The 57,671-nt window shown below is 37.3% G+C and carries 58 protein-coding genes (1 of these 58 only partly in view); 32 read left to right on the top strand and 26 right to left on the bottom strand.

From position 1 onward, the window contains the following. The first annotated feature begins 130 nt into the window (after positions 1-130). Positions 131-637 carry an S-ribosylhomocysteine lyase gene (gene luxS / locus ACXPAV_RS08410; protein WP_458003240.1) on the top strand — a complete coding sequence of 169 codons (507 nt, stop codon included), beginning with the start codon at positions 131-133 and terminating at the stop codon, positions 635-637. A 66-nt stretch (positions 638-703) separates the two neighbouring features. Continuing rightward, complete coding sequence (purT, locus tag ACXPAV_RS08415; RefSeq protein ID WP_458003241.1) at positions 704-1,885, top strand: formate-dependent phosphoribosylglycinamide formyltransferase; 1,182 nt, start codon at positions 704-706, stop codon at positions 1,883-1,885. A gap of 55 nt (positions 1,886-1,940) precedes the next feature. On the opposite strand, the gene ACXPAV_RS08420 is transcribed toward purT, so the two are convergent. After that, positions 1,941-2,639, bottom strand: a complete 699-nt coding sequence (locus ACXPAV_RS08420) for a fumarylacetoacetate hydrolase family protein (protein ID WP_458003242.1) — start codon at positions 2,637-2,639, stop codon at positions 1,941-1,943. Positions 2,640-2,842: 203 nt separating this feature from the next. On the opposite strand from ACXPAV_RS08420, the gene ACXPAV_RS08425 reads away from it, so the two are divergent. From ACXPAV_RS08425 to ACXPAV_RS08450, 6 genes are all read left to right on the top strand, one after another. Further along, positions 2,843-3,793, top strand: coding sequence for a tripartite tricarboxylate transporter substrate binding protein (locus ACXPAV_RS08425; protein ID WP_458003243.1), 951 nt, complete (start codon positions 2,843-2,845; stop codon positions 3,791-3,793). A gap of 41 nt (positions 3,794-3,834) precedes the next feature. After that, positions 3,835-4,281, top strand: a complete 447-nt coding sequence (locus ACXPAV_RS08430; RefSeq protein ID WP_458003244.1) for a tripartite tricarboxylate transporter TctB family protein — start codon at positions 3,835-3,837, stop codon at positions 4,279-4,281. Positions 4,282-4,294: 13 nt separating this feature from the next. Further along, positions 4,295-5,806, top strand: coding sequence for a tripartite tricarboxylate transporter permease (locus ACXPAV_RS08435; protein WP_458003245.1), 1,512 nt, complete (start codon positions 4,295-4,297; stop codon positions 5,804-5,806). A gap of 20 nt (positions 5,807-5,826) precedes the next feature. Next, on the top strand, positions 5,827-6,756 hold the full coding sequence (locus ACXPAV_RS08440) for a dihydrodipicolinate synthase family protein (RefSeq protein ID WP_458003246.1): 930 nt from the start codon (positions 5,827-5,829) through the stop codon (positions 6,754-6,756). 82 nt (positions 6,757-6,838) lie between these two features. Beyond that, entirely contained in the window at positions 6,839-7,759 is a 921-nt protein-coding gene (rbsK, locus tag ACXPAV_RS08445) for a ribokinase (RefSeq protein ID WP_458003247.1), read from the top strand. Between the two features lie 37 nt (positions 7,760-7,796). Then, positions 7,797-8,792, top strand: a complete 996-nt coding sequence (locus tag ACXPAV_RS08450) for a substrate-binding domain-containing protein (protein WP_458003248.1) — start codon at positions 7,797-7,799, stop codon at positions 8,790-8,792. A gap of 210 nt (positions 8,793-9,002) precedes the next feature. Here ACXPAV_RS08450 and tkt read toward each other — a convergent pair whose 3' ends face one another. From tkt to cyaY, 19 genes are all read right to left on the bottom strand, one after another. Then, on the bottom strand, positions 9,003-10,997 hold the full coding sequence (gene tkt / locus ACXPAV_RS08455; RefSeq protein ID WP_458003249.1) for a transketolase: 1,995 nt from the start codon (positions 10,995-10,997) through the stop codon (positions 9,003-9,005). A gap of 9 nt (positions 10,998-11,006) precedes the next feature. Further along, positions 11,007-11,960: a transaldolase gene (tal, locus tag ACXPAV_RS08460; RefSeq protein ID WP_458003250.1), complete on the bottom strand. Its 954-nt coding sequence runs from the start codon at positions 11,958-11,960 to the stop codon at positions 11,007-11,009. A 36-nt stretch (positions 11,961-11,996) separates the two neighbouring features. Beyond that, entirely contained in the window at positions 11,997-13,043 is a 1,047-nt protein-coding gene (locus ACXPAV_RS08465) for a triose-phosphate isomerase (protein ID WP_458003251.1), read from the bottom strand. A 4-nt stretch (positions 13,044-13,047) separates the two neighbouring features. Further along, complete coding sequence (locus ACXPAV_RS08470; RefSeq protein WP_458003252.1) at positions 13,048-13,728, bottom strand: cyclase family protein; 681 nt, start codon at positions 13,726-13,728, stop codon at positions 13,048-13,050. Positions 13,729-13,742: 14 nt separating this feature from the next. Further along, positions 13,743-15,035 (bottom strand): TRAP transporter large permease, encoded by a 1,293-nt coding sequence (locus ACXPAV_RS08475; RefSeq protein ID WP_458003253.1) that lies wholly within the window; start codon positions 15,033-15,035, stop codon positions 13,743-13,745. Further along, on the bottom strand, positions 15,035-15,511 hold the full coding sequence (locus ACXPAV_RS08480; protein WP_458003254.1) for a TRAP transporter small permease: 477 nt from the start codon (positions 15,509-15,511) through the stop codon (positions 15,035-15,037). Before ACXPAV_RS08480 ends, ACXPAV_RS08475 begins: the two co-directional genes overlap by 1 nt. Before the next feature lie 43 nt (positions 15,512-15,554). Beyond that, positions 15,555-16,532, bottom strand: a complete 978-nt coding sequence (locus ACXPAV_RS08485) for a TRAP transporter substrate-binding protein (protein WP_039159320.1) — start codon at positions 16,530-16,532, stop codon at positions 15,555-15,557. Positions 16,533-16,584: 52 nt separating this feature from the next. Then, positions 16,585-17,037: a ribose 5-phosphate isomerase B gene (gene rpiB / locus ACXPAV_RS08490; RefSeq protein WP_039159322.1), complete on the bottom strand. Its 453-nt coding sequence runs from the start codon at positions 17,035-17,037 to the stop codon at positions 16,585-16,587. Between the two features lie 19 nt (positions 17,038-17,056). Next, entirely contained in the window at positions 17,057-18,013 is a 957-nt protein-coding gene (locus ACXPAV_RS08495; protein ID WP_039159324.1) for a sugar-binding transcriptional regulator, read from the bottom strand. Positions 18,014-18,022: 9 nt separating this feature from the next. Further along, positions 18,023-18,859 carry a sugar phosphate isomerase/epimerase family protein gene (locus tag ACXPAV_RS08500; RefSeq protein ID WP_458003255.1) on the bottom strand — a complete coding sequence of 279 codons (837 nt, stop codon included), beginning with the start codon at positions 18,857-18,859 and terminating at the stop codon, positions 18,023-18,025. A 33-nt stretch (positions 18,860-18,892) separates the two neighbouring features. Further along, positions 18,893-20,386: a tripartite tricarboxylate transporter permease gene (locus tag ACXPAV_RS08505; protein WP_039163667.1), complete on the bottom strand. Its 1,494-nt coding sequence runs from the start codon at positions 20,384-20,386 to the stop codon at positions 18,893-18,895. 3 nt (positions 20,387-20,389) lie between these two features. Beyond that, on the bottom strand, positions 20,390-20,851 hold the full coding sequence (locus ACXPAV_RS08510) for a tripartite tricarboxylate transporter TctB family protein (RefSeq protein WP_039159330.1): 462 nt from the start codon (positions 20,849-20,851) through the stop codon (positions 20,390-20,392). A 35-nt stretch (positions 20,852-20,886) separates the two neighbouring features. After that, a complete protein-coding gene (locus ACXPAV_RS08515; RefSeq protein ID WP_039159332.1) occupies positions 20,887-21,822 on the bottom strand; it encodes a Bug family tripartite tricarboxylate transporter substrate binding protein in 936 nt (311 codons plus the stop codon). A 67-nt stretch (positions 21,823-21,889) separates the two neighbouring features. Further along, complete coding sequence (gene dhaL, locus ACXPAV_RS08520) at positions 21,890-22,516, bottom strand: dihydroxyacetone kinase subunit DhaL (RefSeq protein WP_458003256.1); 627 nt, start codon at positions 22,514-22,516, stop codon at positions 21,890-21,892. A 1-nt stretch (position 22,517) separates the two neighbouring features. Continuing rightward, a complete protein-coding gene (locus ACXPAV_RS08525) occupies positions 22,518-23,522 on the bottom strand; it encodes a dihydroxyacetone kinase subunit DhaK (protein ID WP_042907177.1) in 1,005 nt (334 codons plus the stop codon). A 21-nt stretch (positions 23,523-23,543) separates the two neighbouring features. Continuing rightward, on the bottom strand, positions 23,544-24,560 hold the full coding sequence (locus ACXPAV_RS08530) for a 4-hydroxythreonine-4-phosphate dehydrogenase PdxA (RefSeq protein ID WP_285097736.1): 1,017 nt from the start codon (positions 24,558-24,560) through the stop codon (positions 23,544-23,546). 253 nt (positions 24,561-24,813) lie between these two features. Beyond that, a complete protein-coding gene (gene recQ, locus ACXPAV_RS08535) occupies positions 24,814-26,649 on the bottom strand; it encodes a DNA helicase RecQ (protein WP_458003257.1) in 1,836 nt (611 codons plus the stop codon). After that, entirely contained in the window at positions 26,639-27,481 is an 843-nt protein-coding gene (locus tag ACXPAV_RS08540; protein ID WP_458003258.1) for a phospholipase A, read from the bottom strand. The genes recQ and ACXPAV_RS08540 overlap by 11 nt, the downstream gene beginning before the upstream one ends. A gap of 15 nt (positions 27,482-27,496) precedes the next feature. Continuing rightward, positions 27,497-27,811 carry an iron donor protein CyaY gene (gene cyaY, locus ACXPAV_RS08545; protein WP_458003259.1) on the bottom strand — a complete coding sequence of 105 codons (315 nt, stop codon included), beginning with the start codon at positions 27,809-27,811 and terminating at the stop codon, positions 27,497-27,499. 110 nt (positions 27,812-27,921) lie between these two features. Between cyaY and lptM the strand changes: the two genes are divergently transcribed. From lptM to dtd, 22 genes are all read left to right on the top strand, one after another. Next, positions 27,922-28,041: an LPS translocon maturation chaperone LptM gene (lptM, locus tag ACXPAV_RS08550; RefSeq protein ID WP_039142951.1), complete on the top strand. Its 120-nt coding sequence runs from the start codon at positions 27,922-27,924 to the stop codon at positions 28,039-28,041. Positions 28,042-28,062: 21 nt separating this feature from the next. Beyond that, positions 28,063-29,316, top strand: a complete 1,254-nt coding sequence (gene lysA, locus ACXPAV_RS08555) for a diaminopimelate decarboxylase (RefSeq protein ID WP_458003260.1) — start codon at positions 28,063-28,065, stop codon at positions 29,314-29,316. Positions 29,317-29,507: 191 nt separating this feature from the next. After that, positions 29,508-29,870: a PepSY domain-containing protein gene (locus ACXPAV_RS08560; RefSeq protein WP_458003261.1), complete on the top strand. Its 363-nt coding sequence runs from the start codon at positions 29,508-29,510 to the stop codon at positions 29,868-29,870. A 182-nt stretch (positions 29,871-30,052) separates the two neighbouring features. Beyond that, positions 30,053-31,354: an MFS transporter gene (locus ACXPAV_RS08565; protein WP_458003262.1), complete on the top strand. Its 1,302-nt coding sequence runs from the start codon at positions 30,053-30,055 to the stop codon at positions 31,352-31,354. Positions 31,355-31,482: 128 nt separating this feature from the next. Then, the gene (locus ACXPAV_RS08570; RefSeq protein ID WP_458003263.1) at positions 31,483-32,178 is read left to right on the top strand and encodes an AzlC family ABC transporter permease; all 696 of its coding nucleotides are present in this window, start codon (positions 31,483-31,485) and stop codon (positions 32,176-32,178) included. Beyond that, positions 32,175-32,468 (top strand): AzlD family protein, encoded by a 294-nt coding sequence (locus tag ACXPAV_RS08575; RefSeq protein ID WP_458003264.1) that lies wholly within the window; start codon positions 32,175-32,177, stop codon positions 32,466-32,468. The genes ACXPAV_RS08570 and ACXPAV_RS08575 overlap by 4 nt, the downstream gene beginning before the upstream one ends. A 77-nt stretch (positions 32,469-32,545) precedes the next feature. Beyond that, positions 32,546-34,252 carry a proline--tRNA ligase gene (gene proS, locus ACXPAV_RS08580; protein ID WP_458003265.1) on the top strand — a complete coding sequence of 569 codons (1,707 nt, stop codon included), beginning with the start codon at positions 32,546-32,548 and terminating at the stop codon, positions 34,250-34,252. Between the two features lie 227 nt (positions 34,253-34,479). Beyond that, on the top strand, positions 34,480-34,737 hold the full coding sequence (locus ACXPAV_RS08585; RefSeq protein ID WP_021460903.1) for a YhdT family protein: 258 nt from the start codon (positions 34,480-34,482) through the stop codon (positions 34,735-34,737). Next, complete coding sequence (panF, locus tag ACXPAV_RS08590) at positions 34,734-36,185, top strand: sodium/pantothenate symporter (protein ID WP_458003266.1); 1,452 nt, start codon at positions 34,734-34,736, stop codon at positions 36,183-36,185. The genes ACXPAV_RS08585 and panF overlap by 4 nt, the downstream gene beginning before the upstream one ends. Beyond that, positions 36,166-37,047, top strand: coding sequence for a 50S ribosomal protein L11 methyltransferase (gene prmA, locus ACXPAV_RS08595; protein WP_458003267.1), 882 nt, complete (start codon positions 36,166-36,168; stop codon positions 37,045-37,047). Before panF ends, prmA begins: the two co-directional genes overlap by 20 nt. A gap of 110 nt (positions 37,048-37,157) precedes the next feature. Continuing rightward, positions 37,158-37,970 carry a transporter substrate-binding domain-containing protein gene (locus tag ACXPAV_RS08600; protein WP_285090741.1) on the top strand — a complete coding sequence of 271 codons (813 nt, stop codon included), beginning with the start codon at positions 37,158-37,160 and terminating at the stop codon, positions 37,968-37,970. Between the two features lie 223 nt (positions 37,971-38,193). Further along, a complete protein-coding gene (locus ACXPAV_RS08605) occupies positions 38,194-39,330 on the top strand; it encodes an RNA-guided endonuclease InsQ/TnpB family protein (protein ID WP_458003268.1) in 1,137 nt (378 codons plus the stop codon). Positions 39,331-39,538: 208 nt separating this feature from the next. After that, positions 39,539-40,336, top strand: a complete 798-nt coding sequence (locus ACXPAV_RS08610) for a class I SAM-dependent methyltransferase (protein ID WP_021460899.1) — start codon at positions 39,539-39,541, stop codon at positions 40,334-40,336. Between the two features lie 237 nt (positions 40,337-40,573). Continuing rightward, complete coding sequence (srlA, locus tag ACXPAV_RS08615) at positions 40,574-41,122, top strand: PTS glucitol/sorbitol transporter subunit IIC (RefSeq protein WP_031204632.1); 549 nt, start codon at positions 40,574-40,576, stop codon at positions 41,120-41,122. Between the two features lie 17 nt (positions 41,123-41,139). Then, positions 41,140-42,129, top strand: coding sequence for a PTS glucitol/sorbitol transporter subunit IIB (gene srlE, locus ACXPAV_RS08620; RefSeq protein WP_021460897.1), 990 nt, complete (start codon positions 41,140-41,142; stop codon positions 42,127-42,129). Between the two features lie 61 nt (positions 42,130-42,190). Continuing rightward, positions 42,191-42,556 carry a PTS glucitol/sorbitol transporter subunit IIA gene (srlB, locus tag ACXPAV_RS08625; protein ID WP_021460896.1) on the top strand — a complete coding sequence of 122 codons (366 nt, stop codon included), beginning with the start codon at positions 42,191-42,193 and terminating at the stop codon, positions 42,554-42,556. 12 nt (positions 42,557-42,568) lie between these two features. Continuing rightward, entirely contained in the window at positions 42,569-43,351 is a 783-nt protein-coding gene (srlD, locus tag ACXPAV_RS08630) for a sorbitol-6-phosphate dehydrogenase (RefSeq protein WP_021460895.1), read from the top strand. A 48-nt stretch (positions 43,352-43,399) separates the two neighbouring features. Next, positions 43,400-44,062, top strand: a complete 663-nt coding sequence (fsa, locus tag ACXPAV_RS08635) for a fructose-6-phosphate aldolase (RefSeq protein ID WP_013746336.1) — start codon at positions 43,400-43,402, stop codon at positions 44,060-44,062. A gap of 46 nt (positions 44,063-44,108) precedes the next feature. Continuing rightward, positions 44,109-44,471: a transcriptional regulator GutM gene (gene gutM / locus ACXPAV_RS08640; protein WP_013746337.1), complete on the top strand. Its 363-nt coding sequence runs from the start codon at positions 44,109-44,111 to the stop codon at positions 44,469-44,471. Between the two features lie 22 nt (positions 44,472-44,493). Continuing rightward, positions 44,494-45,267 carry a glucitol operon DNA-binding transcriptional repressor SrlR gene (gene srlR / locus ACXPAV_RS08645; protein ID WP_021460893.1) on the top strand — a complete coding sequence of 258 codons (774 nt, stop codon included), beginning with the start codon at positions 44,494-44,496 and terminating at the stop codon, positions 45,265-45,267. A 61-nt stretch (positions 45,268-45,328) separates the two neighbouring features. After that, a complete protein-coding gene (locus tag ACXPAV_RS08650) occupies positions 45,329-46,258 on the top strand; it encodes a virulence factor BrkB family protein (protein WP_458003269.1) in 930 nt (309 codons plus the stop codon). Further along, the gene (gene dtd, locus ACXPAV_RS08655) at positions 46,233-46,667 is read left to right on the top strand and encodes a D-aminoacyl-tRNA deacylase (RefSeq protein ID WP_039091097.1); all 435 of its coding nucleotides are present in this window, start codon (positions 46,233-46,235) and stop codon (positions 46,665-46,667) included. The genes ACXPAV_RS08650 and dtd overlap by 26 nt, the downstream gene beginning before the upstream one ends. Positions 46,668-46,749: 82 nt before the next feature. Here dtd and rplS read toward each other — a convergent pair whose 3' ends face one another. The 6 genes from rplS to asd form a co-directional block, all read right to left on the bottom strand. Then, the gene (gene rplS, locus ACXPAV_RS08660) at positions 46,750-47,097 is read right to left on the bottom strand and encodes a 50S ribosomal protein L19 (protein WP_013746341.1); all 348 of its coding nucleotides are present in this window, start codon (positions 47,095-47,097) and stop codon (positions 46,750-46,752) included. A 32-nt stretch (positions 47,098-47,129) separates the two neighbouring features. Continuing rightward, positions 47,130-47,879, bottom strand: coding sequence for a tRNA (guanosine(37)-N1)-methyltransferase TrmD (gene trmD, locus ACXPAV_RS08665; protein WP_018345952.1), 750 nt, complete (start codon positions 47,877-47,879; stop codon positions 47,130-47,132). Positions 47,880-47,922: 43 nt separating this feature from the next. Further along, positions 47,923-48,447: a ribosome maturation factor RimM gene (gene rimM, locus ACXPAV_RS08670; protein ID WP_458003270.1), complete on the bottom strand. Its 525-nt coding sequence runs from the start codon at positions 48,445-48,447 to the stop codon at positions 47,923-47,925. 21 nt (positions 48,448-48,468) lie between these two features. Further along, entirely contained in the window at positions 48,469-48,717 is a 249-nt protein-coding gene (rpsP, locus tag ACXPAV_RS08675; RefSeq protein WP_039087912.1) for a 30S ribosomal protein S16, read from the bottom strand. A gap of 395 nt (positions 48,718-49,112) precedes the next feature. Beyond that, the gene (locus ACXPAV_RS08680) at positions 49,113-49,703 is read right to left on the bottom strand and encodes a uracil-DNA glycosylase family protein (RefSeq protein WP_458003271.1); all 591 of its coding nucleotides are present in this window, start codon (positions 49,701-49,703) and stop codon (positions 49,113-49,115) included. Positions 49,704-49,780: 77 nt separating this feature from the next. Continuing rightward, a complete protein-coding gene (asd, locus tag ACXPAV_RS08685) occupies positions 49,781-50,893 on the bottom strand; it encodes an aspartate-semialdehyde dehydrogenase (RefSeq protein ID WP_039087924.1) in 1,113 nt (370 codons plus the stop codon). Between the two features lie 696 nt (positions 50,894-51,589). Here asd and ACXPAV_RS08690 point away from each other — a divergent pair. Together ACXPAV_RS08690 and ACXPAV_RS08695 are read left to right on the top strand one after the other, a co-directional pair. Next, entirely contained in the window at positions 51,590-52,519 is a 930-nt protein-coding gene (locus ACXPAV_RS08690; RefSeq protein WP_458003272.1) for an ESPR-type extended signal peptide-containing protein, read from the top strand. Continuing rightward, positions 52,501-57,671, top strand: the beginning of a protein-coding gene (locus ACXPAV_RS08695; RefSeq protein ID WP_458003273.1) for a YadA-like family protein. It continues 7,066 nt past the right edge of the window; the window shows 5,171 of its 12,237 coding nt (coding positions 1-5,171); the start codon lies at positions 52,501-52,503; its stop codon lies beyond the right edge, outside the window. The genes ACXPAV_RS08690 and ACXPAV_RS08695 overlap by 19 nt, the downstream gene beginning before the upstream one ends.

Below are 57,671 nucleotides of genomic sequence, written 5' to 3' on the forward strand. Positions count from 1 at the left end.
CCCCAAACACTAGGCGGCAAATAACCTAAGGAACTAATTTAAACAACCATTATGTTGCACCTTTTCAGACAAACCTGCTCTGAAAAAGTTCAGTCAAAATCAAAATTTTTTTAAAGAAGGTTTTTTCACTATGCCATTATTAGACAGTTTTAAGGTTGACCACGTTAAAATGAATGCCCCTGCGGTGCGTGTTGCAAAGACAATGCAAACGCCTAAAGGCGATAAAATTACGGTTTTTGATCTTCGTTTTTGCAAACCGAATCAAGACAATATCAGTCCGAAAGGTATTCACACTTTGGAACATCTTTTCGCCGGTTTTATGCGTGATCATCTCAATAGTGACAGCGTTGAAATTATTGATATTTCACCAATGGGTTGCCGCACCGGATTTTATATGAGTTTAATCGGTACGCCTGCGGAACAACAAGTTGCGGCGGCATGGGAAAAAGCAATGCAGGATGTATTGTCTATAAAAAGTGAAAAAGAGATCCCGGAATTAAACCAATATCAATGCGGAACATACACTGAACATTCGCTAGTGGAGGCTCAAGCAGCAGCAAAAAAGGTGCTTACTCAGGGAATCGGCATTAATCACAATCAAGATTTATTACTTGATGACAGCTTTTTAAATCAATAGTAACCTCAAGCCAAGCTCTTCAGCTTGGCTTTTTATTTGCCCACAACATTGGAGGAATAAAATTCTATGACAACATTAGGTACACCTCTCACTTCCACTGCCACAAAAGTAATGATGCTCGGCTCCGGAGAATTAGGTAAAGAAGTCGTAATTGAATTACAACGTTTAGGTGTAGAAGTTATTGCAGTTGATCGTTATGCTGACGCACCGGCACACCAAGTGGCACACCGTGCTTACACCATTTCAATGTTGGATGGTGATGCGCTTAAAAAGCTTATCGAAAAAGAAAAACCGGATTACATTGTGCCGGAAGTGGAAGCGATTGCCACCGATACTTTAGTCGAGTTGGAACAGCAAGGTTACAACGTTATTCCGACGGCAAAAGCGGTTAAACTGACAATGAATCGTGAAGGTATCCGCCGTTTAGCTGCCGAAGAGTTAGGTTTGCCGACCTCCCCGTTTCAATTTGTCGACAATTTTGCCGATTTTCAACAGGCGGTGGAAAAAATCGGCTTGCCTTGCGTAGTTAAACCGATTATGAGCTCTTCCGGGCACGGACAAAGCATTCTCAAAAATAGAGAGCAGTTACAACAAGCGTGGCAATATGCACAAGAAGGCGGTCGTGCCGGCGGCGGACGTGTCATTGTCGAGGGCTTTATCCGTTTTGATTATGAAATCACCTTATTAACTGTACGCCATCGTGGTGGCACCTCCTTCCTTGCGCCGATCGGTCACGTACAAGTTGATGGCGACTATCAGGAATCTTGGCAACCGCAAGCGATGAGCGAGATTGCATTACAAAAAGCACAGCACATCGCTGAAAAAATCACTGGTGCATTGGGTGGTTATGGGATTTTCGGCGTAGAAATGTTTGTTTGCGGTGATGAAGTTATTTTTAATGAAGTTTCCCCTCGTCCGCACGATACCGGAATGGTCACCTTGATTTCTCAAGATTTGTCGGAATTTGCATTACACGCACGCGCCATTTTAGGCTTACCTATTCCACAAATAAAACTATTAGCACCGAGCGCCTCTAAAGCAATCGTAGTAAAAGGAAAATCAAACCAAGTTCGTTTTGGTAATCTTGAAAATGTTCTTGCCGAATCGGATACTAATCTCCGCCTATTCGGGAAAAGAGATGTGAATGGACATCGCCGCTTAGGCGTGATTCTGGCGAGTGCCGATAGTGTTGAAACAGCACGAGAAAAAGCAAACCGCGCCTATCAAAAATTGGAAATCATACTGTAACGTGTCATTTTCTCCATATCTAGGCTTCTCTTTGAGAGAAGCCTTTCGCCTGTGCTCACACAATATCCACTTTCAATTCGCCTAATTTATCAACCGCAACAACAATTTGATCGCCAATTTCCACTTTGCCGACACCTTTCGGCGTGCCAGTAAAAATTAAATCACCCGGCTGTAAACAAAAATAAGTTGATAGATGAGAAACTGTTTCCGCCACTGACCAAATTAATTGGTTAAGATCACTGCTCTGCCGCACGTCACCATTAACCCAAAGCTGAATCGCACCTTGCGACAAGTGCCCCACTTCACTTACTAACGACACTTCACTTATTGGTGCAGAGTAATCAAATGCCTTACCAATTTCCCACGGTCGCCCCATTGATTTCATCTCATTTTGCAAATCTCGTCTGGTCATATCCAAACCAACCGCATAGCCTACAACATAATCCAACGCCTTTTCCACAGCGATATTGGCGCCCGATTTACCGATTACCGCAACTAATTCACCTTCATAATGCAAATTTTTCGTTAAAGTCGGATAGGGAAAGGCATAACATTCATTCTGTTTGACACACTGCACCGCATCCGCCGGTTTACAGAAGAAAAACGGTGGTTCACGATCGGGATCGTGCCCCATTTCACGCGCGTGTTCCGCATAATTTCTGCCAACACAATAAACGCGATGCACCGCTATCTCGTCATTTGAATCTTTCATTGTGATTGTTGTTAACGGTGGCGGTGTGAATAGATATGCCATTTTGCTCTCCTTATTTGCTCAAACCAATATCACAAACTCAATAAAAATTACCACACCACACTAAAACTCTCGATTTTTTCATTTTATTTTTTGATCAACTTCACAAATTTGAATATTGCTTGTTTTAAGAAAATCGAAAATTGGTTATTTTTATCTCATCGAAACGTTTCGATTCTAATTTTACAACGACCAAGAGGTGCTATATGAAAAAATTTGCTACTAAAACATTACTTTTATGTTCACTCTTCTCATCAGTTGCACTTGCTGCTTATCCAGAAAAACCAATTTCAATTATCGTCCCTTGGGGGGCTGGAGGTAACACCGATACGATTGCTAGATTGGTTGCTAAAGGTCTTCAAACTGAATTAGGTGTAAATGTTAATGTTATAAATAGAACAGGTGGTAGTGGAGTAGTTGGACATGATGCCATAAAACGAGCAAAACCCGACGGTTATACCTTAGGAGTTGCAACCGCTGAAATTGCGCTAATGAGACATCAAAAAATGACAGATCTAAGTTATCAAGATTATACAAATATCGTTCGTTTAGCTGTCGTTCCTGGAGGTATTCAAGTTAGTAAAGATTCTCCATATAAAGATTTAAATAGTCTGATTAATACAATTAAGCAAAATCCTGGAAAATTAAAAGCATCTGGAAGCGGTTTAAATTCTATCTGGCATTTAAATTTACTTGGAATCTTAAAAAGCATTGGTCAACCTGAAGATGCTGTTAAATTCGTACCATCTCAAGGTGCTAGCGCGGCATTGCAAGAACTTATTTCTGGAGGTATTGACTTTACCACTTCATCTCCCGGTGAAGCCAAAAGTATGACTGATGCCGGTTTAGTAAAACATTTGGCTATCACCTCTGATGGAAAAGATACTTTATATCCAGATATTCCTGTATTTAAGGATGTTACAAAGACAAATTGGACTTTAGGTGGATGGAATGTTCTCGTTGCTCCTAAAGGATTACCAGAAAACGTCCAAGAAAAATTAATAAAAGCAATGGAAAAAGTTTATGCCAGTGGCGAATTACAAAAATTTGCACATAAACAAGGATTTGATGTAAGTGCTTTATATGGAAATGATCTTATTCAATTTATGAAAAATGAAGACACCAAATTTGGTGAATTGTTATCAACCGATAAATAATTAAGGAGATAGATCCCTGAAAAGGGATCTATATAATAGCTATGCTTAGATTATTAACCCCTCTATTTATTTTTATATTAGGATTAACTATCTCTCTATATAGTTATTATACTTATGCTGATTTTTCCAATTATGGTGCTGCATTTTTTCCTACTATTGTTGGCTTTCTTTTATCTTCATTTTCTATAATTGATTTTTTAATTGAATTAAATATAAAAAACAAATATATATTTCAATCATTTAATATAAAAAATGATATAATGAGCATATTATTGACAACCTCCCTAATAATTACATATATATTCATATCAAAATATATAGGGTTTATTCTAACTTGCAGCTTAATTTTGATATCTTTTACCATTCCTTTATTAAAGCAAAAGAAATTAATCACTGCTATATTTTTAATTATTTTATCTATAGCTATTTATATACTTTTTGGAAAAGTACTCTTAGTTTCTTTACCAACTGGAATATTATTCTATTAGGAGAGGAATATTTATGGATATTTTAATATCAGCAATATCTTATATAAATATTAATGCTATATTAGCTATTCTCACTGCTGGACTATTTGGATTATTCGTAGGTGCTATACCAGGGTTAACCGCCACTATGGCTGTAGCTTTATTAGTTCCATTTACTTTCTTTATGGATCCTATCCCTGCTCTCGCATTAATGATTTCTGTTGGTGCATCATCAATCTATGCTGGAGATATTCCTGGTGCACTTTTACGCATTCCGGGAACTCCTGCATCAGCAGCCTACGTTGATGATGCCTATTCGCTAGTCAAAGCAGGAAAAGTCAATCGTGTCTTGGGACTAGGTTTATTAAGTTCTGTGATAGGTGGTGTAATCGGAACTATCATCCTATCACTTGCCGCACCAAGTCTAGCAACATTTGCCCTAAAATTTAGTTCTTTTGAATATATGTGGCTATCTCTATTAGGTTTAAGTTGTGCCACTTTAATTGCTGGTAAATTTATCACTAAAAGTTTAGTAACCCTATTATTCGGTATTATTTTATCAACTATAGGATTTGATGAGTTTACCGGACAAGCTAGGTTTACCTTTGGCTTTATATCACTTTATGAAGGTATTAGTTTTATACCTGCAATGATAGGTTTATTTGCTATATCTGGTGCTATTGAATATTATGCTAACAGATATAAATTCATCGATAAATCAAACTCTAATAATAATTTTAGTCAGCCAAAATCATTAAATTTATTCGGTGGATTAGGAAAAGTATTAGTTAAACGAAAAACCAGCATATTAAGAAGCAGTATCCTAGGAACACTAATAGGAGCATTGCCTGGAGCAGGGGCAGATATTGCAGCATGGATTTCTTATGCAATATCCAAAAAATTATCCAAATATCCTGAACAATATGGGAAAGGATCAGAAGATGCTATTATCGATTCATCCAGTAGTAATAATGCTAGTTTAGCTGGAAGTTGGATTCCATCATTAGTTTTTGGAATACCAGGTGATTCTGCAGCAGCTATTATTATAGGCGTATTATATATGAAAGATATGCAACCCGGACCATCACTATTTTTATTCCAACCAGATAAATTATATGCTGTCTTTATTCTCTTTTTTATTGCTAATATTGCTTTAATTCCATTAGCCCTAATCGTAGTAAATTTTCTAAAGAAAATTATACAAATTAATAAAGATATTCTATATCCGATTATTATTATATTCAGCATCATTGGCTCTTTTGCAATTAATAACTCTATAGAAGCTATTATCGTTATGGGATTAATGGGAATAATAGGCTATTTCCTACAAAAAAATGCTTATCCAATATCTCCTATAATTTTAGGTATGATATTAGGTCCAATGTTAGAAAGAAACTTACTTGCATCATTAACAAAAGCAGATGGTAGTTTAATTGCATTTGTAGAAAGACCAGTTTCTCTAATACTGGCAATTTTATTTCTAATAGTCGTTATATTACAAATATATGGAATTATTAAAAACTTTAAAGAAAAACATTCTAATTAATTTATATACGGAGAATAAAAATGAAACTTCAAGGAATTATCCCTGTAATGCTAACCCCATTCAAAGAAAATAATGAAATAGATTATGATGGATTACGTCGACTAACAGATTGGTATATTAATAATGGTGCAAATACTCTTTTTGCAGCATGCCAATCCAGCGAAATACAATATCTATCTCTAGAAGAGCGTATCAATATCACGAAAACTGTTATTTCTCAAGCTAATGGACGGATTCCTGTTGTTGCCTCAGGTCATATTAGTGAAGCATTAGATACTCAAGTAAAAGAATTAAACGCAATTTATGATACAGGTGTCGATGCTGTTATTTTAATAACTAATAGACTTGATGTTAACAATCAGGGAACATCAGCACTAAAACAGCATTTTGAGAAATTAATTATTCAATTACCTCAAGATATAAAATTAGGATTATATGAGTGTCCTGCTCCATTTCGTCGATTACTAACAGATGAAGAAATTAGTTATTTTGCACAGTTAGAAAATATGCTGGTGTTAAAAGATGTTTCTTGTGATCTATCAACAGTAAAAAGAAGAATTGAACTTACAAAAAATAGTAATCTAAAGATCATAAATGCTAATGCATCTATTGCATTTGAAGCAATGAAAGCTGGTTCAGAAGGATTCTCTGGAGTATTTAACAATATTCATCCTGATCTTTATGCTTGGCTATATAAAAATAGATATTCCAATCATCCTTTAGTTTCAGAACTTGCTCATTTTCTTGCTATTTGTGGAGCAGCAGAAAGTTTTGGATATCCAAATTTTGCAAAATTAATGCATACAAAATTGGGTACATTTAAATGCTATAATTCTAGGGTTATCAAAGACAATTTTTTAGTAAAATATTGGGCTGTAGAAGATCTATTAAATCATATTATGCAAGCTTCTGATGATTATCGTAAAAAAATTAAAGAAATTAATCTTTAATATTATAACGGCACACACTAGCAGTGTGCCTAAACAGTTAAATAAACATAATTACTCACGTTGTATTTAAGGGAAAAATAAAATGCAAAAACTCACCGTTCTTGGCAGTATTAATGCCGATCACGTTATTCAAGTTCCTTATTTCCCAAAACCGGGAGAAACTCTATCCGGTCAAAATTACCATATCGTCTATGGTGGAAAAGGTGCCAATCAAGCTGTCGCAGCTGCTCGTTTAGGAGCAAAAGTCGATTTTATTGCTTGTATTGGCGAAGATAAAATCGGGCTTGAGATGAAACAGGCTTTTCAAAAAGATGGCATAAACACCGAAAGCATCGCTACAATTCAAGGTGAAACTACCGGTATCGCTATGATCCAAGTTGCCGACAGCGGTGAAAACAGTATCGTCATTTCAGCCGGTGCCAATGCTCATCTCACCACCGACATTGTGGACAAGTTTAAACAGAAAATTCTTGACTCCGATGCACTATTAATGCAACTTGAAACTCCGTTAGATGCCATTATTTATGCGACAAAATTTGCTAGACAAGCAGGCAAACACACTGTGTTAAACCCAGCACCAGCAAAGATGTTACCAGACGAACTACTTGCTCAATTAACAATGATTACGCCGAATGAAACTGAAGCGGAAGTGCTGACCGGCATTAAGGTAGTGGATGAAGAAAGTGCAGCACAAGCAGCATCAATTTTTCACCAAAAAGGTGTTGCTATCGTGTTGATTACATTAGGTGCAAGAGGGGTATTTGTCAGCCATAATGAATTACAAAAAATTATTCCCGGTTTCCGTGTTCAGGCAAAAGACACCACAGCCGCCGGCGACACCTTTAACGGTGCATTGGTAACCGCATTGTTAGAACAGAAATCGCTGGAAGAGTCAATTCAATTTGCTCACGCAGCAGCCGCTATCAGTGTTACCCGTTTCGGTGCACAAACTTCTATTCCGAGCCGTCAGGAAACGCTCGATTTTTTAGCCAATATCAAATAGCATAACTTAAATTATTCAAATAAAAGGCAAAACTGTTATGGCAACAATGAAGGATATTGCACGGATAGCGAAAGTTTCAACTTCTACAGTATCACACGTAATTAACAATACTCGTTATGTCAGTGATGAGATGCGCGAAAAAATTATGAAGATAGTCAACGAGTTAAATTATACTCCCTCCGCTGTTGCCCGTAGCTTAAAAGTAAAAGAAACGAAAACACTAGGAATGTTGGTTGCCGCTACTAGCAACCCCTTTTTTGCCGAAGTAGTAAGTGGCGTTGAACAATATTGCAATCAGCACCACTATAACTTGATCATTTCCAGTATCGATGGCAATGAACAACGTTTGCAACAGAATATTCAAACTTTAATTCAAAAACAGGTGGACGGATTGCTGTTAATGTATTCTGACACTCGCCACGCAATGGTGGAACAGTTAAATCTAAATTTGCCGATTGTGGTAATGGACTGGTGGCCGACCGAACTGAATGCCGATAAAATTTATGAAAATTCCGAATTTGGTGCTTATCTTGCAACAAAAACTTTAATTGATCAGGGGCATAAAAATATTGCCATTATTACAGGGAAATTGGATAAATCCTTAGCACATAACCGCTTAGTCGGTTATCAAAAAGCATTGCAGGATGCACATTTGCCAATCAACCCTGATTGGATCATTGAAAGCCATTTTGATTTTGAAGGTGGCGTAGAAGGAATGAAAAAATTGTTACAGATTACACCTCGCCCTACAGCAGTTTTTGCCTGTAGTGACACCATTGCGGTCGGCGTTTATCAAGTGGCTTGGCAACAAGGGTTACACATTCCTCAGGATATTTCTGTCATCGGTTATGACAATATTATGTTGGCGCAATATCTCACACCACCGTTAACCACAATTCATCAACCTAAAGCAGAATTGGGCAAATTAGCTGTGGAAACCTTATTAGAAAGGATTAAATCTCCAGATCTAGAATATAAAACCACAATGTTACAGCCACAATTAATTTGGCGTGCTTCCGTGGTTAAAATTTAGATATAGTCGTTTAAATATAAAATAAAAAATTGATATAAACCGAAAACAGTATACGTGATATAGCGATACGATATAACACTGGCATTATGCTAAAAGCAAACAACTATAAAATCCTAAATTTCCTGTTTTTGTGATTCTATATAAAAAACTCCTCATTACGTCAATGATTACGAATAGAGGAGTTTCAATATTTAACTAAGTAAAGCAAAATTATAGAATTTCTTTCGCTTTAGCAACGACATTATCCACAGTAAATCCGAATAATTTAAATAACTCGCCTGCTGGGGCAGATTCACCAAAGCGGTTTATTCCGATAATACGTCCTTCCAAGCCAACATATTTATACCAGAAGTCCGAAATACCAGCTTCAATTGCAACACGTTTCTTGATGTTGCTTGGTAATACGCTTTCTTTATAAGCGACATCCTGTTTATCAAATACATTCGTGCTTGGCATAGAAACCACACGCACTTTGTGTCCTTCCGCAGTTAATTGTTCCGCTGCTTTCACTGCCAATTCCACTTCTGAACCGGTTGCAATAAAGATTAATTCAGGCGTACCTTCACAATCTTTTAAGACATAAGCACCGCGTCTAACATCGGCAAGTTGTTGGGCGTTACGTTCCATTTGTGTTAAGTTTTGACGAGTGAAAATTAATGCACTTGGGCCTGCAGTGCGTTCAACCGCTGCTTGCCACGCAATCGCAGATTCCACTTGGTCACACGGGCGCCAAGTTTCTAAATTCGGAATTAAACGTAATGTTGCCGTCTGTTCTACCGGTTGATGGGTTGGCCCATCTTCCCCTAAACCAATGGAGTCGTGGGTGTAAACAAAAAGCACACGTTGTTTCATTAACGCTGCCATACGCACTGCATTATGCGCATATTCCATAAACATTAGGAAAGTGGCACCGTAAGGAATAAATCCACCGTGTAGAGCAATGCCGTTCATAATGGCGGACATCCCGAATTCACGCACACCGTAGTTAATATAGTTTCCATCAATCACATTGGCTCGTAATGGTTTTGAACCTGACCATAAGGTTAAGTTTGAACTCGCTAAGTCAGCAGAACCACCCAAAAATTCAGGTAAAATTTTCGCATAGGCTTCAATTGCATTTTGTGAGGCTTTACGGCTAGCGATAGTAGCCGGATTTGCTTGCAATTTTTCGATAAAGGCTTGAGATTGTGCTTGCCAATCTGATGGTAATTCTCCGGCTAAACGGCGTGATAATTCAGCTGCCAATTCTGGATGCGCTGATTGATAAGCGGCAAAGCGTTGTTGCCATTCCGCTTCTCTTTCTGCGCCTTGTGGTTTTGCATCCCATTCCGCATAAATTTCAGCTGGAATTTCAAATGGTGCATAATTCCAACCTAAATTTTTACGTGTTAATGCAATTTCTTCCTCTCCTAGCGGCGCACCGTGACTGTCGTGAGAATTGGCTTTATTTGGTGAGCCATAACCGATAATGGTTTTACAGATAATTAATGTTGGTTTTGAGGTTTCTGCTTTTGCCACTTCAATAGCGGCTTTAATTTCTGCTGCATTATGACCATCAACCGCAGGAATGACTTGCCAACCGTAAGCCTCAAAACGTTTTTGGGTATCATCAGTAAACCAACCATCAACGTGTCCATCAATGGAGATATTGTTATCATCATAGAATGCGATTAATTTACCTAAACCTAAAGTTCCGGCAAGAGAGCAGGCTTCGTGAGAGATACCTTCCATTAAACAGCCATCACCCAAGAAAACATAAGTGTAATGGTCGATAATATCGTGTCCTGGTCGATTAAATTGACCGGCTAACGTTTTTTCGGCAATCGCCATACCGACAGCATTAGTAATGCCCTGCCCCAATGGGCCGGTGGTAGTTTCTACACCCGGTGCATAACCGTATTCAGGGTGTCCGGGTGTTTTAGAATGCAATTGACGGAACTGTTTTAAATCTTCAATTGAAAGGTCGTAACCGGTTAAGTGTAATAAACTATAAATCAACATTGAGCCGTGACCATTGGAAAGCACAAAGCGGTCACGATTGATCCATTTTGGATTGTTCGGATTATGAGATAAAAAATCACGCCATAAAACTTCAGCGATATCCGCCATTCCCATAGGTGCGCCTGGGTGTCCTGATTTTGCTTTTTGCACCGCATCCATACTTAAAAAACGAATTGCGTTTGCTCGCTCTCTACGTGTTGCCATACTACCTCCCTAAAGTTTTTCTAATAACATCGCTTCCAATTTTTCAATATCTGCTGCAAATTTACGAATACCTTCTGCCAACTTCTCAACTGCCATCGCATCCATATTATGTTGCCAGTAAAACTCGCTTTCTGTCATCGCGACTGGTCGAGGCAATACATCACCCTTATAATCCAATTTACGTGGCAATTCCGCTTCGCTTTCCTGCAACTCTTTCAATAACGCCGGCGAAATAGTTAAACGATCGCAACCTGCCAATTCAGTAATTTCTCCGATATTGCGGAAACTTGCTCCCATTACTACGGTTTTATAGCCATACTGTTTGTAATAGTTATAAATTTTTGTTACTGAAATTACACCAGGATCTTCACTCGGCACAAATGCTTTCTTATCACTGTTCGCTTTATACCAGTCTAAAATACGACCAACAAACGGCGAAATAAGGTAAACACCTGCTTCTGCACACGCCCTTGCCTGAGCTTCAGAGAATAATAATGTTAAATTACAGTTAATCCCTTCTTTTTCTAGAATTTCCGCTGCACGGATACCTTGCCAAGTAGACGCAATTTTTATCAAAATTCGATCATTACTGATTCCTGCTTCATTATAAAGTGCAATAAGTTTACGTGCTTTTGCTACAGTTGCTTCTGTATCGTAAGATAAACGAGCGTCCACCTCAGTAGAAATACGTCCTGGGACGATTTTCAAAATTTCCAAACCAATATTTACCGCTAATTTATCTTCTGCATCAATTAATTGTTGTGCTTTATCTGAACTTTTACTTTTTGCATAATCAACAGCTTCATCAATTAACGAAGCATATTGTGGTAGTTGGGAGGCACTTAATACTAATGATGGATTGGTGGTTGCATCTTGTGGTTGGTATTTTTTGATTGCTTCAATATCGCCGGTGTCGGCAACAACCACTGTCATTTTGCGTAATGTGTCTAATTGATTCATCATTTTATTTCTCCTAAATATTAATTATCCAATTTCATACTAAAGTTGTTTTTGCATTTTTTGATGTACAATATCTACAACTTCTTTCCCTAAAATAATTTGATATTGATTAGCAATAGAAAACAAACCTTTTACTAAGTCTAATTTTTCTATTTGATTTTTATTTATCTCCTCTGGATTATTTAATACAACTCTGATTCTTGTTGCACAGTGAGTTAATGCAACAATATTCTTCTTTCCACCTAAATATTCAATTAATTTAGTAGCAATTTCATTATATTCATTGCTCTCAATATTAAGCGATAATGACTCCAATGCATTTTTTATTAACTCAATAAAATTTTCCGCATTCCAAGCACTTCTACCAACAAATAACCCATCAATATATTTCTTATTTATTAACTTATTAGCATTCTCCGGATTAACACTGCCTCCATATAATACTGGAATATCTAATCCCTCTTTATTAAACATCTCATATAAACATTGTTTAATTACAGAATGCTTTTCATCTGCATATTCTGCAGAAGCTGGAATTCCTTTTTCACCAATAGCCCAAACAGGCTCATAAGCTATTCTAACAAGAGGTAACTGATCTTTAGTTACTCCACTCAAGCCAATTTTTAATTGTGTTCTTAATATTTCATCTGAAATACCATATTCTTTTTGTTCTAATGTTTCACCAACACATAATAATGTAATAAATTTATGTTTTAATGCTGAAAGAACTTTCTTATTTTCTTCTTCATCTGTCTCTTTAAAGATATGGCGTCTTTCAGAATGTCCTATCATTACTAATTTAATATCTAATTCTTTTAACATTAATGGCGATATTTCACCTGTAAATTGACCTGAATCAGCATAACACATATTTTGTGCGCCAATCACAATTAAATTATTAAATTTATTATTTATTAAACTCGTCGCATCACTTAAAGTTGTATAAGATGGTATAACAAATAACTCTACATTATCAGTTTTGATATCTCTTTTATATAAATCTCCTAACCTTGACAAATAATGAATAACATCTTTATTCCCTTTATACATTTTTAGATTAGTACCAAAATAAATCTTATTTTTCATTTATTTATTCCTTTATGTTTTTTATTAATACTCTACAAGGAGAACCATCTGCATTTTCAATAGCTATCGGAACCATCACTGCATAAACTTTATGACTTGTAATATTTTTTGTATTACAGATATATTCTACTAACGTTATACCTTTGGATAATAAATGATAATGTGTCGTATGTTTTTCTAAAGGCTTATCCATTTTATTCTCCACCCAAAACCGGATTGGATAATCTTGAGGAAAATCAAATGCTACAATAGTAATATTTTTATTCTTCATAAATATTACTGCATCATCTGTTAAATAAGGTGACTTTGTCCAGAACTCTTTAGAATTATAACTATAAAAAGTGTCCCAATGTGTTTTAAAAATGATCTTATCTGGATTATTCTTTGGCCAAACACTTTTTAATACTTCTGCAGTAATAGCAAAGTTTTCTGTAATATATTCTGCAAGATCTAAAATATAAAATTCACCAATATAATTACTTGGATTAATATCCAATATATTATACCCACCCTTATTAATATGACTTAATGCATCCATATGGGTAAAAGCATGACAAGATACTTGTATTTGTGTGGCCTCAAATAAATCTCCATTATCAAAATCCCCCTTTTTCTCAATAATTGTTTTCCAACGTATATGCTGATTAGTAATAGGCATTGACAAATCTACCCATTCTCTCTCCATAATAAACCTCCCGTTTACTCAAAAAATAAACTTGGTAAATAAGTACTAAATTCTGGCACTAATATTAAGATTACTAATAATCCTAATAAAGATAGTAAATATGGAATACTACTCTTTAATACTTTTATTGGTTCACATTCAGCAATATTTGCAGATAAATAGATTAAATAACCAACTGGAGGAGTAACCAATCCAATCATTAAGTTCAAAATAATGACTAAACCAAAATGGATAGGTGAAATTCCGAATTGATTTATAATTGGCATAAATACTGGAACTAATATTGTTAAAGCAGCTGTAGGATCCATAATCATTCCAATAAAAAGAACAATTACATTAATTAAAATTAATGCGGATAAAGGAGAAGAACAAATTTCTGAAACATAACTAGCAACTTGATGACTAATTTGTAATCTTGCAATAACCCATGCAAATATTGAAGATGCTCCAACAATTAGCATAACTGTTATCGTCCCCTTTAAAGATGAAATTAGTGCTTTTTTTAATCTTTCTATATTTAATTCTTTATAAATAAATGTTCCTACTAGATACGCATATACAACCGATACTGCTCCTGCCTCTGTTGCTGTAAACATACCTGAAATAATTCCATATAGAATAATAATTGGACAAAATAGAGCCCAAATAGCATCTTTTGAACTTTCTTTAACTTCTTTCCAGCTAAATGGTGTTGATTGATTACCAAAACCTTTCATTTTTGAAATAACAAAAGTAACAAAGATAAGTGTAAAGGCAATGAGTAGTCCTGGTATTACACCAGATAAAAACATTTTTCCTACAGAAACACCTGCTCCAGCCAACGCAGCAAATACGATCATAGGAACACTTGGTGGAATAATTGGCCCAATAATTGAAGCAGATTGTGTTAATGCTGCAGAAAAAGGAGCTGGATAATTATTCTTTTTCATTTCCGGAATTAATGAGCTGCCAATTGCTGCTGTAGAAGCAACAGCTGATCCACTAATAGATCCAAAAAATAAACTGGAAAAAATATTAATATAAGCTAGAGAGCCTTTCCAACGACCAATAAATGATGTTACAAAACGAATAATCCTTGTTGTAATTCCTCCAACACTCATCAATTCACCAGCTAAGAAAAAGAAGGCTAATGCTTGTAGTGCATTAGTATCAATGCCTTGCATAACTTGTTGCGCAACAATAGTTACAGGTACATAAGGTAAAAATAAAAATAAAGTAACTATTGAGGAAAAAATAATACTGTAGAATAATGGCAATCCAAAGACAGTTAATATAAACATAACGCCTAATAAAACAATAAATGACATTATAATTCCCCTACAACTTTAGTTTTTGCTAATGAAATAAAAGCAATAATGATTCTGACAACTTCCAAAGATAAACATAAAATAAATGGAACATAAACCCAAGAAATAGAAATCTTAAATGCAGAATAATAACTATTCAAATTCATACCATATAACTTTATTCCACCTTTAATTAATAAAACTAAAGAAATTAACATCACAATATATAATGCCGATGATAATAACCATCCATATTTAAACTTCTCAAATATAGCTATTCTTAATAAAGGCACCTGTATTTGTGTTGTTGTTACTATTCCAAATAAGATCATATAGGTATAACAAAACCTTAAAAATTCTTCTGCCCAAGGGAACGAAATATTAATAACATATCTAGTAATTACTTGAACAAAAGTCATTACAACTAGAATAAGAAAAAAGAGACATCCTAAAGATAAAAACGTCTTACTAATAAACTTCTCATATTTCTCAATCATAATGCCCCTCCCTTCTTATATAAGTATAGAGTAAAACTATATATTATTTAGTTTCAGAAATTTTCTTAATTTCTTGATCACCAAATTTTTTGGCATAATCATCCCAAGCCTTTTTAGCTCCAATTTGGAAAGATGCAACGTCAGGTAATTCTTCTACTTGCATACCTTGTTGTTTTAATTTCTCAAGATAAATTTTATTTTCTTCAACATTTAGTTTCTTCTCTAAATCCGCTCCCTCTTTTGCTGCCTTCAATAATATTTCTTGATCTTCCTTATCTAATGAATTAAAACGATCTAAATTCATTGCCATTGGCGCAGCTGTATAAGCATGATGGGTTAATGATAAATATTTTTGTACTTCTTGAAGATTATTGTTGTAAATATGATGAATTGGATTTTCTTGACCATCAATTACACCTGTTTTCAATGAAAAATAGACTTCATTAAATGGCATTGGTGTTGGATTAGCACCCCACTCTTTAAATGCTGCAATATGTGCCGGATTTGGGGTTGTTCTTAATTTAAGATGGGATAAATCTTTTACAGATTTAACTTGTCTTCTATTATTAGTAATATCTCTAAAACCAATTTCATAGAAAGCTAGACCTTTTAATCCATATTGTTCTAAAGACCCTAACAGTTTTTCTCCGACATCACTATTTAAGACTTTTTCTACGTGTTCCTCATTTCTAAATAAAAACGGCAGATCTAATAAATTAAGCTGCTCATTAAAGGTTGTATAATAAGGATTCCCTACCACTACAATATCAATAGTCCCCATTCTAGTTCCATCAATTTGGGTACCTGAAGAGCCTAATTCACTATTGGGATGTAACTTAATAGTAATTCGTCCTTGAGATAATTCTTTAACTCTTTTAGCCATAAATTCTGTTGCTTTACTTACAGTATCTGTTGGCGAACCATAATGACTTAATGCTAATTCATATGTTTCCGCAGCTAAAATGCTTGAAGAGAATATGGCTGATAATACTGTTACCGATATAAAATTAAGCTTTTTCATAAGTACCCTCAATTGTATATTATTAATTATTGAATAAATTTTTATTGAAAAATCAGCATTTATGATATTTCTGATCAATCTCATTAATCTTGGCTACTTTAGGTGTAGAACCACCACCGGAGAAGTCACAATTTAACCACGTTTTTAATAGATATTTAGCAAGCTCAACACCAATTACTCGTTCTCCAAAACAAATAATTTGCGCATTGTTACTCTTCCTTGCCCTTTCTGCTGAAAAAACATCATGACATACAGCAGCTCTTACTCCTGGAATTTTATTTGCTGTAATCGACATACCAATACCAGTACCACAAGTTAAAATAGCACGTTCATATTTTCCTTCAGAAACTGCTAACGCTACTGCCTCAGCAACATCAGGATATAAAACAATATCGCCTGCTTTAGCACCAAAATCATCGTATTCGATCCCTAAAGAATCTAAGTATTTCATCAGTTCAACTTTCAAGTTATATGCAGCTTCATCACAGCCAATCGCTATTTTCATATTAAACTCTCCTAAAGAATTACATTTTCGTTAAATTAAGAATGGTATTTACATTACTTGCCGTTGTTGCAATGATATTGATAATGCCTGTTCTTAATGCACCTAATATAGCCATTGCTTTACTACTTTCAGATGCAATACCAATCACACAAGGAATTGCTCTTAAATCATCAAGGCTTAGCCCAATAACCCGATCATTCATTACTGTATCAACTGGTTCACCTTGCAAATTAAAAAAGCCATATCCGGCAATATCACCTATCACACCTAAATTCCTTTTTGCTTCTGTAACTTCTTGAGGTGTAAACCAACCTAATTGCACCATATAGCTATTTTCATTCATATCACCAATACCAACTAATGCAATATCAGCCTTTCTTGCTCGATCCAAAGTTTCTTTGATAACTCCATTTTTCATAAAAACATCTCTAAACTCCTTATTTTCAAGGTAAGCTGGTGCATATAAAGTTTCATTAATACCATTAAAATTTCTAGCCAAATTTCTACAAGTATGATCAGCATCTACAGGTTCGCCATTTCTTTGCACACCACCAATACCACAAATAAACTTGCAAGATTTTGCAGGGAAAATACCAATATGTTCCCCTACAGATGCCACATTACGCCCTTGTCCTACTGCTATCGTCATTCCATCTTTTAATGTATGAGACAAATATGAACTTACTAACGCAGCAACTTGCCTTCTCTGTTCTGTTTCATTTTGCTCATCTATAGCAATTAACGCTCTTTGAATACCAAATTCGTCAATTAATCTTTTTTCTAATTGAGAAGTATAAATCGGGTGATATTTCACATTAATTTCAACTACACCTTCTTCTCTAGCCTTTTTAAGTAACCGACCTATTTTTATTCGTGAAAGATTAAATTTATTTGCAATTTCTTCTTGTGTTAATTCATGTTCATAATAAGCAATTGCAATTTCGGTCAATAAATCAATTTCTTTCAAATCTGCCATATAGATTTCCTAAATAAAATTCTCAATATATTTTCTAGACTTAATTAAAGTTTCTTCAATTACATTAATATCAATTTTATGTTCAAATTTTTTTGGCGTAGAATCTAATTCCCGATATATCCTTAATGGAATTTCCAAACTACAAGGAATATTACTACGCTTTAATTGACTAACAATATTACAATAATCAATCATTCCATCTCCTATAGCTGTAAACCTGAACTTATCATCTTCAATAATTACATCTTTAATATGAAAATATTTACAATATTTAATAGAGTTCATTGATTGTTCTATTAAATTTAACTTTATATCATAAGTTAACATATTTCCCGGATCAAAATTTATTGCATAAAAATCATTATCTAATTGATTTAATATTTCAAGCCCATCTTCTAATTTTACAAAAGCATTGAAGTTATAATCTCCTGCATTCTCTAAACATAAAATACAATGATTTTTTTCTAATAGACTCTTTAGTGACTTTAAATTTATTATTAATTTATCTTTATTTTCTAGTTTAGTAGTACAGACATTAATATATTTAGCTCCTATTAAATTAGCAAATGTGAGGCGAGCAGAAAAAATATCATATAATCCTTCTGTTGATAGATCCATTGTACACCCTAAAGCCAAAGTATCTAATTTATACTTATTTTTAAGATAATTAATACATCTAGCATTTTCTTCACTAAAAAGATCTTGATTTAAATTACTAACATATCCTTGGTTATAAGCTAATTCAAAATAATTAAATCCGCATTTTTTAATAGAAGAAAAAATAGTTTCTAGATCATATCCATCATAAATAGAAGTATTAACAGCTAATTTTAAGTTATTTTTCATTCCTATCTCCTCACATAATAGAAACTTTATAAGCTATTCATTTTTTCCTAATAATTTAATTTTATTCCAATAAATTTTTATAATTGGCATAGTAAAAACAAGAACTGTAGCTAAAATAAAAAATACAGATATTGGACGTTCTAATATAAGCCACCAATTGCCTTTAACCATTGTAATAGTCTGTCCTAATCTTAATTCCAATACGCCACCTAAAATTAAACCTATAGTCAAAGGAATAACTGAAAAACCAAATAGTCTCATTAAATATCCAAGTACACCAAAAATTAATGCTACATAAACATCAACTACAGATAAATTAACTGCATATGCACCGACAATACAAAAAACAAACACCATTGGCCATAAAATAGATGTAGGAATAAAGGTAATACGTGCGAATAACTTAGCTCCAGCTAACCCAATAATAAAAAATATAATATTTGCTAAAAGCATAGACCAAAAAATTGTATAAACAGCCTCGCCATTTTCAATAAACAAATTAGGACCAGGGTTTATCCCATGAATCATTAAACCAGCTACAATTACAGCTGCTGTAGGGCTACCTGGTATTCCTAATGCCAAACTTGGTACCATAGAACCTCCTGTTGCTGCATTATTTGCAGCTTCAGACCCTGCAATACCTTCAATAGATCCATTACCAAACTCTTCAGGTCTTTTTGACCAACGTTTAGCTTCGTTATAACCTACTATTGATGCCACAGTAGCCCCTTCAGCAGGTAAAATACCAATAAATGTACCTATTCCAGTAGAGCGCAAAATAGTTTTCCAAATTCGCTTATAATCTGAATAAGATGGTAATTTGATCTTATCCATTTTCACTAAATTACCTGTTATAGATGATCTAGAAATTTGAATGAATAGTTCACTAATTCCAAAAATGCCGATCATCATTGGAACTAAATTAATTCCTTCATATAATGCAGAAACTCCGAATGTAAAACGATCTATAGTTGTTAAAGGATCCACTCCTATAGTAGCAATTAATATCCCTAACAAACCTGATAATAAATTTTTTAAAACTGAGCTATTCCCAACAGTAGCTAACATAGAAATAGCAAAAATTGTTAAAGTTAAATATTCTGGTGGAGAAAATTTATAAGCAATATCTGCAAGAAGAGGAGCTGCAATCATTAAACAAATGACACTAATTATTCCACCTATTCCAGAAGAAACTGTTGCAATACCTAATGCTCTACCAGCTTCTCCTCGCTGAGCTAAAGGATAACCATCTAAGCAAGTTGTTGCACTTGCAGATGTTCCTGGAGTATTAATTAAAATAGCAGTAATTGCTCCAGCAAAGGTTGCAGCACAATAAATAGTAAGCATAATTGTCGATGCAGATATAGGATCCATTGTAATAGTAAACGGAAGAATCAATGCTACTCCCGTCGTAGCATTCAATCCAGGTAATGATCCAATCAATATTCCACCTATAGAAGCAACCATAATCCAGATTAATAACTCAATATTCGCTAAATTACCTAACGCATTCCACACAATATCCATGGTTCATCCTCTTATATAATTTATTACTATTCCATCAGGAAATTTCACACCTAAAATCTGCTCAAATAATACATAAATAAAAACAGGTAAGATAATAGTCAACAAAATAATAGGAAATATTTTTATTTTATCTGCCCACAAAAGATGAATAGCTAAAGAAAATAACATTATAGCTAAGAAAAAATCCACATTTAAAACTAAAATAAATATTGGAATAAGAAGAAGAACCTTTATAGTTATATAATTAAAATTAGTATCAAATATATCCTTTTCTTTACTTCCTCTTAACCATAAGATAAAGCTTAATAAAATAATAAAAGACGCACATATAATAGGAAAAGTTGATGGTTGTAGTCCTCTCTGTAAAATAGGAGGTAACTCTCTAAATTGAGAAGCAAGATAAATAACTACACTTGAAAATACAAAAATAGTAAAGAATATGAATAAATCTTTCTTACTTCTCATAATACTCTCCTTATTGCTAATAAATTATTTCAATATTATTGAATAAAGCCTAATTGTTTTAGTGATTCACGCATTTCTTTATCACTTTCTTCTAATTGTTTGGACCACACTTCTTTACCTGCAATAGAAGTCTCATCTAAGCCAAGATTATCTAAGAACTTCTGGAATTCCGGTTTTGACATAGCTTCTATAAAAGTTTTTTCAAGTTTTTCAACAATATCTTTAGGTGTTCCTGCCTTCACAACAAACCCTCTAACAGTAGATAAACTTACAGGAATTCCTAATTCTTTTGCTGTATATACAGTGGGTAAAGATTTCATTCTACTGTCTGAGAGAACCACTATCGGACAAACTTGTCCTGCACTAATTTGTACTTTAGCTTCACCTAGATTCAAAACACCAACATCAACACCTCCAGCAACAATTTGAGTAGCAACTTCATTTGCACTGTCAAATGGAATAACTTCTGCAGTCTTCACATTAGCTTTTGTCGTAAATGCAAATGCGGATACATCATCAATTCCACCTAAATGAGTAGTACCATAAGTAAGAGCTTTCGTTTTTTGTGACTCTATAAATTGATTTACATCTTTAAAACGATTACATTTCACCATTAAAATTTGAGGATCATCTGTTGCCCTTGCAATTGGAATCCAATCACTTAACGTTGTTTTTGAACTACCTTTAGCTATTTCACCAGCCTGTCCACTTGTATATGTCAAAATAGTATGTCCATCTGCTGGCCGTGATGTCACATAATCTAATGACAGTAAGCCACCACCACCTTTTTTATTGACAATTATGATTGATTTTCCTAATAGTGGCTCTGATAAACTTGCTACCATTCTTGCAGTTAAATCTGTTCCACCACCTGCACCAGAATGAGTTACCATTTCTAAGTTTTTATTAGGAAATGCAATTGCAGCTGTTGATATCACGGCCAGTGAAGTTAACAATAAAACTTTTTTCATATTTGTCCCCTTTAAAAAACTTTTAATAAAATAAATCAGATTTTTTCAAAAAATTTAAAGTAACAGCTTATTTATTCACAAACTCAGACATATATTTAATAATCAAAGACATAGATACTGCACCTGGATCTACATGCCCTAATGAGCGTTTCCCTAAACTTTTTGCACGACCAAAAACAGCAACTTGATTACGCGTTTCTTCAGCCCCCTCTGCCGCAGCTTTAGCTACGCTCGATAATGCACTGCCTAAATCATCATTCATCACTTTTTCTGACTGTTTTTCGGCTGCAACCAATGAATCAATCATCGTTTTATCGCCTGGTTTAGCCCCACCTCTAGCAAAAACTGCTGCTGATCCTGCAACTAAAAATTGTGAAAGAACTACGCTATTAAATTCTTGTTGACCCGCTATAGCTTTTCCCCCTGCTCTGAATAATGTGCCAAATATTGCACCGGAAGCTCCCCCCATACTTGACATCATCTTAGTACCAGCCTTTAAAAATAATTCGCCAACATCTTTAGGTGAAAAATCATTACTTGAAAGTAAATCTCGAACAGCTGCAAAACCTCGTTGCATACCTAATCCATGATCTCCATCACCAATTTTTAAATCTAATTCTGTCAACATCGGTTCACTACTGACCATTTTTTCAGCTGTATATAAAAGCATTTCTCTTGTTTCTGTTAAATTCATATCATTTTCTCCAAGCAAAACTGTTACAAGGCATGTCATATAATTTTTGTAATTCATCATCCAAACGAAAGATAGTTACTGAATAACCTGCCATTTCTTGAGATGTACAATAAGATCCAATTAACACATCATAAATTTGAATATTTCGTGCAGTTAACTCTTGATGAACTTTTCGATAAGCAATTAATAATTCGGTATAAGTTGAGCCACCTAAGTTATTAATGGTCACACAGACTTTGTCTTCACTTTGTAATTCAATGTCATTACATAAACGCTCAACCATCTCACCATTAATTTGATCAGCAGTTGTCATTTTTTGTCTTCTAACACCTGGCTCACCATGAATTCCCATACCAAGTTCTAATTCATCATCTTCCAACTCAAAATTAAATTTTCCTGTTTGGGGAATAGAACAAGCCCCTAAAGCTACGCCTATAGTTCTCGTATTAAAATTTGCTTTTTTAGTTACTTCATAGACCTGTTCTAAATCATAACCAGACTCAACAGCAGCCCCAGCAATCTTCAGAACATACATATCACCAGCAACACCACGTCTATCACTCATTTTAGAAATGGGTGCTGCAGAAATATCATCTGTTACTCGAACAGTTTTAACTTGAATTCCTTCCTCTTCTAAAAGTTCAGCTGCAATATCAAAGTTCATATTATCGCCAGCATAATTACCATAAACGAATAACACGCCTTGACCTTGTTCAACGGCTTTTGTTGTTTCTATAATGATGTCAGGGGATGGTGATGCAAAAATCTCTCCTAACGCAGCTGCATCAGCCAATCCTTGCCCTACATAACCTGCAAACATAGGCTCGTGTCCACTTCCACCTCCTGTGACAACTACAACCTGATCATTCCGAATTTGATCACGATATACACCGCTATAACCATCTACTTTTAATAATTTGCCTCGACAAGCACAAAGTAATCCCTCTAATTGTTCTGCTGGAACAGCATTAGGATTATTCAGTAATTTTTTAGGTTTTCTTGCCATAATACTTTTCTCCAAATTGTCTTATTCTGATTCAAGGACACCTTTGCCCATACGAACGGCAATATTAAAGGCAGCTTCAAAAGCTGTTGGCACAGCAATATTCTTGCCATACAAGTCATACGCTGTACCATGATTAGCGGTTGTAATTGGAATAGGAATTCCACCTTGTACTGTGACTCCTCGTTCAAAACCAAGAAGCTTAAGCGCAGTAGAAAATTGGTCGTGATACATTGACACTACCCCATCAATATTAAGGCGTTTCACTTCATGCATCGTCGTATCACTAGGAAATGGGCCATATAAATTAATTTGGTATTCTTTACGAGCGTGTTCCATCGCCGGCTTAATAATAGTAATTTCTTCATCTCCGAAAACACCTCCTTCACCACCATGAGGGTTTAAGGCTTGTACAGCAATTCTAGGTTGTGTAACACCGGCACGTACTAAAGAACTATGTAATAAACGAATACAATCAATAACTGCTGGAATAGATAAATTAGGTACAATATCTTTGAATGGAATATGGGAAGTCACTCTACTTGCCCAGATATTATCAACAACATTTAACTCACACACAAAACCATCAAAATTAGTTTGTTCTGCAAACCAATGTAATTCATCACGATACTTTAAACCACCTAAATGCATAGCTTGTTTATTTAATGGTGCAAAACAAATAGATTGCACATATCCAGCCTGAGCATATTCCACAGCTTTTTTCAAAGTTTCTAAAATATATACACCACTTTGTTGAGTGGCTTTACCATATTCGAAAGGTTTTAAATTTGAATTTTTGTATGAAATTAATGCAGGAATCCCTTTTTCATACGAAAATGAAGGCAGTTGATTCTCTGTAATTTCATCATAAGGGAATTGCAGTTGTGCGATATCCATACCTTTATGTAATTCATCTTTATCTGCAATGATTAAAATATTAGCTTTATCTCTTTGCTCCTTCTGAGATAACAATTTAGCGACCAATTCCGGACCTATGCCAGCAGGATCACCTAAAACTAATGCTATTGTTGGTTTCTGCATAATTGCCCCTATCAAACTAATGTTATAAAATACTTTATATTATGAACATATGTTCATAATAATAACTTTTGATAGGTGTATTAAATCATTTTTTTATATTGAAATGTGTGATAAAGCTCACAATAATGGATAATTGTATAAAAATATCTCATATTTGAGATAAAGATCACATTTTTAGGAAAAAAAGAAGGAATTAATAACAAATCTATTTCATTATAGAATAACTATATGAACACTTATAGAACATAAGTTTTTAATTGGGTTTATATGTTGTAATAACTTTTAAAAATGATTGAGCATAACGTTCTAATTTTTTAAACCCTACTCCATTGATTTGTAACATTTCAGAAAGTGTGGTTGGCATTTCTCGTGCCATTTCTTCCAATGTAGCATCATTGAATACAGCATAAGGCGGAATATTATCCCGATCAGAAAGTTGTTTTCTGAGTTTGCGTAATTGATTGAAGAGTTCCCGATCACCCTGCTTCGCTTGATAGCGATGAGCGTGGTTAATCATTGAAAGATTTTGTCTTGGTGTCGCTAACGATAATGTCATTTCTCCACGCAAAATCGGTCTGGCCGCTTCGGTAAGTTGTAATGCTGAATAATTGGCAATATTTTGACTTAAAAAGCCTAAATGAATTAATTGACGGATCACACTATGCCAATATTCTTGAGATTTATCCTTGCCAATACCAAAAACGGACAATTTATCGTGTTGTAATTCTTGAATTTTCTGATTTTGCAAGCCACGCAATACAGCAATCACATAATAGCTACCAAACTTTTGACCAGTACGATAAACCGTAGAAAGGATTTTTTGCGCATCAATTAGACCATCATATTTTTTTGGTGGGTTAAGGCAAATATCACAGTTATTACAAGGTTGATGGCGGTGTTCAGCAAAATAATTGAGTAATACCAAACGACGACAAGTTTGTGCCTCAGCAAATTCTCCCATCGCTTGTAATTTATGCTGCTCAATCATTTTTTGTGATGAATCATTTTTTTCCTGCAATAATTTATTCAACCACAAATAATCCTGATGATCATAAAACAGCACCGCTTCCGCCGGTAGATCATCGCGCCCTGCCCGCCCTGTTTCCTGATAATAAGCTTCAATACTTCTCGGGAGATCATAATGCAATACAAAACGAATATTCGGTTTATTAATACCCATTCCAAATGCAATCGTTGCAACAATAATCTGAATATTGTCACGTTGAAAATCGTGCTGAACCTGCTCCCTGATTTCATTACTGAAACCAGCGTGATAAGCCTTTGCCGAGATACCTTTACGTTGTAGCATCTCTGCTAATCGTTCAACTTTATTACGACTGTTGGCGTAAATAATACCGCTTTTACCTTGCTGTGATTTGATAAATTTAAGCAACTGTTCTTGTGGTTTAAACTTTTCCACCACAGTATAACGAATATTTGGGCGGTCAAAACTACCAATATAAACAAAGGGTTGCTGTAAGTTAAGCAATTCGAGGATGTCCTCTCGAGTAACTCGATCCGCCGTTGCGGTTAACGCCATAATCGGAATATTGGGAAAAACACGTGTCAAGCTACGCAACTGTGAATACTCAGGGCGAAAATCGTGTCCCCATTGAGAAATACAATGGGCTTCATCAATTGCAATAAAACTCACCTGACACTGCTGAATAAAATAGAAAAACGCCGTAGTCATCACTTTTTCCGGCGAAATATAGAGTAACTTTAATTTTCCGGATAACGCCTGTTGTTCAATTTCTCGTTGCTGTTGCAATGTTTGGCTAGAATTCAAATAAGCCGCCGCCACACCGTTTGCCGTAAGCTGATCAACCTGATCTTGCATCAAAGCAATCAAAGGAGAAATCACTAGTGTCAATCCGGAAAAACAGAGTGCTGGAATTTGGTAGCAAAGCGATTTTCCCCCACCTGTTGCCATCAAAATAAAGCTACTTTGACCTCGCAATGTTGCTTCAATAATTTGCTGCTGACCTTGACGAAATTGTTGATAGCCAAAAACGTCTTGAAGAATGGACTTTGCACGGATAAGACCGGTCGATTGCATATCAACCTGATCTTCAACATTAGAACACATTGTTTAAACTAATACCTAAACCGATGCGATCTGTGGATCGATTATAATCCAATAGTGATTCACCATAACCGTGATAATACTGCGCATAGACACGAACATATTTTGCGATTGGATAACTCCAAGAAATTTCCATTCCGCCTTTATTGGTTCGTGGATTATAACGTGCAGTCGTTTTCAGAATATGTTGATCAAACCGATAACCAACACTAACATCACCGTAACCATAATAATCAACAATATCCGGATTATCATCATCTTCCGATTTTTCCGGAATTCTCCAATAAGGTTTTAATTCCACCAACCAATTATCTTTGCTGAATGCCGCTCTCAAATAAATACGATTCCAGCTGCGTGATTTTAATTGTTCGTCGCTGCGTCCATTGGAAACGTGAACAACTCCGCTTTCAATATCAACCAATTTCCAACCAAACGGCAAATCATAATCGGTTGCCCAAGCAACAAACAACTGTGGTTGATAATTGCTTTCACGGAACGGAGAGGATTCACCTCGATTACTAAACTGAAACCAAGAACGTTGCGTATAGGATCCTGCAAGTACAGAGTTTTTTCCTAAAATATCTTTCCACAAAGGTAACGCCACACTAATTTGAAATTTAATCTCATCGTGTCGCATATTCTCAGGATAGTTGTAATTTTTATTGGAGAAAGTTTCCATTAAATAATTCTGTTCGTATGGTCGCAATCCAACAAAATTATCCGGTGCTTGTGTCAATAATAATGCCGTTCTACTTTGATAAGGCAATAAACTCGCACTTGCCGATGATAACGCCAATAATGCAGAAAATGCGACCAAGCTATATCTGAAACGCATCTTTGCTCCTATTTTTTATTGGTTAGAAAATTCAACCTGTTCGCCGTATGCTGAACAGGCTTCGCTTAAATAATGCCAAAAATTCTTGCCTTCCGCATTTAACCATTGTCCATTCTGATAGTGGAAATGGTAACCACCCAATTTGCTTGCTAGCCATAATTCTTGTAGTGGCTCCTGTTTATTCACCACAATTTGACTACCATCATCGAAAGTAATGGTAAAAACTGAACCTTGCGTATCACAATCTACATCGCAATCCTGCTGTTCCAAGTCTTCTTCTATCTGTTGCCAAGTTTGCTCAACAATTTGATGATATTCTGCATTATTCATAATCAATTTCTCCCAAAATAAGCGGTCATTATAGAGATTTTCAACGGTTAGAGATAGCATAACGCACAAATTAATGATAAAAAGAGCATCTATTGATTAAGGATCACATTATGAAAAAATTATTACTTACTCTTATTCTCGGCAGCTTTTTCTTAACCGCCTGTGGTGTAAAAGGTCCATTGTATATGCCACCTGACGATAATGCACAACAACAGCAACAAACACAGTAATTTTGAGGTTAAAACAGATTTATGGATTATTTCAATTATAAAAATGATCAATTAATGGCAGAAGAAATCTCTGTCCAACAGCTTGCACAACAATTCGGTACGCCTTTGTATGTTTATTCGCGCGCCACATTGGAACGCCACTGGCACGCTTTTGATTCCGCATTGCAAGGGCATCCGCACCTTATCTGTTTTGCTGTGAAATCCAACCCTAATATCGCTCTATTAAATTTACTTGCCAAATTAGGTTCAGGATTTGATATTGTTTCACAAGGCGAACTTGAACGCATTTTAGCCGCCGGTGGCGAAGCCAATAAAGTGGTGTTCTCTGGTGTGGCTAAATCCCATAGTGAAATTGAACGAGCATTAGAGGTCGGCATTCGTTGTTTCAACGTGGAATCGGAAGCTGAGCTGCTTCGTATTAATCAAGTCGCTGCAAAATTAGATAAAAAAGCGCCGATCTCCTTGCGTGTTAATCCAGATGTGGATGCAAAAACTCATCCTTATATCTCAACCGGCTTAAAGAAAAATAAATTTGGTGTCAGTGTGGAACGAGCAAGAGAAGTGTATCGCTTAGCAAAAACATTGCCACATATTCAAATTGTCGGTATGGATTGCCACATTGGTTCACAACTCACTGAATTACAACCATTTTTAGATTCAGCGGATCGTTTATTAATTTTGTTGGAACAATTACGTCAAGACGGTATTGAATTACATCATCTCGATCTTGGTGGCGGTTTAGGGGTTCGTTATAGTGATGAAACACCACCTCATCCAACTGAATATGCTAGTGCATTATTAGCAAAATTTAAACAATATCCGGAATTAGAAATCATCCTTGAGCCGGGACGTGCAATCAGTGCTAATGCTGGCATTTTAGTAACAAAAGTAGAATATCTAAAATCAAATGAAGATTTTAATTTCGCAATTGTTGATGCCGGAATGAACGATATGATCCGTCCGGCATTGTATCAGGCTTATATGGAAATTATTGAAGCAGATCGCTCCTTAGATCGTGAAGCTAAAGTGTATGATGTTGTCGGCCCAATCTGCGAAACATCGGATTTTCTCGGTAAAAGCAGACGATTGTCTATTGCTGCCGGTGATTTTATTGTTCAACGTTCAGCAGGTGCTTATGGTGCAAGTATGGCATCAAACTATAATTCTCACCCACGTGCAGCAGAAGTTTTGGTTGATGGAAACAAAGCACATTTGATCAAACGGCGCGAACGTTTTGAAGAGTTATGGGCGTGTGAACAACTTATTGACGAATAAAATACTACTTTTACAGGGCGATATTCCTAAAAATTCGCCCTGCCTTTCACCTAATTACAAATTTCTCAAAAAATTTCTTTTTCTAATTTTTCGCTAATTTTTCATTTTTATACTTACAACCACTGAAAACGCAGAATGTCTGCTTACCCATTTGTGTTTGAAGTAACCATCATAAAAGGAGTACAAATAAAATGTCTAAAATAACAAAAAAAATCGCAATGTTATCAACCGTCGCATTGTTAGCAATTGGCACAGCGCAGGTGAGTTTAGCTGATAATGATGACTTTCCTCGTTTAGAAAGCGCATTAAATGCCAGCAAAATTACACTTGTACAAGCGATTGACATTGCTACACAAAAACAGGCGGGAACCGTCGTTGAAGCCGATTTTCATCCGCATAGAAAGGGAAATCCTTTTTATGAAGTTGAAATTTTAACTAATGACAAACAATTAAAAGAACTTCGTATTGACGCTGTTACTTCTGAGATCATCAGAAACGAAGTGAAAGATACCGGCTGTCGTGATGGTGATAGACACCATAAACGTGGTCACTAGCGATTACTTATTCCAACGATCTTAAATCAACTAAACTAAATTACCCCCAACTTTGCAGTAGTCGGAAACGGCTACTGTTTTTTTTTAATTAAATTCCTGTTTTCTTACTGATTTGTTTCCGTTATTATCGATGTGCTTTTCACAAAAATAATATTCAATAATTTAATAAGGAAGGAATTTTTATGTCTTTACGCAACACTATTGCGATGAGTTCTATGAGTGCATTTCAATGGAGCATCGTGATTATTGCAGCCATTATGAATCTGCTTGACGGTTTTGATGTTCTCGCTCTCGCATTTACCGCCACAGCAATTCGTCAGGAATTTGCATTAAGCGGTGTTGAGCTTGGTACGCTATTAAGTGCCGGATTATTAGGAATGACCGCCGGTTCACTTTTTCTCGCACCAATAGCAGACAAAATTGGACGTAGACCATTATTAATCATTGCGGTCTTATTATCTGCTATCGGAATGTTCGGTTCTGCCTTTACACCGAATCAACAATGGTTAGCGGTATGGCGCGTGATTACCGGTTTGGGCGTAGGCGGAATTTTAGTCGGCACCAACGTTCTAACCAGTGAATACTCCTCTCAACGTTGGCGTAGTTTAGCTATCAGTATCTATGCTGCCGGATTTGGTGTCGGTGCGGTTTTAGGAGGAATGTTTTCTGTAATGCTGCAAGCAGAATATGGTTGGCGTTCTGTCTTTTTAGCCGGTGCAGTGCTAACCGCAATCTGTTTAGTAATAGTTATTTTTTGGTTGCCAGAATCAATTGATTTTCTATTGGTTAAACAACCTAAAAATGCTGTTCAAAAACTCAATCGAATTACCGTGAAAATGGGTTTAGGCGATCAATGGCAACTGCCTGAAAAAACAGTAGAAAACCGCACTTCCGCTTTACCGTTTTCACGTCTGCTGAAGCAAGATTATCTCCGCTCTACATTGTTGTTATGGACAGCATTCTTTACCATTATGTTCAGTTTCTATTTTATTAGTTCGTGGACACCAGCTTTATTAAAAGAAGCTGGAATGACAATGGAACAAAGCGTTAGCATTGGAATGATGATTTCTCTCGGCGGTACGGTTGGCGCACTGTTTTTTGGTCTATTGGCAAGTTATTGGTCACCTAAAAAAGTATCAGTTATTTTTACAATACTTTCAGCTCTAGTGGTTGTCTGTTTTATTCTATCCGCTTCAATCCTTTGGCTGGCAATGATTCTCGGTATTTTAGTCGGTGCATTGATTAACGGCTGCATCAGTGGACTTTACACATTAAACCCTAGTGTTTATGCAGCAGAAATTCGTAGCACCAGCGTAGGCACAGCGATCGGTGTCGGACGTATCGGTGCCATTTTAGCACCAACCATCGCCGGCATTCTGTTAGATCAGGGTTGGGATAAGCAGAGCCTTTATATCGGCGTTGCCGTTGTGTTATTACTCTCCACGTTGGCGTTAAGCTATCTAAAAACTTACCAAAAAGATTAATTTTTTATGATGGCGTGTTGGCACGCCATCCATAAAAAGCGCAAATATTAGGTTTGATAACTAGCCATTATCAAAATCTTGGTTATACTGATTCCCTTTCTATTTCTGTTGTCACGATATAAGACTGTATGCAACAAACTAAGCAAAAAATGATGTTACAAGGCTTCAAAGATGCCTTCCCCGTGATGCTCGGTTTTATCCCTTTCGGTTTTGTTTTAGGCGCTCAAGCCGCTGCACAACATATGAAAGTGTGGCAAGTGCCGTTTATGACTGGTGTAAATTTTGCCGGCGGTTCGGAATTTGCCGCAGTAGGATTATGGGCTTCCCCACCGCCATTATTGCTAATTGCAATGGCGACTTTATTGATCAATTGCCGCCATATTTTGATGAGCGCCGCACTTACTCCTTATTTAAAAGGTATTTCCCTACCAAAATCTTTGCTCGTACTATTCTTTATGTGCGATGAGTGTTGGGCATTGGCATTAAATAACATCAAGCAAAACGCATTACGCCAACTCAATTTACATTATTACTTTTGTATGGCACTGTCGCTTTACAGTACTTGGATTATCTCAACCGCATTCGGCGCTTGGTTAGGCCCAGTATTGGGAGATATTAAACAATATGGTTTTGATATGGCTTTTGTTGCCGTATTTTTGGTATTGCTCAAAGGAATGTGGGCAGGTTTTCGTCCGGCGATTGCTTGGTTAATCAGTCTGTTAGTTGCAGCATTTAGTTATAAATTTATCGATGGAGCTTGGTATGTTTTATTAGGCACTGTCAGTGGTTTAATTGTGGCTTGGTGGCTGGAGAAACACAAATGAGTTGGGAAGTATTAACTATTCTATCTATGGCAGCGGTAACCTATTCGACTCGGCTTTTCGGTTTCTTTTTACTACAAAAGAAACAATTAAGTCCGACAGCAAAAAACTTATTGGCTCAAGTACCAGCGTGCGTACTAATTTCTGTTATTGCGCCGGAATTTACTAGCAGTAATCCAGCGGACTGGATCGGATTAATCATCACCTTTTTAGCGGCAATCCGTTTTTCATTTTTACCAACTGTTATTATCGGCATTATAGCAACCGGGATTGCTAGACATTTTCTTGGTTAATTCGGTTCAGCTATTCCGCCAATCGGTGGCAAATGCTAGAATACCGCCAATTTTTTTGTTTTTAATGGAATTTTGTTATGCGTACTAGTCAATATTTACTTTCAACCTTAAAAGAAACTCCAACTGATGCCGAAGTAGTCAGTCATCAATTAATGTTACGCGCAGGTATGATCCGTAAACTTGCTGCCGGTTTATACACTTGGTTGCCAACCGGTGTTCGCGTATTGAAAAAAGTGGAAAATATTGTGCGTGAAGAGATGAATAAAAGCGGTGCTATTGAAGTAATAATGCCGGTAGTTCAACCAGCTGATCTCTGGCAGGAATCTCATCGTTGGGAGCAATACGGCCCTGAATTACTCCGCTTTACCGATCGTGGCGACCGCCCATTCGTACTTGGCCCGACCCACGAAGAAGTCATCACCGATTTAGCTCGCCGTGAATTATCTTCTTATAAACAGTTGCCTATCAATCTTTACCAAATTCAAACCAAATTCCGTGATGAAGTCCGCCCTCGTTTCGGTGTAATGCGTTCTCGTGAATTTATTATGAAAGATGGCTACTCTTTCCACTTGGATAAGGAAAGTTTACAACAGACTTATGATGTAATGCACCAAACTTACTGCAATATTTTCAATCGTTTAGGCTTAGATTTCCGTCCTGTTCAGGCGGATAACGGTTCTATCGGCGGCAGTGGCTCTCACGAATTCCAAGTGTTAGCAGATAGCGGAGAAGATGACATTGTCTTCTCTACCGAATCTGATTATGCTGCGAATATTGAAATGGCGGAAGCAGTTGCATTAGGCAAACGTCAAGCGGCAACAGAAGAACTTCGTATCGTTGATACACCGAATGCCAAAACAATTGCAGCATTAGTAGAACAGTTCAATTTACCGATTGAAAAAACCGTAAAAACCTTAATTGTAAAAGGTGAAGAAGAGGGCAAACTGATTGCACTACTCGTTCGTGGTGATCACGAATTAAATGAAGTTAAAGCAGAAAAATTGCCTCAAGTTGCTGCACCATTAACTTTTGCTACAGAAGAAGAAATTCGTGCCGCTGTTGGCGCCGGTCCGGGTTCATTAGGGCCACTTAATCTGCCATTGGAAATTGTCATTGATCGTACCGTTGCCAATATGAGCGACTTCGGTGCCGGTGCTAATATTGATGGCAAACACTATTTTGGTATTAACTGGGATCGTGATTTGCCAACGCCACAAATTGCCGATATCCGTAATGTAGTAGAAGGCGATCCAAGCCCTTGTGGTAAAGGAACCTTGTTAATTAAACGTGGTATTGAAGTTGGCCATATTTTCCAACTTGGTAAAAAATATTCCGAAGCTATGAAAGCTACTGTACAAGGCGAAGACGGCAAACCCCAAACAATGATGATGGGCTGTTACGGTATTGGTATTACTCGTGTGGTGGCAGCCGCAATTGAGCAAAGCCACGATGAACGAGGTATTATTTGGAGCGACACGCTTGCCCCATTCCAAGTGGCAATTGTGCCAATGAATATGCATAAATCAACCGCCGTACAACAATATGCAGAAGAGCTTTATCAAACTCTGTTAAAACAAGGTATTGAAGTATTATTTGATGACCGCAAAGAGCGTCCCGGAGTGATGTTTGCTGATATGGAATTAATCGGTATTCCACATATGATTATTATCGGTGAAAAAAACCTCGAAAAAGGTGAAATTGAATATAAATCTCGTCGTAGTGGTGAAAAACAGATGGTTGATAAACAACAACTTGTTAAATTTATTACAGAAAAATTGCAATAATGTTATATCGTTTATATGATGGGCTTGGTTATACCAAGCCCTTTGTATTTAAGCGAAATACCATAAAGATGTTCCAAATTATAAAACAACACATAAAAACATTATGCTATGAATTTATAGTTACGTCTTTTCCGAATTAAATACATTTTTACAGCTGCAAACAGACAGGACTTTCAACCACTAAGGAAATTCTGATAAAAGACATTTCATAATTACAGGAGTAAACAATGTCGAAAATACAACGTTATCGTCAAGCAACAAAAGAAGCAAAAATAACGCTGCTGTTAGCCATTCTTTATGTTATCGGTTGGTGTATCTGTGCTTATTTGCCTGAAAACAGCAGTGGTCCTTTAGGTTTTCCGTTATGGTTTGAATTAGCTTGTATCTATTTACCGATTCTCTTTATTGTGGTCTGCCACTGGGTGATCAAAATTTTCTTTCAGGAAATTTCTCTTGAAAACAGCGATGATAAGGAGTTGCAATGAATTTAGGTGTTATTTTCCCCCTTGTCATTTATTTAGCCTTTATTTTCGGCGCAGCATTGTATGCTTATAGCAAACGGCATCAAGGTGATTTTTTAACGGAATACTATGTCGGAAATCGTTCTATGACAGGTTTCGTATTGGCAATGACCACTGCTGCAACTTATGCCAGTGCCAGTTCTTTTGTCGGCGGTCCGGGAGCAGCTTATAAATTCGGTTTAGGCTGGGTATTATTAGCAATGATCCAAGTGCCGGTTGTCTGGTTAGCTTTAGGCACGCTCGGTAAAAAATTCGCTATATTATCTCGTGAAACCAATGCACTCACCATCAATGATATTCTCTTTTATCGCTATAAAAATAAATATTTAGTTTGGATCTCCTGCTTTGCACTATTGGTGGCTTTTTTTGCAGCAATGACCGTGCAATTTATCGGTGGTGCACGTTTATTGGAAACTACTATCGGCTTAACTTATACACAAGCATTATTAATTTTCGCCATTACTGTCGGTTTATATACCTTTATCGGTGGCTTCCGTGCTGTAGTGTTAACCGATACTATTCAAGGCACAGTGATGATCCTTGGAACTATTATTCTCTTGTTAGGTGTCATCTATGCCGCCGGCGGTGTTGAGAATGCCATCAACACACTTAACACCATCGATCCGGCACTCGTTTCTCCTTATGGCCCAAACGAAATGTTAAGTTTCTCTTTTATGGCTTCATTCTGGGTTTTAGTCTGCTTTGGCGTCATCGGATTACCACATACTGCCGTGCGTTGTATGTCTTATAAAGACAGCAAGGCATTACATCGAGGAATGATTATCGGCACAATTGTTTTGACAATTGTAATGTTCGGAATGCATCTCGCTGGGGCATTGGGAAGAGCGGTTATTCCTGATTTAACTATCCCCGATCAAGTCATTCCGGCATTAATGGTAAAAGTGTTGCCACCGATTATCGCCGGCATTTTCCTCGCCGCACCAATGTCTGCTATTATGTCAACCATTGATGCTCAACTTATTCAATCTTCCTCTATTTTTGTAAAGGATCTTTATCTTTCCGCCAAACCTGAAGCAGCAAAAGATCAGAAAAAAATCAGCCGTTTCTCAACTGTATTGACGCTGACGTTAAGCGCATTATTAGTGCTTGCCGCATTAAATCCACCTGATATGATTATTTGGCTCAATTTATTTGCGTTCGGCGGTTTGGAAGCTGCCTTTTTATGGGTTATCATTCTCGGACTTTATTGGGATAAAGCCAACGCTTACGGTGGAATCGCCTCGATGATCACCGGTTTAGGTGTTTATATTGGCTTTACTACCGCAGCGATTAAACCATTCGGATTACACGCAATCGTACCTTCACTTGCACTGGGTTTAATCGCTTTTTTAATTGCAAACAAATTTGGTGAAAAACAGATAAAGGATAATTATGGCTTGGCTACAAATTAGATTAAACAGCACAAATGAACTGGCAGAACAACTTAGTGATTGTTTAGAAGAGTTAGGTGCGGTATCCGTTACCTTTATGGATAGCAAAGATACGCCGATTTTTGAACCATTACCCGGAGAAACTCGTCTTTGGGGAAATACCGATGTAATGGCATTGTTCGATGCAGAAACTGATATGCAAGAGATTGTTGCAGCCTTGCGTGAACAGGGACAAATTCAACAACAAACGGCTTACAAAGTTGAACAAATCGAAGATAAAGATTGGGAACGTGAATGGATGGATAATTTCCATCCACTTAAATTTGGCAAAAGATTATGGATCTGCCCAAGTTGGCGTGAAATTCCTGATCCAACTGCCGTCAATGTGATGTTAGATCCGGGTCTTGCGTTTGGCACCGGCACACATCCAACAACAGCCCTCTGTTTAGAGTGGCTTGATTCCCTTGATTTACAAGATAAAACCATTATTGATTTCGGTTGTGGTTCTGGCATTCTCGCTATTGCCGCCCTAAAATTAGGTGCAAAAAATGCGATCGGGATTGATATTGATCCACAAGCGATCCAAGCCAGTCGTGAAAATGCCAAACGTAACGGTGTCGAAGATCGTTTACAACTCTATCTTTCCGCCGATACACCGAACGATCTTAAAGCGGATGTCGTGGTTGCCAATATTTTAGCCGGACCATTAAAAGAGCTTGCACCGATTATCTCATCTTTAGTGATCCCTCAAGGGAAACTTGGGCTTTCCGGCGTGTTATTCACACAAAGTGAGGCAGTCGCCGCCGCTTATGCCGATCAATTTGAACTCGATCCGGTAGCGGAACGTGAAGAGTGGTGCCGAATCACCGGCAGTAAAAAATAGCCTATTTTTATAACTTTTTGTTATATAAAAATCCAATCAGCTATTTTAACTCTTGCGATACTCACGTTAGACTGCTCAAAAATTTTTTGAACATTTAAAGGAAAATTGTGATGAAAACGATTAAACAATATTTAAAAACCACATTTTTAGTCACCTTAGGTTTTGCTTTAGCGCAATCCGCATTTGCATTAAGCAACGAAGAAGCGGCTGCCGATTTAGCCAAACGAGTCAATGATAAAGGCACCATCGTGGTCGGCACTGAAGGCACTTATCCTCCATTTACTTACCACGATGAATCAGGAAAATTAACCGGCTATGATGTTGAATTAACTCGCTTAGTAGCAAACGAACTTGGAGTTAAAGTCGAGTTTAAAGAAACCCAATGGGATGCAATGCTTTCCGGTTTAAACAACCACCGTTTTGATTTGGTTGCCAATCAGGTTGCATTAACCACACCTGAACGCCGTGCAAAATATGACAAATCCCTTGAATATAGCTATTCCGGTGCGGTTGCTGTAGCTCGCAAAGGCGACCAACGTATTAAAGAGTGGGCGGATCTTAAAGGCTTAAAATCAGCACAATCTTTTACCAGCAACTATGGTGAATTAGCCACCAAAAACGGTGCGGAAATTGTCGGAGTTGACGGTTTGGCTCAAGCATTACAATTAGTGTTACAGAATCGTGCCGATGTGACTTTAAATGACCGTTTAGCGGTGTTGGATTTCTTACACAAACATCCGAATGCTAATCTTGAAATTATTCTCCGCGATAAAAACCAACTCGGTTCAGGTTTTATCTTTAACAAAGGTAATGCTGCCGTGATTGAGAAAGTAAATGCCGCCATTGAAAAATTGAAAAAAGAGGGCAAATTGAAACAGCTTTCAGAACAATTTTTCGGTGAGGATGTTTCCACTATTCAGTAAAAACCTGTTATTAAAACACCTTAAATAATAGACTGCCCCTGTAGATTAAAACACTATAGGGGTAATTTTTTATTGAAAAATCTTTTATCAAACAGTGCCGTAAAACTCTGCCCTTCAGGGCGGAGATATAAGGCACAAGCGAATCTGGCGTTTGTTGTTGTCGATGTTGGCGAAAAATCAATAACAATATAAAATAGCACCATTTTTACACTCCTATTTTTGTATGTTACTCCGCAAAGCTTTTAAGTTCGAGATAATGCCCAATGGCGAACAAAGCCGCAAAATCAAGCAATTTTGCGGCTGTTGTCGTTTTGTGTTTAATCGGGCATTGGCTTGGCAAAATGAACAATACGAGCAAGATAACAGCTTTAAGTTTAGTTACACTAAAATCGCCAACTTGCTTCCACAATGGAAAAAAGAATTAGTTTGGCTAAAAGAATGTCATTCACAAGTGCTGCAACAGTCGTTAAAAGACCTTGAAACGGCGTTTAAAAATTTCTTTCAACAGCGTGCAGATTTCCCCAAATTCAAGAAAAAAGGCGTAAAAGAGAGTTTTCGTTTTCCACAAGGTTGCAAGCTGGAGCAACAAAATAGCCGCATTTGGCTACCAAAAATCGGCTGGGTTCGTTACCGTAACAGTCGTGAGGTCATAGGTGAAATCAAAAATGTCACTGTCAGCCAGAAATGTGGACGCTTTTTTGTCAGTATTCAGACTGAATTTGAATCTCAAATTCCAGTACACAAAGGTGGCGAACTTGGTATTGATATGGGCGTGGCACGATTTGCCACACTTTCAAATGGTGAGTTTTTTGAACCGTTGAATGCGTTTAAAACCTATAAAGGCAAATTGGCAAAACTGCAAAAACGGCTTAAAAACAAGGTCAAATTTAGCCAAAATTGGCAGAAATTAAAGGCAAAAATCGCCAAATTGCATCATAAAATCGCTAATTGCCGCAAAGATTTTTTGCATAAAATCTCAACCCAAATCAGCAAAAACCACGCAATGATTTACATTGAAGATTTGCAAGTGGCAAATATGTCGAAATCCGCCAAAGGCACAGCAGAGCAACACGGCAAGAATGTAGCCGCAAAATCAGGATTAAATCGAGCCATTCTCGACCAATCGTGGTTTGAATTTCGCCGTCAGTTGGACTACAAAACACAATGGCAAGGCGGATTTTTGGTTGACGTTCCACCGCAAAACAGCAGTCGGACTTGCCCTTGTTGTGGTCATATCTCAAAAGAAAATCGCCAAACGCAAGCACATTTTGAATGCCAACAATGTGGTTACAGAGAAAATGCGGATGTGGTTGGTGCGATGAATGTTTTAGCGCGTGGGCGAGCAATCGTTCAGGCATAATGAAAAGCAGGCGAGGACATCGCCGTAGCGCTTGTGAAGTGAACCTCGTTAGAGGTCAGCAGCAAGAACCCACCGAGAGTAGCCCACGCAAGGCGTGGGAGCTGGTAGGAATCCCCGTCCTTTAGGGCGGGGAGGATGTCAAATAATCGATATGCAAGCTGCTGCTATACTATTAAACATTGTCTAAGATCTAAGAGTTAGAAATAAAATGTCCACCTTGCTAGCAATTAACATCGCCGAACTTTATCAACGCCATTTACAACAAAGCGGTAATCATTCACTCTCACCGCAGAAATGGGATAACAAAGCACAAAAAATGGCACAACATTTAATCGAAAAACGCAGTCATTATACAGAAACACTGTTAAGTGCAATTAATGCGCAACCTGATGAAACCGTATTGGATATCGGCTGTGGACCGGGAACATTAGCTCTACCACTGGCGCAACAATGTAAACAGGTTTATGCGTTGGATTATAGCAAAGGAATGTTGGAGGTTTTGACACAATATCAGCAACGGCTAAACCTTGATAATATTACGCCGCTACACTGTTCGTGGGAACAAGATTGGCAAAATGTTCCGCAGGCGGATATTGTGGTTGCCTCTCGCTCGACAATGGTGCAAAACCTTGATGATGCCATTGATAAAATCACAGCTAAAGCACGTAAACGTGTCTATTTAACCGCTATCACCCAACCAAGTTTCCTTGATGCAGACATTTTCGCAGCCCTTAACCGCCAACCGCAAGGTTTCCCAACCTATATCTATTGGCTGAATCGTTTATACCAACGTGGCATTCAAGCCGAATTACGTTTTATCAATGCGGATCTTTCCAATTATCAAGGCGACTATGTTGAATTTCTCAAATCAGTCGAATTCACTCTAGGCTCACTAAACGCTGAAGAAAAACAATGCTTAGAAAACTTTTACAATGAAAGAAAAATAAAACAAATCCCAATTAAACACGGTCAGCCAAAATGGGCGTTGATCTGGTGGAGAATCTAAACTATTTACAACCTTACTAAAAAATCTATTTTAGATACATTGATATCCCCTCTTTCGTTCTTTCTATTAAGAAAAAATAACATCAATTAAAATAAAACTTTTTAAGTTTATTTTTAAAGGTTTTTATCAAAAATGAGATCCCTATCACAGATTAATCTTTCAAAATAAAATATTATTCATCTCAATGATTATTAATTTAATCAGAAACAAAAGAAAAAACTTTCATTTTGAGAGGTAATTATGGAATTTATTACTCATAGTGCGGAATGGTTTATTGGTCTATTCCAGAAAGGTGGAGAAACTTTTGTCGGAATGGTGACAGGAATTCTTCCTTTATTGATTTCACTTTTAGTTGTGATGAACGCCTTGATCAAATTTATCGGTCAAGAAAGAATCGAACGTCTAGCTCAACGTAGTGCAGGAAATCCGATTTCTCGTTATCTTATTCTACCTGTTATTGGAACATTCGTTTTTTGTAATCCAATGACACTTAGTTTAGGTAAGTTTTTACCCGAGCGTTACAAACCAAGTTATTACGCTGCAGCATCCTATAGTTGCCATTCAATGAATGGTCTATTTCCACATATTAATCCTGGTGAACTTTTTGTTTATTTAGGTATAGCCAATGGTCTAACGACACTAGGTGTTCCTCTTGCTCCACTTGCTGTAAGTTATTTACTTGTTGGTATGGTCACAAATTTTTTCCGAGGTTGGATTACTGACTTTACTACCGCATTTTTTGAAAAACGTATGGGTATCAAACTCGATCGTGAAGTCCACCTATAATCATAAGGAGAAAATATATGACTAACGCAATTTATATTGAAAAAGGTAATGGCGGCTGGGGTGGACCTCTTACTGTTCCTGTTGTTCCTGGTAAAAAAATACTCTATATGACAGCAGGAACACGCCCATCAATTGTAGATCATCTGATTAAATTAACCGGCTGGGAAGCTGTAGATGGATTTAAAGATGGTGAACCAGCTACAGAGGAAATTGGTCTTGCTATTATTGATTGTGGAGGTGTCCTACGTTGTGGCCTTTATCCGAAACGCCGTATCCCAACGATTAATATTCATGCCACCGGAAAATCTGGTCCTTTAGCTGAGTTTATTGTTGAAGATATTTATGTTTCAGCAGTAAAAGAGAACAATATCCACCTTATTGAAAATGATCAGCCGGTTACAGTTACAGATACAAAAACACAAAACCATACAACTTCTGTTAGCAAAGAGTACGACTCTTCAAAGAAAATTACTGAACAAAGTGATGGTTTACTTGCCAAAATTGGTATGGGGATGGGCTCTATTGTCGCTGTTTTCTTCCAAGCGGGGCGAGATACTATTGATACCGTCCTAAAAACTATATTACCGTTTATGGCTTTCGTTTCTGCCTTAATTGGGATCATTATCGCATCTGGTTTGGGTGATTGGATTGCTCATGGTTTAACGCCTTTAGCAAGCAGTCCAATTGGATTAGTTATCTTAGCATTGATTTGCTCATTCCCTTTCCTTTCTCCATTCCTTGGGCCAGGTGCTGTCATTGCTCAAGTTATCGGTGTTTTAGTCGGGGTACAAATTGGTTTAGGTAATATTCCACCACATCTTGCTCTACCTGCATTATTTGCAATCAATGCTCAAGCTGCCTGTGACTTTATTCCTGTAGGTCTTTCTCTTGCTGAAGCAAAACAAGATACCGTTCGTGTTGGCGTACCTTCAGTATTAATAAGCCGCTTTTTAACCGGAGCACCAACTGTATTAGTCGCTTGGTTTGTTTCCGCCTTTATTTATTAAACAACAGTGATCCGATACGAATTTAATTCGTATCGGAACTAACAAACAATAGGACGAAAAAATGACAATAATTTATCAAACCATATTTAAAAAAGTAGGCAAATTTGCTCGTGATGCCCTACAAGAAAATATGTTAATCACCTTTAAAGAAGGTGCGCCAGCAGATCTTGAAGATTATTGTTTTATTCATTCTCACGGTGAATTACAAGGTAATATTCAAGTTGGCGACATAGTTAAATTCGATCACTATGAATTTAAAGTAACAGCCATTGGTAATGTCGCATCTTTCAATTTAAAAGAATTAGGACATATAACATTTCGTTTCGATGGTGCTATACAAGCTGAATATCCTGGCACCATACATTTAACAGGGAAAGTTCCACAGCATATTGATATAAATAGTATTTTACAAATTATTAGAAATTAAGAGGTATTAAAAATGACAGAAAAAGTAGCAATTGTCGTTGGTGGTGGTCAAACTTTAGGCGCATTCTTATGTACTGGATTAGCAGAAAATGGCTATCGTGTTGCCGTTGCTGACTTAAATGGTGACAACGCCATTAAAACTGCAAACCAAATTAACCAAAAGTTAGGCAAAAATGTTGCACAAGGTTTTCAAGTAGATGCAACTAATGAACAAAGTGTAATCACATTAGCTCATAATGTTGATCAAGCTTTTGGCCGTTCAGATTTATTAGTTTATAGCGCAGGTATGGCAAAAGCTGCCCCGATTACAGAATTTCAAATCAAAGATTTTGATACTTCATTACAAGTTAATCTGGTAGGTTATTTTTTATGTGCAAGAGAGTTTTCTAAACTTATGATTCGCGATCATATTCCAGGACGTATCATCCAAATTAACTCAAAATCAGGTAAAGTGGGCAGTAAACATAATTCTGGTTATAGTGCGGCTAAATTTGGTGGTGTAGGTTTAACACAATCCTTAGCTTTAGACCTTGCAGAACACGGCATCACCGTTCACTCACTGATGTTAGGTAATTTATTAAAATCACCAATGTTCCAATCTCTTATTCCACAATATGCGCAAAAATTAGGCATTCCAGAAGATCAGGTTGAACAAGTCTATATTGATAAAGTTCCACTAAAACGAGGCTGTGAATACCAAGATGTATTAAATGTTCTATTATTCTACGCCAGTGAAAAAGCAGAATATTGTACTGGGCAATCAATCAACATTACAGGTGGACAAGTAATGTTTTAATCTTATACGGACGCTACCTGCGTCCGTTTATCTCATCGGAGGTTTAATATGGAATTTTATCTTGATACTGCGAATGTAAATATGGTTAAAAAATTATATCACTCTTTACCTATCGCTGGTGTCACAACAAATCCAAGCATTATCGCTAAAGAAAAGAAGCCAATTTTTGAAATATTAAATGAATTACAAGATATTCTCGGCAATCAAGCACAACTATTCACTCAAGTTCTTGCTCGTTCTAGCGAAGAAATGGTAGAACAAGCCATATTGTTACAAGAAAAAATCCCAAATTTGGTAATAAAAATTCCTGTTACCTTAGAAGGAATTAATGCTATTAAACAATTATCCGCTCGAAATATTCCCACTTTGGGTACTGCAGTATATGGTGCTGGACAAGGATTCATTGCTGGATTAGCTGGAGCAAAATACATTGCACCTTATGTTAATCGCATTGACAACCAAGGGGGAAACGGAATTCAAGTCGTACACGAATTACAGACATTACTAAATTTACATTGTCCGCAAGCCAAGATTCTTGCAGCAAGTTTTAAAACGCCTCGACAAGTTTTAGATGCAATGTTAGCGGGGTGTCAAGCAATTACTATTTCACCAGATATTGCTCAACTTTTTTTAACTGATCCAGCGGTATTTGCGGCTATTGATCAGTTTGAACAAGATTGGGAAAACGCTTTTAATCAAACTTTTATTTAATTCTTACGAATTATGCAATAAAAATATTTAAAATGTGGGATAATTTATGCAAAATATAACAAATTCTCTAATTATTATTGCGATCATCGCTTGGCTATTACAAATTGTATTAGGTTGGTGGCAAGTATCTAAATTTAATAAAGAATTTGAGAAATTATGTAAGCAAGGGAATGTGGGAATTGGCCGAACCTCCGGCCGATTTAGACCAAAAGTTGTCATTGCCATCGCTTTTGATCAGAATCATCGTGTTGTAAATTCTATCATTTTAAAAGGACTCACCGTTTTTGCACGTCCAAGAACGATTACAAAACTACAAGGATTATTGCACAGTGAAATTGTACCAGAGGCTATTTTCCCAAGCGACAAACAAAGCCAACAAGCCTTAAAACAAGCAATTCAATGGCAATAAGTCCAATTAGTATGGATTTATTATGAAACCTAAAGAAAGACAGTTAGCAATTCTAGATTATTTACAATCCCATGGAAAAACACCAGTAGATCAATTAGCCACTTATTTTTCTACGACAGGTACAACTATCCGTAAAGATTTAACTGTATTAGAGGCAAATAAAAAAGTACTTCGTACTTATGGTAGCGTTGTTTTAGTAGAAAATGAAAAAGAAGCTGATACCGAATTACCTATTACCAATAAAACTCTAATCAATTTATCACAAAAGAAAAAAATAGCGAAAGCCGCAGTGAAGCTGTTAAAAAATGGGGATTCCTTAATCATTGATTCAGGAAGTACTGTATTACAAATGATCCCTTATCTCTCCGAATTGAATAATCTCACCATAATGACGAACAGTCTTCACATCATTAATAGCCTAGTTGCGCTTGAAAAAGATAATGAACTATTAATGTGTGGAGGAACGTTTAGATCCAAATCAGCCTCTTTTCACGGCATTCTTGCAGAATCTACCTTTGAAAAATTTTCTTTTGATAAACTATTTATAGGAACTGACGGTTTTGATTTAGAACTAGGTTTAACAACATTTAATGAAGTTCACGGTGTAAGCAAAGCAATGACTAACGCCGCAAAACAAATTATTGTCCTTGCTGATTCATCTAAATTTGGCAGACGCAGTCCTAATATCGTTTGCCCTTTAGAAAAGATTAATACTGTAATCACGGATAAAATGTTAGATCAAAAATATTATCAAGCCCTTATAGAAAAAGGAATCAACGTGATTATTGCTGATTAGGTAAACAACACCATTATTCAGAATAAAATTTCAACGACATTACTGAACATCAAGGAAAATTATGCAGAAATTCTTACAACACCTTATTCAGCATCTCATTATTTTAATTAAAGTTTTTTCATATAAATTCAACCAGAACAAGTTATCGCAAGCGGCAGGTTATTTAACTTACAGCACAACATTGGCAATAGTGCCATTATTAATGGTAATTTTTGCCTTTTTTGCTGCCTTTCCGGTATTCAACGATGTGGTGCAGGATTTCCAGCAATTTATCTTTTCCAATTTCGCCCCTTCAGTCAGCCACACGGTCGAACAATACATCACCGTTTTTATTGCTAACACCAAAAAAATGAGCGGTATCAGTATCATCGGCTTAATCGTGGTGGCGTTGATGCTGATTAAATCGATTGATACCACGCTTAATGATATTTGGTCAAACAGCAAAAAACGCTCAACACTTTACTCCTTTTCTATCTACTGGATGATTTTGACGTTAGGGCCAATTTTTATCGCCACCAGTATCGGCGTAAGCTCTTATCTCTTTTCCAGCTCAATTTTCACCTATAAAACCGGACTACCGTTCGGGTTGAAATTACTTAGCTTCGTGCCGTTTCTTCTCTCTTGGTTGGCTTTCACCTGCATTTATGCCATCGTGCCGAACACGAAAGTGAATGTAAAACACGCCGCCTGCGGTGCTTTAATTGCAGCCATTTTTTTCACACTTGGCAAAGCCTGTTTTACTTGGTATATGAAATCATTTCCCTCTTACCAGCTAATTTACGGTGCGTTAGCCATACTACCGATTATGATTTTGTGGATACATCTCAGTTGGACATTTATTCTGCTAGGAGCTCAATTAACAGCGGTATTGGATGATTTGGATAAAATGAAAAAACGTTATTCTGATCAAGATTTAACTTATATTTATCAACAAATTACATTAGACAATTCACAGGAAAACAGCAATGATTGCACTGATTCAACGCGTTAAAAATGCAAATGTTAAAGTTAATCAAACTATTGTTGGCGAAATCGAGCAAGGTATTCTAGTGCTGCTTGGTGTAGAACAGGGTGATGATCAAAACAAAGCTGATCGCCTTGCTGAAAAAGTATTGAATTATCGCATTTTCAGCGATGAAAACGGCAAAATGAATTTAAATGTACAACAAATTCAGGGCGAATTATTAGTCGTTTCACAATTTACCTTAGCTGCCGACACTAAAAAAGGGTTACGACCAAGTTTCAGCCGATCTGGCGATCCTGAATCAGCACAAGCACTTTATCACTATTTTGTAGAAAAATGTCGTGAAAATATACCAGTACAAACCGGACAATTTGCCGCTGATATGCAAGTATCGTTAATCAATGATGGACCGGTCACATTTTGGTTACAGGTTTAAAATTGACCTTAATGATAACGGATTGACTATTAATCATAAAAAACCCTCGCATAAACGAGGGTTTTGAAAAAGCATTTTAAAATTAGTTTAAACGCTCTTTAATACGTGCAGATTTACCGCTACGTTCACGTAAGTAGTAAAGTTTAGCTTTACGAACCGCACCTTTACGTTTTACAGTGATGCTATCAACGATTGGAGAGTGAGTTTGGAAAACACGCTCAACGCCAACACCGTTTGACACTTTACGTAGAGTAAATGCTGAATGCAAGCCACGGTTACGAATCGCAATAACCACACCTTCGAACGCCTGCAAACGTCTTTTACTACCTTCAACAACCCATACTTTCACTTCCAATGTGTCACCAGGACGGAAGCTTGGCACGTTTTGCTTTAATTGTTCTTGTTCAAGTTGTTTAATAATGTTACTCATAATAAATACCTTATTCCTAGATGTAACTGAATCTATTTCTTTTGCTGCTGATACTCTTGTTGAGCCTGCTTCAACAACAACCTTTGTTCGTCAGTCAGAGCTAGGCCTTCTAATAGCTCAGGCCGGCGTAGCCACGTTCGTTGCAATGACTGTTTTAATCGCCATTTACGAATTTCTTCGTGGTTACCGGACATCAAAACCGGTGGCACAACCAATCCATCAAGCACTTCAGGACGCGTGTAATGTGGGCAATCCAACAAACCGTCAACAAAAGAATCCTCTTCTGCCGAAGCCTGTTTTCCCAACACGCCCGGAACAAATCGCGCAACGGCATCAATCAATGTCATTGCCGGCAATTCTCCACCGGTCAAAACATAATCACCGATTGACCACTCTTCATCAATCTCCGTTTCAATAACGCGCTCATCAATGCCTTCGTAACGCCCACAAACCAAAATCATTTTCTGATTTTTAGCGAGCTGCTCTACTCCAGCCTGATTAAGCTTTCGCCCTTGCGGTGAAAGATAAATCACTTTTGCGTCATCGCCTGCTTCCGCTTTTGCCGCTTGGATTGCATCCCTTAACGGCTGCACCATCATCAACATTCCCGGACCGCCGCCATAAGGACGATCATCAACCGTCTTATGTTTATCGTGCGTAAAATCGCGAGGATTCCAACAATGCAATTGCAAAAGCTCGTGCTTTATGGCTCTACTTGTTACCCCAAATTCTGTAATAGCTTTAAACATTTCCGGGAATAATGTAATCACACCAATCCACATACGGATACCTCAATGTTCATTAAGCCAACAGGATTACCTGAGGTTAGAAACCAGCGTCCCAGTCCACCTCAATCACTTTGGTGCTGAGATCCACTCTTTTAACTACTGTATCAATATACGGAATTAACCGCTCTTGTTTTGCGAAAGCATCTTTGCTGTTCGCCTGAACCACCAAAACATCATTTGAACCGGTTTCAATTAATTCGCTGACGACACCCATATCGTATCCCTGCAAATTAATCACACGGCAGCCGATTAAATCGTGCCAGTAAAATTCCCCTTCATCTAATTCCGGGAGTTGGTTCAAATCGACACCAATTTCAATATTGGCTAATGTCTGTGCCTGTTCACGATCATCAACCCCTTTAATCTTCACAATCAAATCCTGACTGTGATGACGCCAACCTTCAATTTCTACCGGTTGCCACTGTTTTTTAATATTCAAAAACCACGGTTGATAATCAAAAATACTTTCTGCATATTCGGTAGATGAATAAACACGCAACCAACCGCGAATACCATAAGTTGAACCAAGTTTACCTACGACACCGATTTTTTGCTGTTCCATTTCAACCACCTATGCTTTCCATTAAGCTGCTTGTTGTGCTTCTTTTACTAAAGATTTAACACGATCTGACAAAGATGCGCCTTTGCTTACCCAATCATTTACGCGATCTAAATCAATACGTAAACGTTCTGCTTTACCAGAAGCGATTGGATTAAAGAAGCCGATACGTTCGATGAAACGGCCATCACGAGGGTAACGGCTGTCTGCAACGACAATTTGATAGAATGGGCGTTTTTTAGCTCCGCCACGAGATAAACGAATGGTTACCATAACCTTCCTCTAAAATATTGATAGTAAAAAAAGAAAACCCCGTTCGAAGTAGGGGCGTTAATTGCTTATTGCTAACAATGCTGTTAAAACCAAGCATCCGATACAAAAAGCCGTAGAATTTTACCTTTTCCCACAGAAAAATCAATAATTGACCGGTTTTATTTTAGAGATTTCCCTAAGATATGATAGATAACTTAGCGATAATCAAAAATGGATAACATCAAATAACAGTCGGCGGTGCCGCTGTTGGTGGTGTTATCGGTCATCAAGTCGGAAAATGATCTTAGTTCATTCCTTCCTTAGCGAGGGAATTTTCAAATCTGTATTCGCCTCGTTAAATGATCGGCAAAATTTTATTGTTCGCTATCTACCTACTATCCACTAATAACGAATGCTTATAGCATGCCAATATCCGCAAAAAATTGTCGATAAATTTCTGCTTTCTTTGCTAATGCTAATGGGTAAGCTCGTGATGATGAAGGAAGACGATAAAGCTGATATTGTCGCTGTGCAATTGTGATTGAAGTATTCTCACCATTTTTTAACATTACTCTTTCTTCATCAAGCAAAGAAAGCAATGTTTCAGTCGCTTTTTCACCAGCAGTCATAATCACTTTACATTGAGGAATTTGTGCTAACACTTCAGTGAGGTTGATCGGCTCAATAATCTGCAAAAATTTATCAGAGGCATTCCCCTGCTGACGAAAAATTTTATAACCGCTATCAAAAACGGCAATGCCTTTTGCACGTAAAAACTGTTCAATTTTTTCTTGATTAAAAGCAGTTTTATCGCTGTTTAGGAAATACTCTTTATTATTAAAAAAGACCGTACCATAAATACGCCACATATCATTTTGAAAATTAGGATAATAAAAATTCATTTTCCAACGTGCTTTTGGCGGCGGAAAACTGCCTAACATTAACATTGTGGCATTGGTAGGTAAGAAAGGTTGTAATGGATGTATTTCAATATTTTTCTCTATCATAAATAAGAGCTTAAGACACTATATAAAAGAAAAACTCGCACTAATAAAATTAGCGCGAGTAGTTAAGAAATTGACAATTAAGCAACTAACTGTTTCAAAATACGGCGGATAGGCTCTGCCGCACCCCATAATAATTGGTCACCAACAGTAAATGCAGCTAAGTATTCCGGCCCCATATTAAGTTTACGTAAACGCCCAACTGGCACGCTCAATGTTCCAGTTACTTTTGCCGGCGTTAATTCACGCAATGTGGTTTCTTTGTCATTCGGAATCACTTTCACCCATTCATTATGAGAAGCTAAAATCTGCTCGATTTCTGCTAACGGCAAATCTTTTTTCATTTTGATAGTGAATGCTTGGCTGTGGCAACGTAATGCCCCAATCCGCACACAAAGCCCATCAATTGGCACCGGATTGTCAGATAAACCTAAAATCTTGTTGGTTTCGGCATAACCTTTCCACTCTTCTTTAGTTTGACCACTTTCTAACAATTTATCGATCCATGGAATTAAACTACCACCAAGCGCTGCACCAAAATTTTCTGTTGGGAAATCTTCAGCTCGCATTTTGGCGGTAACTGCACGTTCAATATCTAAAATAGAGGAAGATGGATTTGCCAATTCAGGCGCAACCACATCGTGAAGTTCGCCCATTTGCAATAATAATTCACGCATATTTTTCGCACCGGCACCGGAAGCAGCTTGATAAGTTGCCACCGAAACCCATTCAACCAAATCACGTTCAAATAGACCGCCTAATGCCATTAACATCAAACTAACGGTACAGTTGCCGCCGACATAGGTTTTAATGCCATTTTTTAAACCTTGATCAATCACGTGTTGATTAACAGGGTCAAGCACAATAATCGCCTCTTTCTCCATACGCAATGCGGAAGCGGCATCAACCCAATATCCATCCCAACCAGTAGCACGCAGTTTTTTATAAACTTCATTGGTGTAATCACCACCTTGGCAAGTTACAATAATCTCTTGTTGCTTTAATGCCTCAAGATCATAAGCATCTAATAAAACGCCAGCAGCTTTTCCGGCATAATCAGGTGCAGGTTGCCCTGCTTGAGATGTGGTAAAAAAAGTAGGTGTGATATTAATAAAATCCTGCTCTTGTTGCATACGCTCCATTAATACAGAACCGACCATACCACGCCAACCAATAAAACCGACTTTTTTCATATTGTACCTCATTAGTTAATTTCAAATGTTCCAACTATAGCGCAACACTTAGCCCTACAATCTGTTGATTTTGTTGATAAATGCTGTGTTTTTAAATAAGCATTAATTAATTACCGCATAATATGAATTAAATCAATAGAAAATATAAAAAATATAAAAATTTTTTAAAAAAGCACTTTCTTATATTAAAAAGAAACAAAAAGTAATAACAAAAAAGAAAATCTTTTGTAAAAATGGAGTGAAAAATCAAGATTTTAAATGACAAATCAATCAAATAGTATTAAACTCGTCAACGCTAGTTATAGCTAATAATATTATTTTCAATGTTATAATTTATCTTATTGGTAGTACAATGATTATGTAAAAAATCTGATTTTTTTAAAATGTAATTTTAGGTGTATTTGGTAAAAAACAGGATAAATTCATTTTGTCGAATGGCTAAAATGTGAGTCTTTTCAATAAGTTAAATGAAAATACCCCCCCCCCGCACTTCTATATGTAAAGTGAATTTATGTTTTAATTTACCTTTTATTTTAATGTTTACAAAAAAACTTACACAAAAAACAACAAAGAGCGAAGTAAAAAGCACTGCAAATGGAACGCATATTCGCCATTAAAAGGATAAAAAGGCGAGTTCAATAGTGTATCCATTAAACATTTTTAAGGAATTTAAAAAATTTAAGGAGGCGATAAGCCATGAACAAGATCTATAAAGTTATATTTAATCGCAATAAAAATCGCTATGAAATTGTGTCTGAATTAGCGTCTAGCCGTGGTGGTAAATGTAAAGTTAAGGCTGGAAAGCAGATTGCTAAACTTTTTATGACTGGCTTATTAGCCACTTTCCTTAGTAGTGTGGCATTAGCAGATGAAGACGTTAAGGTTAAGTATGATGCTGCTACAGGCACAATCAAAATTGTTAAAGCAGATGAGAGTCAAGTGCTAGCATCCTATGCAGTAGGCGGATCCATAACACCTATTATTGATAATGGGGACAATACCGCAAAAAACGTTATAGCACTAGGAAAGAATAGTACGGTTTTACAAAGCAATACGATTGCTATTGGTACAGATGCTCATGCTGGGGATTTAGATGGAAAGCTTAGTCAAACTGATGGTAAAATCGCGATTGGTAATAAAACCGTGGCTAGTGGCGATAGAAGTATTGCATTAGGAAATAAGTCAAATACGAATAATGGCTCCTATAATATCGCACAAGGGGATGACTCTATTAGTATTGGTACTTCTACGAGTGTATTTGGTTACTCTGGTGTATCCATTGGGCGACGGAATATTATTGGGGTGCCCGATCCTAATTCGATCGATGTTACTACTGGAAAGCTAACGACAAAGTCTAACACTCCTTATAGAGAAGCAGACCCAGGTGGAAACAGTGTTATTGTGGGTGCTTATAATGTGGCCTATGGCAGTCGTTCTAATGTTGTTGGTACATTTTCCCGCGCTATGGGCAATAATAGTGTAGCTATTGGTAGTGGCGTACAGTCCTTAAGTGATGGCAGTATTGCTATCGGTAAGGGTGGTGGCTATGAATTTGAAGGTGGCTCTCGCTTTAAAAATGGAGAAGATGCAACAAATGACTATTATAGTTGCCACCAGAATACCTAGCATTGAAACAGGTGTTTAGTAATGATATTGAAGGCGATAAGCCATATAAGGAAACTAGTAGTGGGCGAAAAGGTAAGTATAAATATGAAAATAAAGGGACCTTACCTAAGTATAATAACTATGGTGCTGGTAGCAGTGATCCCGGTGGCTTTATTGTAGAGGGGAAAAATGCGCTGGGTGTTGGTAGCTACACTCAGGTGCGTGGGGACAGTGCCATTGGCTTGGCAACTGGGGAAATGACTGCTGATCTTTCCGAAAAGGATAAGTCCCCATACGCCAAAGCCATGAGACAAATCATGGCTCTGGAAGAAAAAGTGTATACTGGTCAGGAACTTGTAGATAAGGCTAAAGAAGAATTAGAGAAGGCAAGGTCCAATACCCCTGATAACTCTGCAGAATTGGAAAAAAGCCTGACAAATGCCGAAAACAAGTTGACAGAATATAAAGAAGAATTAGCAACCGCCAAAAAAGAGTTCCGTAAAAATTACTTATCGGGATATTCCTTTGTAGAAGGTGAAGCAGCATTAGGTGTAGGGCGTCAAATCTTGGCACAAGGGGATCGCTCTATGGCGGTTGGTGATCAGGCTAAAGCTATTTCTAACGATGCTATTGCTTATGGTGGTAACACGTTGGCAAATGGTACTAATTCGATGGCTATGGGTGGTAATGCACATGTAGGTACAGAGGGTACAGAGGGTACAGAGGGTAACTCTTTTAACAATAGTATGGCCATCGGTTCCCATACCAATGTACAAGCAGGCAATGCCGTAGCCTTAGGTGCCTTTAGCCAAGTAACAGGAAAAAACTCGCTAGCAATAGGCTTTGGTAAACAAAGTGGAGAGACTATTACCTATAATAACGTATCTGGTGAGGATTCGACCCTCATTGGTAGTTATGGTACGATTAAAGGCAATAACTCTATTCTTATCGGTAGTAGTGGTAACATCGCTAATGACCGTGTAGTAGGACTTGGTAATAATATTAATATTGCAGAGGCAGATCCAAATGACCAAGAAAATAATACAGCTGGATCCGTATTCTTAGGTGATCATGCGGGTTATGTAAAGGATTCTAAACGCTCTCGCTCCCTAGGACAAGTAGATGTAGTAGGTAGTGCGGGAAAAATGGAATTAACCGAATCCCTTAGCAGTACGAAGGGGGCATTACGTGATTATACTAAGGATTTCATCTACATTTATATGCTGGAACGGCAAGACGATGGCACCCAAATTGGTGCACCCATAGCGGTTCGCAGTGATTTTGCTGGTGGCGATTCTACCGTTGGCGTTGTGAGTGTAGGCTCTACTTATGAACAAAACTTTAATAGTCTTGAAGACATTAAGAACTATCATACGAAGGTGGGTTCGCTTATTACGGTACCAGTAGAGGTAACCGTGCAAGTTACGAAAAATGGCGTTCCATTAGGCGAGCAAAAACAAATTCGTTACTTTGCTGCGGATTCAACGTATGATGAGATTTATGCAGACAATACGTTGAAAGACGAAGATAAGGCAAAGGTATGGAAAGAAATTCAAACGAAAACATCGACGCCTAATACCACGTATACTGTGTTTGAAACGCGGCGTATTCAAAATGTGGCACCAGGCTTAATCGGTGTCAATTCCACCGATGCCATCAATGGGTCACAACTGTTTGCCACTAACCAAATGCTAGGCAATTTGGTGGGCAGTTTGAAGCAAACCTTAGGTGATAGTGTTACGGTTACCGAAGATGGGCAAATCACTGTCAATGGCGATATTAAAACATTGGGGTGGATTGCTAAAGCGGATACGGTAGCTGGTTCTAATGGTACGGTGGCGTATGATGCTGATAAAAAAACGGATGAAACAGAAGAGGCTTACCGAGATAGGATTGCTAAATTGCAAGAGGATGGCTATATTGTAGATGCCTCCAAGGTGATGACCTTTAAAGCTGGTAAAAATATCGGATTGGTACAAAAACCAGGTGAGCTCAGCATTAGCACCATTGATATGCCAAGCTTTAAGTCCGTAGAATTGCGGGGCGAAACGAAGAATGTTGACGGCAAAAATGTTACTGAAGTCACTAAAATCGACTCAAGCGGTATGAAAGTGGTAACAGAAACTTCAACACCAGCGAGCGATGGCAGTACGACTCCTACAGTAACAGAAAAAGTTTCCACCACCGTAGGAAAAGATGGAGTGTCTACAGATGGAAGCGTTAAAGTAACGAATGGAACAACAGATCTAGTAACCATCGACAAAGGTACAGATGGTTCTGGTACGGATCAGGAATATGGCAAAATTGGTTTAGATGGTAAAAATGGTAGCAATGCAACCATTACCGTTGACCGTGGCACTAGCTCTTTAGACGATAAGAAGAACATCGGTACCGATCCTAATCAAGACATTAGCGAAAATAACCCTGCTAAGATGGATCGCATTACATACACAACGAAGAACAAAGGTGGCAATGATGTAATAACCCACGAAGTGGCAACGATGGATGATGGCTTGTTCTTCTCCGGCGATAGTGCTGATGGCGAAAACAACAATGTTAAGAATAAGTTCGATCGTAAGTTAAGCCAAGAAACGAAAATCATTGGTGGCGTTAACCTAGGTTTAACAGATAATGCTAGCGCAGAAGACCGTAAGAAAGCCATTGCCGCCAAATTAACAGACGGCAACATCGGCGTTATTTCTGACGGCACCGATACACTTACAGTTAAATTGGCAAAACAATTAACAGGCTTAGATTCCACAACGTACACTAGCCCTACAACAAAAACAGATGATGGTGATGATGCTACATCTACTATGAAAGTAGACGGCAATGGCGTGCGTTTCTTGGATAACAAGAACCAAACTAAGACCGATGCGCCTAGTCTAACTACCGATGGCATTACTGGTGGTAACAAAACGATTACCGATGTAGCTAGCGGTATTGGCGGTAAGGTGAAGGATACAGATAAGAACAATGCCAATACTTTCTTAGAAAACGTGAATAAGATTGGTAAGAAAGACGGCGATCAGCCAGCGGCAGACGCTATTAGTGAAAATGTGGTAGTGAATGCAAAAGATTTGAAGAATCTCGTAGACACGGGCTTTAAGCTAAATACATCTGGTCAAGGCAATGCAGGTGCAAGCACCGTTAAGATTGGCGATACCATCAATGTAGTAGACGGTGCTAACACGAAAGTGTCAGCCATTACCGCTGAAGATGGTACGCATACATTCCATATTGATGTAACAGGTATGCCTATTTCCTATACGGATAATCAAGGTAATGCACTCACTAAAATTGGCGACAAGTTCTACAAAACAGAGGACTTGGAAAATGGCACACCTAAACCAAATAAACAACCATTAACAGACAACGAAGTAAGTAACAATATTTCCCTATTGGATAAAACAGGAAATACGACAGCAGCACCACAAATCAAGAACGTTGGTTCTGGTTTGGTAAATAGTAATAATAAGGCGATGAATCCTAGCGATTTATTAAATACGGCGGACAATGATCCTGTACTGAAGAATGCCGTTAACGCAGGTGATCTTAAACAGGTGGCGGCAGCGGTTAAGACCGAAGTGACTGGTACAGGCAAAGCCATCGTTACGAACACCACCGCACAAGATGGTCATACTATTTACAATGTCCACGTTGATCCTGTAGTAAATGTAGTCGCTGCTGACGGTAAGACACAAGTCGTTCGCGGTGATGACGGCAAGTATTACGATCCAGCAGATATCGAAAACAAAACATTCGTTCCAGATGGTAAAGGCGGCGGTAATTGGTACAATACATCCGATATTGGTGATAATGGTCAACCTAATACAGGTGCGTCAGTACAAAATATTAACCCTGTGGATGTAAAAAATAATTTCGTCAATCCAAATGGCACCGGTTCTATCGTTGTTGACAATGTGAAAAGTGGCATTGGCGGTGAAGTGAAAGACCCCGCTCATAATAATAAAAATACGTTCATTGACAATGTAAACAAAGTGGGCAAAACAACCCCTGATGGCACTGCTACACCAGATGCGATTAGTGAAAACACGGTTGTGAATGCAAAAGATTTGAAAAACCTAGTAGATACTGGTTTCAAATTGAATACGTCTGGACAACCAGCTGACCCTGGTGCGACTACCGTTAAGATTGGTGAAACCATCAAGGTCGTTGATGGTACGAATACGAAAGTATCCGCTATTACAACATCTAAAGACGGCGTACACGCATTCCATATCGATGTGACGGGCATGCCAATTTCCTATACGGATACAGACGGTAATGCACTCACTAAAATTGGTGATAACTATTACAAAAATACAGATATTACCAATGGCGTGCCAAATAAGGATGCCGTGGCAGTAGATCCTGAGAAGGTAACCGACAACATTAAGGTAATTAATAAGGACGGTAGCACTACTAACCCTGGTACGATCTCCAATGTAAAATCCGCTATTGAAGGTACCGTTGGTAATGGGGCACCAAATGGCAGTACTATTAACAGTGAAGGCGGTACGAATACTTTCATCGACAATGTAAATCGCATTGGTGCTGATACGAATGGTATCGATAAAAATAGCGTTGTCACTACTGGTGATTTGAAAAACTTAGCCGATACGCCATTGTTCTTTAGTGGTGATGCTGCGGATGGTAAAGAATATAATGGTGCGACGAACACGAAAAATACATTCGGTCGTAAGTTAAGTGAAGAAGCAAAAATTGTAGGTGGCGTAACTGCACCAGCTAATTTAACGGATAATAATATTGGTGTTGTATCCAATGGTTCCGATACATTAACGATTAAATTAGCTAAGCAATTAACAGGCTTGGATTCTGCTACCTACACCAGTCCAACAACTAAAGTTGACGATGGCGATGCAACATCCACTATGAAAGTAGATGGCAATGGCATTCGTTTCGTAGGCGATAACAATGCGGTGAAAACCGATGCACCTAGTTTGACCACAGATGGCATTGATGGTGGCAATAAGCAAATTACCAATGTTGGTTCGGGTTTCAAAAATGGCGATAAGACTATTTCTATGTCCGACTTGGATGATTCAGAAAAATGGCCGAACACAAACCCTATTTGGAACAATGCCGTTAACGTAGGTGACTTGAAAAAAGCCAAAGATGCAGCAACTACAGAGGTAACTGGCACAGGCAA

The organism is Gallibacterium sp. ZY190522, assembly GCF_054166015.1.

Bases quoted from the DNA above. Each gene is read 5' to 3' on its own strand.
- rbsK (WP_458003247.1), top strand. From the start codon at position 6,839: ATGCAAAAACTCACCGTTCTTGGCAGTATTAATGCCGATCACGTTATT.
- srlB (WP_021460896.1), top strand. From the start codon at position 42,191: ATGACAATAATTTATCAAACCATATTTAAAAAAGTAGGCAAATTTGCT.
- ACXPAV_RS08525 (WP_042907177.1), bottom strand. From the start codon at position 23,522: ATGGCAAGAAAACCTAAAAAATTACTGAATAATCCTAATGCTGTTCCA.
- ACXPAV_RS08500 (WP_458003255.1), bottom strand. From the start codon at position 18,859: ATGAAAAATAACTTAAAATTAGCTGTTAATACTTCTATTTATGATGGA.
- ACXPAV_RS08540 (WP_458003258.1), bottom strand. From the start codon at position 27,481: ATGCGTTTCAGATATAGCTTGGTCGCATTTTCTGCATTATTGGCGTTA.
- ACXPAV_RS08575 (WP_458003264.1), top strand. From the start codon at position 32,175: ATGAGTTGGGAAGTATTAACTATTCTATCTATGGCAGCGGTAACCTAT.
- ACXPAV_RS08505 (WP_039163667.1), bottom strand. From the start codon at position 20,386: ATGGATATTGTGTGGAATGCGTTAGGTAATTTAGCGAATATTGAGTTA.
- lysA (WP_458003260.1), top strand. From the start codon at position 28,063: ATGGATTATTTCAATTATAAAAATGATCAATTAATGGCAGAAGAAATC.
- ACXPAV_RS08600 (WP_285090741.1), top strand. From the start codon at position 37,158: ATGAAAACGATTAAACAATATTTAAAAACCACATTTTTAGTCACCTTA.
- gutM (WP_013746337.1), top strand. From the start codon at position 44,109: ATGCAAAATATAACAAATTCTCTAATTATTATTGCGATCATCGCTTGG.
- ACXPAV_RS08425 (WP_458003243.1), top strand. From the start codon at position 2,843: ATGAAAAAATTTGCTACTAAAACATTACTTTTATGTTCACTCTTCTCA.
- ACXPAV_RS08610 (WP_021460899.1), top strand. From the start codon at position 39,539: ATGTCCACCTTGCTAGCAATTAACATCGCCGAACTTTATCAACGCCAT.
- fsa (WP_013746336.1), top strand. From the start codon at position 43,400: ATGGAATTTTATCTTGATACTGCGAATGTAAATATGGTTAAAAAATTA.
- lptM (WP_039142951.1), top strand. From the start codon at position 27,922: ATGAAAAAATTATTACTTACTCTTATTCTCGGCAGCTTTTTCTTAACC.
- prmA (WP_458003267.1), top strand. From the start codon at position 36,166: ATGGCTTGGCTACAAATTAGATTAAACAGCACAAATGAACTGGCAGAA.
- rplS (WP_013746341.1), bottom strand. From the start codon at position 47,097: ATGAGTAACATTATTAAACAACTTGAACAAGAACAATTAAAGCAAAAC.
- srlE (WP_021460897.1), top strand. From the start codon at position 41,140: ATGACTAACGCAATTTATATTGAAAAAGGTAATGGCGGCTGGGGTGGA.
- rpiB (WP_039159322.1), bottom strand. From the start codon at position 17,037: ATGAAAATAGCGATTGGCTGTGATGAAGCTGCATATAACTTGAAAGTT.
- ACXPAV_RS08605 (WP_458003268.1), top strand. From the start codon at position 38,194: ATGTTACTCCGCAAAGCTTTTAAGTTCGAGATAATGCCCAATGGCGAA.
- ACXPAV_RS08495 (WP_039159324.1), bottom strand. From the start codon at position 18,013: ATGGCAGATTTGAAAGAAATTGATTTATTGACCGAAATTGCAATTGCT.
- asd (WP_039087924.1), bottom strand. From the start codon at position 50,893: ATGAAAAAAGTCGGTTTTATTGGTTGGCGTGGTATGGTCGGTTCTGTA.
- proS (WP_458003265.1), top strand. From the start codon at position 32,546: ATGCGTACTAGTCAATATTTACTTTCAACCTTAAAAGAAACTCCAACT.
- ACXPAV_RS08440 (WP_458003246.1), top strand. From the start codon at position 5,827: ATGAAACTTCAAGGAATTATCCCTGTAATGCTAACCCCATTCAAAGAA.
- luxS (WP_458003240.1), top strand. From the start codon at position 131: ATGCCATTATTAGACAGTTTTAAGGTTGACCACGTTAAAATGAATGCC.
- ACXPAV_RS08690 (WP_458003272.1), top strand. From the start codon at position 51,590: ATGAACAAGATCTATAAAGTTATATTTAATCGCAATAAAAATCGCTAT.
- ACXPAV_RS08565 (WP_458003262.1), top strand. From the start codon at position 30,053: ATGTCTTTACGCAACACTATTGCGATGAGTTCTATGAGTGCATTTCAA.
- ACXPAV_RS08515 (WP_039159332.1), bottom strand. From the start codon at position 21,822: ATGAAAAAAGTTTTATTGTTAACTTCACTGGCCGTGATATCAACAGCT.
- ACXPAV_RS08475 (WP_458003253.1), bottom strand. From the start codon at position 15,035: ATGTCATTTATTGTTTTATTAGGCGTTATGTTTATATTAACTGTCTTT.
- ACXPAV_RS08420 (WP_458003242.1), bottom strand. From the start codon at position 2,639: ATGGCATATCTATTCACACCGCCACCGTTAACAACAATCACAATGAAA.
- ACXPAV_RS08450 (WP_458003248.1), top strand. From the start codon at position 7,797: ATGGCAACAATGAAGGATATTGCACGGATAGCGAAAGTTTCAACTTCT.
- rimM (WP_458003270.1), bottom strand. From the start codon at position 48,447: ATGGAACAGCAAAAAATCGGTGTCGTAGGTAAACTTGGTTCAACTTAT.
- dtd (WP_039091097.1), top strand. From the start codon at position 46,233: ATGATTGCACTGATTCAACGCGTTAAAAATGCAAATGTTAAAGTTAAT.
- recQ (WP_458003257.1), bottom strand. From the start codon at position 26,649: ATGTGTTCTAATGTTGAAGATCAGGTTGATATGCAATCGACCGGTCTT.
- srlD (WP_021460895.1), top strand. From the start codon at position 42,569: ATGACAGAAAAAGTAGCAATTGTCGTTGGTGGTGGTCAAACTTTAGGC.
- ACXPAV_RS08510 (WP_039159330.1), bottom strand. From the start codon at position 20,851: ATGAGAAGTAAGAAAGATTTATTCATATTCTTTACTATTTTTGTATTT.
- ACXPAV_RS08560 (WP_458003261.1), top strand. From the start codon at position 29,508: ATGTCTAAAATAACAAAAAAAATCGCAATGTTATCAACCGTCGCATTG.
- dhaL (WP_458003256.1), bottom strand. From the start codon at position 22,516: ATGAATTTAACAGAAACAAGAGAAATGCTTTTATATACAGCTGAAAAA.
- rpsP (WP_039087912.1), bottom strand. From the start codon at position 48,717: ATGGTAACCATTCGTTTATCTCGTGGCGGAGCTAAAAAACGCCCATTC.
- srlR (WP_021460893.1), top strand. From the start codon at position 44,494: ATGAAACCTAAAGAAAGACAGTTAGCAATTCTAGATTATTTACAATCC.
- panF (WP_458003266.1), top strand. From the start codon at position 34,734: ATGAATTTAGGTGTTATTTTCCCCCTTGTCATTTATTTAGCCTTTATT.
- ACXPAV_RS08470 (WP_458003252.1), bottom strand. From the start codon at position 13,728: ATGGAGAGAGAATGGGTAGATTTGTCAATGCCTATTACTAATCAGCAT.
- ACXPAV_RS08485 (WP_039159320.1), bottom strand. From the start codon at position 16,532: ATGAAAAAGCTTAATTTTATATCGGTAACAGTATTATCAGCCATATTC.
- ACXPAV_RS08570 (WP_458003263.1), top strand. From the start codon at position 31,483: ATGCAACAAACTAAGCAAAAAATGATGTTACAAGGCTTCAAAGATGCC.
- tkt (WP_458003249.1), bottom strand. From the start codon at position 10,997: ATGGCAACACGTAGAGAGCGAGCAAACGCAATTCGTTTTTTAAGTATG.
- trmD (WP_018345952.1), bottom strand. From the start codon at position 47,879: ATGTGGATTGGTGTGATTACATTATTCCCGGAAATGTTTAAAGCTATT.
- cyaY (WP_458003259.1), bottom strand. From the start codon at position 27,811: ATGAATAATGCAGAATATCATCAAATTGTTGAGCAAACTTGGCAACAG.
- ACXPAV_RS08585 (WP_021460903.1), top strand. From the start codon at position 34,480: ATGTCGAAAATACAACGTTATCGTCAAGCAACAAAAGAAGCAAAAATA.
- ACXPAV_RS08465 (WP_458003251.1), bottom strand. From the start codon at position 13,043: ATGAAAAATAAGATTTATTTTGGTACTAATCTAAAAATGTATAAAGGG.
- tal (WP_458003250.1), bottom strand. From the start codon at position 11,960: ATGATGAATCAATTAGACACATTACGCAAAATGACAGTGGTTGTTGCC.
- ACXPAV_RS08435 (WP_458003245.1), top strand. From the start codon at position 4,295: ATGGATATTTTAATATCAGCAATATCTTATATAAATATTAATGCTATA.
- ACXPAV_RS08680 (WP_458003271.1), bottom strand. From the start codon at position 49,703: ATGATAGAGAAAAATATTGAAATACATCCATTACAACCTTTCTTACCT.
- ACXPAV_RS08430 (WP_458003244.1), top strand. From the start codon at position 3,835: ATGCTTAGATTATTAACCCCTCTATTTATTTTTATATTAGGATTAACT.
- ACXPAV_RS08650 (WP_458003269.1), top strand. From the start codon at position 45,329: ATGCAGAAATTCTTACAACACCTTATTCAGCATCTCATTATTTTAATT.
- ACXPAV_RS08480 (WP_458003254.1), bottom strand. From the start codon at position 15,511: ATGATTGAGAAATATGAGAAGTTTATTAGTAAGACGTTTTTATCTTTA.
- ACXPAV_RS08530 (WP_285097736.1), bottom strand. From the start codon at position 24,560: ATGCAGAAACCAACAATAGCATTAGTTTTAGGTGATCCTGCTGGCATA.
- purT (WP_458003241.1), top strand. From the start codon at position 704: ATGACAACATTAGGTACACCTCTCACTTCCACTGCCACAAAAGTAATG.